The organism is Enterobacter cloacae complex sp.6700776, from assembly GCF_048284255.1.
Classification (GTDB): Bacteria; Pseudomonadota; Gammaproteobacteria; order Enterobacterales; family Enterobacteriaceae; genus Enterobacter; species Enterobacter intestinihominis.
This window is the reverse complement of record NZ_JBLVYK010000008.1, coordinates 57,487-113,232: the sequence shown is the minus strand read 5'-3', so window position 1 is coordinate 113,232 and position 55,746 is coordinate 57,487. Positions and strand designations below refer to the sequence as shown.

Here is a 55,746-nt window from a genome sequence, read left to right as displayed (position 1 = left end):
GCGATGGCAGACAGCGCCAGTACGATACTGAACAGTACACTCATTTTAGTCCTTGACATATTTTAACTCCCGGTCAGGCTTCTGTAAGAAATGCAGTTCTTATAATCGTCGATACTGTCCTGCTGATAACAGATGGCCAGGAAATAATTTTCTATCTGCGACTTTTTAAACCTGGAATAGTAAGCATCTGCAACCTGGTGTTGACAGTCGATATGTTGACTGGCAATGACCTCTTTTACGTGATTAAAGTAGTGCTGTCGCGGCTGATACATATTCTTATCGATCAGGTATACCGTACACCGGTCTACTTTACCGAGCAGATGCATATCAGAATCTTTCAGGCTCTCGGCATAGGAATCCCTTTGGTGCAACAGTAAAACAGCGGTGCCGATAACGGTAATCAGTAATAACGTGCAAAGAGAAATAAAGAGTCTGTGCAGCGATATTAATTGTTTAGGCGGATCGGCATCTTTCTTATGCGCTAGCGTATCGAATGCTTCAGAGGCAGATTGCTCACTAAGCGTTGAAACGACCGGCGGCCTGACCGTGTGATGTTCAATATGCGCGGCAAGGCTAAATCCCTTGCCACGTATCGTTTTTATCAGTAAAGGATCGCATCCTAAAGTACGAAATGCTTTTCTGATTTCACTTATGGCAACATTCAGACTTACCGAAGAACCAGAGAAACCATGATCCTCCCAGACCTTCTTTATCAGGTCGTCTCTGTCGAGAGTTTTACCATTATTGATGATAAGTTCATAAAGCAGACGACCCGCCTGGTTAGATAACTTAATGGATGACTCTTCCTCTCCATTAATCATGATCATACCGGTGTCGACTTCATAAAGCATTGTAAGATCAATGAGATACTTCATATTATTATTACGCCATTGTTAAAATTATGTGCATTTGCCAGGCAATAATAAGTCTAAAGTTTGTGTGGTCAAGTCGCGTGATATTAATTGAGAGATGAATTCATAAAGCTTCATTAATTAACAATTATTAAATCATTAATAAAAATATTCGAACTAACGCATTTAGGTTAAAACATTAAAAAAAACTAACTCGCAAGATTATAATCTTAAACTTTAGAAGTTGTTGGAATAATGTTTTGTTATGTACTTTTTTAGTGCAACATAATATCGTCAAAGCATTCTCCCGAGTCGCCATGCGTCTAGCCGGTACATCAGGGACATGTGTAGCCGATTAACATTCATTTTAAATAACACAAATCTTCATGGAGTTTATCATGTTCAAATCGATCATGACCGTATCACTGCTGGCCGCCGCTATTGCTTCTACCAGCGCAGTTGCCGCAGACAATTCAGCGGGTGGTATCATTAACTTTACCGGCGCTATTACCGATACAACCTGTACCATTAACGGCGGTAAAAGCGCGGACTTTACCGTTGCGCTTTCCCCTATTTCGGTAAAAGATGCAGGCACCACGGTTGGCCTGATCACTAAGAATAAAAAATCTATTGCGCTGACGTTCTCAGGTTGTTCACCAGCAGCCGGAACAACCGGTACCCCGCTGAAAGTGTATTTCTCCAGCGCGGATAATATTTCCACTGACGGTAAATACCTGCTGAATAACAGCGTGAACGAAAGCGATGCCAGTGTGGCACGTAATGTCGGTTTTGCGTTAGTGGAGCCAGGTTCGTCTACGCCAATTACCCTGAACCAGCCTTACACTACGGATATTATGGGTACAGCGACCGCGCCAGATTCCGAGACGCTGACGCTGGATGTTTATTACTATAAAACGAACGCCGCTGCCGCCACCGTGGGCGAGTTAAGCTCCAACGTAACGTATACCATTTCCTACCTGTAATAATGATTATTCAGGCTCTGTTTTCGCAGAGCCTGTATTTAAGGTTGCAATCATGCGCAAGGCAATTTTGCTGGCAGGCTTACTGCTAAGCACCGGTCACTCATGGGCCAATATTGTCATTAATGGCACCCGTGTCCTTTATCCTGAAAATAACAAAGAGGTGATCGTCCAGTTAATGAATACGGGCGATGCGCCCGCTCTGGTGCAATCCTGGATAGATGACGGTGATATTAATTCCACGCCGGAAACAGCCAATGTGCCGTTTCTGCTGTCGCCGCCGGTGATAAAAGTTAACGAACATAATGGCCAACAGCTTCGTATTAAAAAGCTGCCGTCCAGCTTGCCTGCGGATCGCGAATCCGTCTTTTTCCTGAATGTCCTCGACATTCCGCCCAGACCTGAAAATCTGCAAAATCAGAATACCGTTCAGCTGGCGATTAAATCCCGTATCAAACTTTTTTACCGGCCCGCTGCGCTGAAAGGCACGCTGGATGACGCGGTGGCGAAACTGACGCTCGCCGCCGAAGGCGATCGCTTTCGCATTACAAATAACAGTCCGTTCCATATTACGGTCGCCAATATTTCGCTGGGTAAAACGAAATTGCTCCAGGAGTCCCCGATGGTTTCCCCGTTTGGGCAGCTGACGGTCGCCGCAAAAAATACGGTTAATCGCGGACAGACCTTCCAGCTGATGTATGTGGACGATCTTGGCGCGTATAAAACCCGGACTTTCACCAGTCAGTGATCGGAAAGACTCACCATGAAAATGAAACAAAACAGACTCTGTCTGCTGGCAGTCTGCACGCTTCTGCTTTCGCATAAATCAGGGGCCGTCTCGTTTGATCCCTCCCTGCTTGCTGGCGCATCCGGTGAGTCCGATCTGTCTCGCTTTTCCGAAAACAACGCCATGCCTGCCGGCAATCAGGAGATGGATATCTACGTAAACGGCAGCTGGAAGGGACGTTATACCGTCATCTACGGCGAGCAGCGTGACGACATCCGCCTTGCCTGGAAAGATGCCCGGTCGCTTGGCATCAACACCACGTCCGTACCTGCGCCCGCCATTGCGCACGGGCAGGTGCAGCTGCGCGATCTGGTTCAGGGCGGTGAAGTCAAAACCGATACCAGCACCCTGAGTCTGGCGCTTACCGTTCCGCAGGCGGCTGTGCTGCGTACTGAAGAAGGTTACATTGCCCCCCAGTTTTGGGATGAGGGGATCCCGGCGCTGATGCTCTCGTGGAACACGACCTGGTATAACACCCGCGCAAAAGGCGCTGCGAAAGACACAAATGATGATTTTTATGCCGGGCTGGATTCCGGCGCCAACCTGTTCGGCTGGCAGTTTCGCGACAGCAGCGCCTGGCGGAAAACGGCCAGCGGAGAGAGTAGCTGGCAGAATAATACCCGCTACCTGCGCCGTCCCCTGGCCTCGCTGAAATCCAACCTGACGCTGGGTGACTTTTATATTCCTGGCGATCTGTTTGATTCCCTGCGCGTGCGCGGCGTGTCGCTGGCGTCGGACATGAAGATGCGCCCAAATTCACAGCAGGGTTTTTCACCGGTGGTTCACGGCGTGGCACGGACGAACGCCCTGGTGAAAGTTATCCAGAATGGCAACGTGATCTATCAGGAGAACGTACCGCCGGGCCAGTTTACCCTCGACAGCATTCAGCCTACCGGCTCTGCGGGCGATTTGCTGGTGGTGGTGCGTGAAGCGGACGGTTCACAGCAGTCCTTCACGGTGCCGTTTTCCGCCGTGCCCGGGATGCTAAAAGAAGGGGTGAGTCAGTACAGCGTGGTGGCGGGTAAAGTGCACCAGAACACGCTCGATGCCGAACCCGCATTCATGCAGGCCACGCTGCGCTACGGATTTAATAACCTCATCACCGGGTATACCGGGACGATTATTAGCGATAACTACCAGGCCGGGCTTGTCGGTACCGGGTGGAACCTTCCGTTTGGCGCGGTCTCGTTTGATGTCACCCACGCCAAAACCACCCTACAGGATCGCACCAGCAGCGGTCAGAGTTATCGCGTGTCGTACAGCAAATTTATCGATACCACCGCCACCAACTTCACCCTGGCGGCCTATCGCTATTCCACTAAAGGCTATTACAGCTTCAGCGACGCGCTCTATTCGCGCGAAGGGTATCAGCGCCTGAGAGCGCAGTACGACGACTATGAAGATCGGTTTGGCGTTGCGCCCGACATGTCGCTAAGCACCTGGGATGCCCTGCGCGCGGCGCAGCCCAAGAATACCTTTACGCTTAACCTTAATCAGCGCCTGCTCAATAACTGGGGCACGGTATTTGTCTCCGGCACACAGCGCGATTACTGGAACTCACAGCAAACCACGCGCGAATACCAGATGGGCTATTCCAACGCCATCGGCCGCGCCAGCTATACCCTGTCGGCCAGCCGGGTACGGAACAGGGACAGTGAAGAAGAGACGCGCCTTTACCTCTCCCTCAGCCTGCCGTTCTCGCTGTTTGATAATAATGCCTGGATCACCTCCAGCCTGACGGCCAGCGATTCGCATTACGAGCAGAGCAATATCAGCATGAGCGGGAACGCGCTGGCGTCGAACCGCCTGAGCTACACCCTCTCCGGCAGTAATGCGCGGGGGGGTAAAAATGCGGCAAGCGTTAACGCCGCGTACCGTTCGAACTTCGCGACACTCGGTGGCTCTTACAGCGAATCCTCCGACTACCGCCAGACCGGGCTCAGCGGACGGGGAAGCCTGGTGGCCTACCCGTGGCACGTTCTCGCCTCAAACGAAACCGGCACAACCATGACTATCGTCGATGCGCCAAAAGCGGAGGGACTGATGGTGAACGGCGATGAAAGCATTATGACGAACCGCGATGGCGTGGCGCTGGTGCCTTACGCCACCCCGTATCGCAAAAACGCCATTACGTTATCGCAAACGGAAAACAGCGCTGGCGCGGAGGTGATCGGCAACATGGCTAACGTGGCCCCTTACGACGGGGCGGTGAGCTATATCCGCTTCGAAACCGACAAACGCCAGTCATGGGTACTTCATGCGACGCGTGCCGACGGCAAACCGCTGCCCTTTGGTACCGAAGTGCTTGATGAACACGGTGAATCTGTCGGGTATGTCGGCCAGGCCAGCGTACTGTATATCCGCGCTGAACAGCCGCCACGCGCGCTCAACGTGCATCTCCGGGGCGGGAAGTGCGAAATCTCCGCCCCAGCCTGGGGGTTGAACAGCCCCTCATCGGTTTGCCATTAATTACGGATTATCAAAATGTTACGATCATTCATATTCCTGCTCCTCTCCAGCATTAGTGGGATGAGCTATGCCACCTGCTCCGGCAGCAGCATCGTTTATGGCACACCGATTACCATTGATTTATCGGATAAGCTGAGCCCGGCCACGCCCACATGGACCGGCAGCTTCAGCACCCAGTACAGCGGCTCATTCAACTGTACGACGGGTAACAGTGAATTTTCTTACACGCCGATCCTCTCGACCGACAGCAAATACGCGACCATCCTCGGATTCAGCAATAACAAGTATATGGTGCGGGCGGAGATCACCAATCCCCCGGCCAATAAAACCCTGACTGCCAGCGGTAGCCATACGGCGTCTGAGCTGAACACACCGTTTACGGTTCGCTTCACCCTCGTTAACCAGAGCGGCACCACCCTGACGGGGGATACAGCGAACATGAGCGACGTTCTGTTCGTCAGCGACATGAGTGGGCTATCCTTCTGGGAAATCATCACCTGGCCAATCAATCAGGTCATCAAGATAGCGCAGTGGTTATTCAGCGGGTTCAAGTGGCCTTACGACAACCGCGATATGTTTGGTCAGCCGATGATCATCAAATACGCGCCAAAACTGACTACCTGTTCCTTTGATAATGCGGGGCTGACCGTAGCGCTGCCGACGCTCGGCATTCCCCAGCTCAGTGCATCCTCACAGCCGGGGCTGACGCCTTTTTCACTGAACATGAGCTGTCAGAACGTCGGGATTAACGGCAATTCCGATCGGGCAATTGAGATGTTTCTGTCCAGCACGCAGCTGCTCTCAACCGACAGCTCGGTGCTGATCGACAGCAGCAGTAGCGCGGCGCAGGGCGTGGGGCTACGCCTGATAAAACGTGACGCCCCGCAAACGCCGGTGACCTTCTCTACCTCAACCACCAGCCGTGGCAACGCCACGATGATTTTCAGCGTGGCGGCTGGCGCGGCGCTGGACGAACATTTCACCCTTCCGATGGCGGCGTACTATTACGTGTGGGCGCCCGCCCAGGTGAGCCAGGGTAAGATCAATACATCGGCTACGCTGAATATTATCTATCCCTGATGTGAGCTATTTCTCCATCTTTCCAACCGCTTGCACATACTTAATCAGTTCGCTGTGGTTGGAAAGATTCAGCTTTTTCATCGCATTGTGCTTCTGCGTCGCAATGGTACTGACCGAACGGTTTCGATGACGGGCAATCTCCGTCGTTGAAAATCCTTCCACGATAAGATGGAGCACCTCCCACTCTCTGGCCGAGAGGATGGAGCGCGCCCGGGAACCGGACCGCATTACCCGCCTGAGCCACGAAGAGATCGACGGTGTTTGCCCGTCCGCCATGAGCAACGCGGGTAATTCCTTTTTCAGTTCAGTCAATTCATCCTGCTGACTGATGGTTAATTCAAATTTCATCTCCAGAACTTTTTTTAACAGCCCGTAAGGCAGCTCGGGCACCAACAGAACACGCCTGACGTGATGGGTTTTACATAAAGATGTAAAACGGCTGCTGACCTCCGCACTCCACTCTTTATGATTAAGCAGATAATTAAATTCAGTGAAGAAAACATCCACGTTATTATCCGCGACCGCCGCCAGCGCCTGTTCAGTGGAATCGACCTGAGTAATGTTCAGTACGTAATCGGGTAAAAGATCATGGAGCGCCCGGAATATTATCTCTTTAAATATATTTATTTTGTAAAACACCATTACCCTTACGATACGTTCAGTATTATTCATGTCTTTTCTAAATTCTCGTGACCGGAGGGAAATGATAATAGTTTATGTACTCACCACTCACAACCTCTTCGCGCCAGGATTTTATCCTTCTCAGACTTAAAAATCTGAACAAGGGCATTAAATTTATAGAAAAAATTCTATTTTATTCTGCACGCCGTTTCCTCTTGCAGATAAAGCTTTGTCGATAACCCTACCGCGATCTCAATTTTTCTTTCAGGAATAGCAGTAAGCCACTGAAAAAACGGTGGATAAACCCCATCAATCAACCTTCTGATGCTTATTAACCGCCCATTCACAGAATAAAAATCTGGCATGAATATTATTAGAAGATTAAAACAATTGCATATACCATTAAAACCATTTTTCAATTTTATCTTCCTCTAATAATTGGCATCAGCTTTACTCGACGGTTTGTATTGGCTTACATTGATGCCATCGCATCGCGTTATTTAAAAAGTGCTCGCCATTCTTTTAATAAGAGAGTGCGAACCGCCATTTTCTCTTATATGGACTGTTTACTCAGCGAAAGGAGAATGCCAATGCAAAATAAAAAAACAATTCACGTTGCCGTTGTTGACAGCTGCGAATTCACGATGATTGGCCTGCAATCGCTCGGAAAGCGTGAGCCTGATGAAAAACACGACGTTATTTTCCATGGGTTTACCCATATCGAAGAACTTGCTATGAGTGAACAACTCTTTGATATCATCATTTATGATCCGTTGAATACGCGTCATTTCCGGGTGACGACGAATGACGACATTCTCTGTATTAAACAGAAACAAGTGACGGCGAAGATCTATATCTATTCGTTATCCGCTGGCTATTTGAAATTCAAACATGTTGATGGGGTAATCAGCAAAAGAGTCTCCCTGGGGGATATCAAAGCGCTGTGGCAAATACTGATGAGCCAGACGCCGCAAGAGTCTGGTCGTTACAACGTAGGCATGACTACCCGCTTACGCACCCCGGCGAGGCTGTCCAGCGAGGAGGCCAGCGTATTGCGCGGCTATTCCTGTAATCTCAAAACCAAGCAAATCGCCCGTCAGCTGGGGTGTAACGTCAGGCTGGTTTACTTTTATAAAAACAACGCCATGAACAAGCTTAAGGCCGTGCGTGGCCCCTCGTTTTACCAGAGCATTCGCTGGATCCTGAATTAAGAATTTGACCGTGTGTCGTTTGCCTTTTGTTCCCGTGTCCGCGGGAACCTTTTTTTCATTTCCTGAAGGCTGTTCCATGTATACCGTTCTTCCCTCTCCCCTGTTGCAACGTATCTCAGGGCTGCGATTCCAGCCGCTTGTCGATCTTCATTCGGGCCAGATGTTCGCGCATGAAGTTCTCGTGGAGATCCATAACGTCAATCTGGAGATATTGTTTGCTTCTCTGCCTTCGCGCAGCGCGCTGCAAATCTTCTTCTGGCAGGCCAACACCCTGTTACAGATACCCGCCCGGGACGCTTACTGGCTAAACCTTCCGGCAGAGCACCTTCTCGACGAACGCGCTATCCGGTTGTTGCTGGCGTTACGCCATCAGCAGCGGTTAACGATTGAAATTCAGGATCCTCTCACCATCACACGGCTGAGTAAGGCTGAGCAACATCGTCTTCATGCCACGCTTGTTCGGTTAAAAGAGGCGGGATGGCAAATCTGGCTGGACGATTTAACCCGGGAGTTGGCTGAGGCGTTCGCGCGGCTTGCGCTGCCGCTGGATGGGGTAAAAATTGACCGTTCAGCGCTGCGCGAGCGCGCGCCGCTTGCCCCGTTTGTGCAGGAGGTCAGGGCAGGTATCGCGCAATCAATTCTTATCGAAGGCATCGAGAATTCGCGGGATCTGGCGCGCGCCCGCACGTCTGGCGCACAGTCTGGCCAGGGTTTTCTGTGGCCCGAAAGCCGCACCGATGCCCGCGTAACGCTGTGAGGGCCAGCTTACCGTGGCCTACCAGCCCGGCACCGCACCGCCGTTAAAAAGGGTCTCTGCCGCTTTCGCCACTTCCGGCGACTGATAGGACTGGATAAATTCCTTCACGTTTTCGGCGTCTTTGTTGTCTTCACGCGTGACCACTATATTCACGTAAGGCGAGTTTTTGTCCTCAATAAAGACGCTGTCATGTACCGGAGACAGCCCCGTTTGCTGAAGATAGGTGGTACTGATGATGGCCACATCCACTTTCGGATCGTCCAGCACGCGCGGCAGCTGCGCCCCTTCCAGCTCCATAATCTGTACGTTTTTGGGATTCGCGGTAATATCCAGCGCCGTCGGCAGCAGGCCCACATCTGGTTTAAGGGTAATCAGCTTCTCTTTTTGCAGCAGCAACAGCGCGCGGCCGAGGTTGGTGGGATCGTTTGGAATCGCAATGGTTGCGCCATCCTTCAGTTCAGACACCGATTTAATCTTTCGGGAGTAACCCGCCATCGGGAAGACGAAGGTATTGGCCACGGCGACCAGCGTGTAGTTGTGCGCCTTGTTATCTTGTGCAAGGAACGGGCGATGCTGGAAGACGTTGGCGTCCAGTTCGCCCTGGTTGGTGGCATCGTTGGGTAGCAGCGAGCCGCTAAAGCCCACCAGCTCAACATCCAGACCGTATTTCTCTTTTGCCACCTTTTTGGCGACTTCCGCCACGTCCTGCTCAGCGCCATTAATCACGCCGACTTTAATGTGTTTGGCATCATTGCCGCCCTGGTCACAGCCCGCGAGCAGCAGGCCAGTCAGGAGAAGCGCACCCAATCGAAGTTTCACGAGACAGTTCCTTTTGATAGACGTTTTGAAGACTATATCGACAACGAGACGGCAGGCTAAAAAACGAAAAGGAATCAGTAAGACGGATAGGTTATATGAAAAGCGCAGAACAGCCAAACAAATTGCCAGCATGAATAAACAACAAAACACACAAAAAGCCAATGAATAAAAAGCAAATATAATAATTTAGCGAAAAAATACAATGTCGCTTATGAATTCGATACACAAATAGATCAATGAACACCCTGATCAAAAATAGCAATACTAGATAGCAAATTGATATAACTCAATCTTTTTGCGCCCATTTAAATTAATCTACGCATCGAACACCTCATTTGAAAATTCATTATGAAACAGTTAAATTGGCTTAAGGAAGTTGAAATGAAAGATCAAGACATCAATGATTTTATTTCTATATGTGATGTAGTGAAAAAGCGAGGAAGAAAAGGAGGGCGGCAACCATACAGTAACAAATTAAGTATATCACAAACATGCCGTCGCATTAATGATCAACAGGTACGCTTTATGAATATAAATATCCCTGAGGATATAATGTCAAAAGCTCGACTCAAAAAAGGAGATCGTATAGATATTGCATTTACAGCAAATGGGATGAAATGGAGGTTAAAGGTAGTGCCTAATGGAGAGCAAGGTTACAGCATAACGACTCCTTCAACAAATTCAAAACGTGGACAAATCAGATTAACTTGGTGCGAAGGTATACCAATCATAGGTGGAGATGAAGCAATTCGTAAGGCGCGAGCAATTGCAGTTGAGGAAACAATGAGAGTATCTCCTGCGGAGTTAATCTTCGAGCTTGGAGAGATATCAGTCGAAGCCAAGCGCGAATCTTAATATTAAGTAAAAGTTGTTTATTTTTTTGAAGGCGACCTGTTCATGTAGAAAGGTCGCTTCTTATTGATTTATAGAGTCCAGTCTTCAACCGTAAGATCCTGTACCATCCCGAACGCATGATCGTTCGTGACAATCGTCGTGCCCCGGCTGATAGCATGTGCGGCAATCAACTGATCGAGATCCCCCATCACTTTCCCTTTCTTTTCCATTGCCGCACGCAGTTCACCGTAGGTGGCTGCGGCTTCGCTATCCCAGGCGCAGACAGTGATGGTTTTAAGAAATTCCATTATGGTTTCGTGCAGCTTGTTGTTTTGCTTTTTGGCTACGCCGTAAAGCAATTCCGCTTCCGTTACGCTTGAAATACACATCTTTTCAGGCGTAATTTGCGAATATCGGTTTACTACTTCAGGATGCTGCCTCACCAGATGGCTTACGATGTTAGTGTCCAGCATATGCAGCATCTTCTACAGCCCTTCCAGAGGGTTTCTTGTCGTATAGCTCTGATTGCGCTCCTCTTTACTTAGAAAGGTATCAGGCACATGCGTTTCTTTTAGCATGCGCAAAAAGTTATCCCTGTGCCGTTCTTTCTCGGACCTTGCCGTCAACACCACATTCCCCTCGTCATCCCGGCGGATATAAACACTCTCCGTTTCAAACGCAAATTCCGCAGGCAAGACCACGGCCTGGTTTCGTCCTTTTTTGAATAGTTTCGCTGTGCGTTCCATGGCAACCTCTGTCGGTTTATTGACCAGCCCACAGCATGCGCTAACGCCCCGGAAAGCGACAAGAGAGACATTGAAAAATCAGAAAGCGACTCGCAATAAATAGCAGAACCGCTAACCTCACGCCTGCCGACGCAGCGGCGCTTCGCGCAAAAACCACGACAGCACAAACGCCAGCACCATAATCCCCGCCGCCAGCATAAACACCGCATGGATAGCCGAGCCGAACGCATCCAGATAGTCCAGACGCAGGGCATCAGGCAGATGGTGAATGGCAACGGGATTAAGTTCGCGCGGCAGTTCCGCCCCTTCCGGCAGCCTGTCCATCAGCCCTGATTGCAGAATATGGGTGAACACCGCGCCAAACAACGCAACGCCAATCGCCCCGCCAATGGAACGGAACAGCGTCACCCCAGAGGTCGCTACGCCGTATTGATCGGCTGACACGCTGTTCTGCACCGCCAGCACCAGCACCTGCATCACCAGTCCCAGCCCCATGCCCAGCACGCCGGTAAACAGGTACAGCTGCCAGGTTGGGGAGGTGATTGAAATGCGCGTCAGTAACGCCATCCCCACCACGCCGAGCAGCGTGCCGAGGATCGGGAACAGACGGTATTTCCCGGTGCGGCTGATGATGCGCCCGCTGATGATGGAGGTGAGCAACAGCCCGCCCATCAGGGGGATCAGCTGCAAGCCGGCCTGCGTTGGCGTGGCGTCTTTCACCACCTGTAAATAGAGCGGCAGGAACGTTACCGAGCCAAACAGGGACATGCCGATGATAAAGCCAATCAGGCTACAGAGCAGGAAGCTGCGGTCGCGGAAGAGCGACAGCGGGATAATCGGCTCCCACGCCAGCCGCTCTTCGTAAATAAACCCGGCGATCCCCGTCAGGCCGAAGGCCAGAATGCACCACAGCTGCGGGTCGTTCCATTGGCGGATCGTACCGCCCTCGGTGGTAAACAGAATGATGCACAGCAGCGCCATGCTGAGGTAAATCGCCCCCAGGTAATCAATCTCATGCTTGCTGCGCCGCGCGCTGCCGTGGAATACCGCGCCAATCACCAGCAGCGCAAACAGCCCCAGCGGCAGGTTGATGTAGAAAATCCAGCGCCAGGATGCATGCTGAACGATAAACCCGCCGATCAGCGGGCCTATCACCGTCGCCAGGCCAAACACGCCGCCAAACAGCCCCTGATAGCGACCCCGATCGGCAGGCGGGATCACGTCCGCCACGGCGGCCATGCTGATCACCATCAGGCCGCCGCCCCCCAGCCCTTGCAGGGCGCGCATCAGCACCAACTGGGTCATGTTCTGCGCCAGGCCACACAGCGCAGAGCCCACCAGGAAAAGCACTATTGCGATTTGCAGGACGATTTTACGGCCAAACAGATCGCCGAATTTGCCATACAGCGGCACCACGATGGTCGAACTGAGGATATAGGCTGTCACCACCCAGGAGAGCTTATCCAGCCCGCCCAGCTCACCGACGATGGTCGGCAGCGCGGTGGAGACAATGGTCTGATCCAGCGCCGAGAGCAGCATCACCAGCAGGAGCGCGCTGAACAGCAGCTTAATCGACGGCGCCTTTTTCGCAGGTTGAGTCATTACGTCAGACTCCATAAGTGATCGCTTGAAATTAATTAATCGAATAATTAATATTCAGGTAAGTTATGGATAAGATCAAGAGACAGCGTGACCGTGCCAGCACTAAAAGACAATTCTGAACCCCGCCGTCCCGGACGTCCGCGCGGCGGCAAGCGCGTTACCGCCAACCGCGAACAGCTGCTGGACATCGCCCTGAACCTCTTCTCCCGCCAGGGGATCGCCAATACGTCGTTGAACGCTATTGCCCGCGAAGCCGGCGTGACGCCCGCCATGCTGCACTACTACTTCAACTCCAGAGAACAGTTACTGGATGCGATGATTGAGGAGCGCTTCCTGCCGTTACGCGAGCGGATCGGAGCGATTTTCGCCGACAACCGGGATTCGCCGGTGGATGCCCTGACGGAAATGGTCAGGGTGCTGGCCGAACTGGCGGAAAAGTATCGCTGGTTTGCCCCGCTGTGGATGCAGGAGGTGATCGGCGAGATGCCGGTACTGCGTACGCATTTGCAGGAGCGCTTTGGCGATGAGAAATATCACACCACGCTGGCAACCATCAAAGGCTGGCAGCAGGAAGGAAAGCTGAATCCGGCGCTAGCCCCCGAACTGCTGTTCACGACGCTGCTGAGCCTGGTGCTGGTGCCGTTCTCTCGCATGCGCAATGACGAGAGGCTTAATGCCCTCTCGCCGGAGATCGTTGTGCGCCACGTGTTAGCCGTGATCGGCAACGGGATCGGCGGTTAAAGATCCCTGGTCAGATAGTGTCTCTGCATTCCCTGATAAGGGTAATCCTGTAAGGACATCTGCACCTGATAACCCTGTTTTTCATAGAACGGACGCGCCTGGAAGCTGACCGTATCCACCAGCGCGTGACGACACCCTTTACGACGGGCCTCCTCTTCAGCCGTTTTGATCAGCTGGCTGCCGACGCCCGTTCCCCGCACCCTGTCGCTGACCCACAGAAAGTCGATATTCAGCCAGTCGCCTTTACGTACGCCGATTAACCCGCCCAGCATGACGCCGTTGTCGTCTCGCACATATACGCCAATATCGCCACTAAACGTCGCCAGATCTAAATACTGCGCGTTATAGGCTCTTAGCCCCGTTAATAATTCTTCTTTTTCTTCAGCCGTGACTTTATCTGTAATGCTCAGATGCATAAATCTCTCCTTATTTTCAGCGCAATCTGAATATCTCACAGCTTAACCTTCATAAAAACTCCTTATTTCCTCCATTGTTTAAACAAGGAAATATTCATTCAATATGTAAATAAAAAAAACCTTTCCAATAGGCTCCGAAAACGTATAATGAGAATGATCATTCTCACTTTTTACGGTAGCCGACGATGAGCACAAAGCTGGAAGAACGACAAAAACTACGGCAGGACGAAATCATCACCGCCGCGCGCCGCTGCTTTCGCGCCAGTGGATTTCACGCTGCCAGCATGTCGCAGATCGCCAGCGAAGCCAGGCTCAGCGTCGGACAAATCTATCGCTATTTCAGTAACAAAGACGCGATCATTGAAGAGATGATCCGGCGCATTATCGACTCACGTATTGAGGAGATGCAGGGCAAAACCCTGGTTGAAGGGATGCCGCAGGCGCTTGCCTGGCGCCAGACGCTTAACGAAGATGATGACGCGCTAATGCTCGAAATGTCCGCAGAGGCCACGCGCAATCCGCTGGTGGCAAACATGCTGATCGAAGCCGAAGCCCGCATGTTCGCCAACGCCTGTGAGCACCTGAAAAAGCAGTTCCCCCACCTGAGCGATGAGCATATTCGCTGCTGCGTGGAGATTACCGCCGTGATGATCGAAGGCACGATTTACCGTCGACTCACGCCTTTAAAAGTACCGTCAGAACAATTAGAGCCCATATACCAGAATATTTTAAATATGCTTTTCTCTGCGAAGTAATCGCATGTGAATAATTAGTGGAAATAAGTAATTTCCCTTTTTTCATTTCTGGCTCTGCCAGAGATGCGGGATCGCTGTGCTTTTAATTAGCCCTCCTCCCTGTTAAGCGATTAACAGGGCAGGCTTCGTTCACCCTGGAAAAAGATTATGAAAACCATAACAACCTCCATCGCAGCATTACTCCTCCTGACAGGGTGCGATAATGCGCAAACATCTGCTCCCCAGCGTCCTCTTCCGGAAGTGGGGATTGTCACACTCATGAGCCAGCCGGTGTCCGTGGTCAGCGAGCTGACCGGCCGCACCGCCGCCGCGATGAGCGCCGAAGTGCGCCCTCAGGTGGGCGGCATTATTCAGAAACGGCTCTTCACCGAAGGCGATACGGTCGAGGCCGGGCAGGCGCTGTATCAGATCGATCCTTCCAGCTACCGCGCCGCTTATGATGAAGCTGCCGCCGCACTGAAACAGGCGCAGGCGCTGGTGCAGGCCGACTGCCAGAAAGCCCGGCGCTATGCGCAGCTGGTTAAGGATGACGGCGTATCACGTCAGGATGCGGAAGACGCGAAGTCCACCTGCGCGCAGGACAAGGCCAGCGTCGAGTCAAAGAAAGCCGCGCTGGAAAGTGCCCGCATTAACCTCAACTGGACCACCGTCACCGCGCCGATTGCCGGACGTATCGGCATCTCCTCTGTGACCCCCGGCGCGCTGGTGACCGCCCAGCAGGATACCGCGCTGGCCACTATTCGCGGGCTGGACAGTATGTACGTCGATTTAACCCGTTCCAGCGCCGATCTGCTGCGATTACGCAAGCAAACCCTCGCCAGCAACAGCGATACGCTGAACGTGTCGTTGATCCTCGAAGACGGCAGCAGCTACAGCGAAAAAGGCCATCTGGCGTTAACCGAAGTGGCGGTGGATGAGTCTACCGGCTCAGTCACCCTGCGCGCCGTCTTCCCGAACCCGCAGCATCAGCTTCTGCCGGGCATGTTCGTCCGCGCCCGAGTGGATGAAGGCATCATGAATGACGCGATCCTCGCGCCGCAGCAGGGCATCACTCGCGACGCCAAAGGTACCGCCACCGCGCTGGTGGTGAACGCCAGCAACAAGGTCGAGCAGCGTCAGCTGGAAACGGGCGACACCTACGGCGATAAATGGCTGGTGCTGAATGGCCTGAAGGCGGGCGATAAGCTGATTGTGGAAGGCACCGACAAAGTCACCGCCGGGCAGGAAGTGAAAGCTGAAGAGATGAAAACCAACGGAGGAAACGCCTGATGTTTTCCCGTTTCTTCGTGCGTCGCCCGGTCTTTGCCTGGGTTATCGCCATTCTCATCATGCTCGCCGGGATACTGGCGATCCGCACGCTGCCCGTTGCGCAGTACCCGGACGTTGCCCCGCCGTCGATCAAAATCTCCGCCACCTACACCGGCGCCTCCGCACAAACGCTGGAGAACAGCGTGACGCAGGTGATCGAGCAGCAGCTCACCGGGCTGGATAACCTGCTCTACTTCACCTCCACCAGCAGCTCGGACGGTTCGGTGAGCATCAACGTCACGTTTGAACAGGGAACCGATCCGGACACCGCTCAGGTACAGGTGCAGAACAAAGTCCAGCAGGCGGAATCACGCCTGCCGACCGAGGTGCAGCAGTCCGGGATCACCGTCGAAAAATCCCAGAGCAACTTCCTGCTGATCATGGGCGTGTATGACAAAACCGATACCGCCAGCAGCTCGGATATTGCCGACTGGCTGGTGAGTAATATGCAGGATCCGCTGGCGCGCGTGGATGGCGTCGGCAGCCTGCAGGTGTTCGGTGCAGAATACGCGATGCGCATCTGGCTCGACCCGGCTAAGCTGGCGTCGTACTCGCTGATGCCCTCCGACGTGCAGAGCGCGATTGAAGCGCAGAACGTGCAGGTCTCCGCCGGTAAAATCGGCGCGCTGCCCTCGTCGAACGCCCAACAGCTGACCGCCACCGTTCGCGCTCAGTCGCGTCTGCAAACGGTCGATGAGTTCAAAAAAATCATCGTCAAGAGCGAGTCCAACGGTGCGGTGGTGCGCATCAGCGACGTCGCGCGCGTGGAGATGGGCAGCGAAGACTACACCGCCACCGCGAAGCTGAACGGCCACCCGGCGGCGGGTATGGCGGTGATGCTCTCGCCGGGCGCCAACGCGCTTAACACCGCCACGGCGGTAAAAGACAAGATCGCCGAGTTCAAAAAGTCGATGCCGGAAGGCTACGACGTGGCCTACCCGAAAGACAGCACCGAGTTCATCAAGATCTCCGTTGAGGACGTGATTCAGACCCTGTTCGAAGCCATTATCCTCGTGGTGGTGGTGATGTACCTGTTTCTGCAAAACATCCGCGCAACGCTGATCCCGGCGCTGGCGGTGCCGGTGGTGCTGCTGGGCACCTTCGGCGTACTGGCGCTGTTCGGTTACTCCATCAACACCCTGACGCTGTTTGCCATGGTGCTGGCGATAGGACTGTTGGTGGATGACGCCATCGTGGTGGTGGAAAACGTCGAGCGTATTATGCGAGACGAAGGGCTGCCCGCCCGGGAAGCGACCGAAAAATCGATGGGCGAAATTTCCGGCGCGCTGATCGCCATTGCACTGGTGCTCTCTGCGGTATTCCTGCCGATGGCCTTCTTCGGCGGCTCTACCGGGGTCATTTACCGTCAGTTCTCGGTCACCATTATTTCGGCGATGTTCCTCTCCGTAGTGGTGGCGCTGACCCTGACGCCCGCGCTGTGCGGCTCGATCCTGAATCACACCGCTCCGCACAAAAAGGGCTTCTTCGGCGCGTTTAACCGCTTCTACAGTAAGACCGAGCACGGCTATCAGAATAAGGTTCTGCGCGCCCTGCGCCGTTCCGGCGGCATGCTGGTGATCTTCGCCCTGCTCTGCGGCGCGATGGGGTTCGCCATGCTGAAACTGCCGGGCAGCTTCCTGCCAACCGAAGACCAGGGAGAAATCATGGTGCAGTACACCCTCCCTGCCGGCGCAACCGCGGTGCGTACCGCAGAGGTAAGCCGCCAGGTACGCGAGTGGTTCCTCACCAAAGAGAAAGCTAATACCGACGTGATCTTTACCGTTGAAGGCTTCAGCTTCAGCGGCAGCGGCCAGAACGCCGGGATGGCGTTCGTCTCCCTGAAAAACTGGTCAGAGCGTAAAGGCGAGGAAAACACCGCGCAGGCCATTGCCCTGCGCGCCACGCAGGAGCTGAGCGCCATCCGCGATGCCACCATCTTTGCGATGACACCGCCGGCAGTGGACGGTCTGGGCCAGAGCAACGGCTTTACCTTTGAGCTGATGGCGAGCGGTGGCACCGACCGCGACGCGCTGCTGAAACTGCGTAACCAGCTGATTGGCGAAGCGAATCAGGACAGCTCGCTGCACGCCGTGCGCGCCAACGATCTGCCGCAGATGCCGCAGCTTCAGGTGGATATCGATAACAACAAAGCCGTGTCGCTGGGGCTCTCCCTGAGCGACGTCACCGACACCCTGTCCAGCGCCTGGGGCGGCACCTACGTGAACGACTTCATTGACCGTGGCCGCGTGAAAAAGGTCTACATCCAGGGCGACAGCGACTATCGTGCGGTGCCGTCGGATCTCAACAAATGGTATGTGCGCGGCAGCGACAGCACTATGACCCCATTCTCCGCCTTCGCCACTACCCGCTGGGAGTATGGCCCGGAAAGCCTGGTGCGCTACAACGGCTCGGCGGCGTATGAAATTCAGGGCGAGAACGCCAGCGGCGCCAGCTCCGGTACGGCGATGAGCAAAATGGAGCAGTTGGCGAATAACCTGCCGTCCGGCAGCACCTGGGCGTGGAGCGGTTTGTCGTTGCAGGAAAAACTGGCGAGCGGTCAGGCGATGAGCCTTTATGCCCTCTCCATCCTCGTGGTGTTCCTGTGCCTGGCGGCACTGTATGAGAGCTGGTCGGTGCCCATTTCGGTGATCCTCGTGATCCCGCTTGGGGTGCTGGGCGCGGCCATTGCCGCCTCCCTGCGCGGCCTGAGCAACGATGTCTATTTCCAGGTGGCGCTGCTGACCACCATCGGTCTGTCGTCGAAGAACGCCATTCTGATTGTCGAGTTTGCCGAAGCCAAAGTGGCCGAAGGCTACTCACTGACGCGCGCCGCCCTGCGGGCCGCCCAGACGCGTCTGCGTCCGATCATCATGACCTCGCTGGCGTTTATCGCAGGCGTGACGCCGCTGGCGATTGCCACCGGCGCGGGGGCCAACAGCCGCGTGGCGATCGGCACCGGCATTATCGGCGGGACGCTGGCCGCGACGCTGCTGGCTATCTTCTTTGTTCCTTTATTCTTTGTACTGGTGAAACGTCTGTTCTCCGGTAAGCACGCAAACCGGAGGTCATAATGTTTCGTGTAACTGTTTTAGCGTTAGCACTGCTGAGCGCAGGCTGTGTGTCATTAGATCCCACGTATCAGCGCCCGGACGCACCCGTTCCGGCCACCCTACCCGGCGCGCACGGCGAAGCCAGCGCCGTGGTGAGCCAGTGGCAGCAGGTGATGAATGATGCGCGGCTGAAAAGCGTGGTGACGATGGCGCTCAACAGCAACCGCGACGTGCAAAAAGCGATTGCGGATATCGACGCCGCCCGTGCCCAGTATGGCGAAACGCGCTCGTCCCTGTTCCCGACGGTGGACGCGGAACTGAGTCATACCCGCAGCCGTACGCTGGCGAGCGGCGTCGCGACGAGCGACGAAGCCAACGGCACGGTCTCCAGCTTCGAACTGGATCTGTTTGGCCGCAACCAGAGCCTGTCGCGCGCCGCGCGTGAAACCTGGCTTGCCAGCGAGTTCACCGCGCAGAACACGCGCCTGACGATGGTCAGCGAGCTGACCACGGCCTGGGTGACGCTGGCGGCGGATAACAGCAATCTGGCGCTGGCGAAATCCACCCTGGAGAGCGCCGCGAACTCGCTCAAAATCGTCAAACGTCAGCAGGAAGTAGGTGTGGCAGCGGCCACGGACGTCAGTGAAGCGATGGCGGTTTACCAGCAGGCGCGCGCCAGCGTGGCGAGCTACCAGACGCTGGTGATGCAGGACAAAAACGCCCTTAACCTGCTGGCGGGCGATACGGTGCCCGAGAACCTGCTGCCCGGCACGCTGGAGAGCCTGAGCCATAACGCCATCACGCTGATCCCGGCGGGCGTCAGCTCCAGCGCGCTGCTGCGTCGCCCGGACATTCAGGAGGCGGAACATAACCTGCTGAGCGCTAACGCCAACATCGGCGCGGCACGCGCCAACTTCTTCCCGACCATTTCACTGACCGCCAGCGCGGGCGTCGGCAGCGATTCGCTGTCATCCCTGTTCAGCCACGGCATGAAGGTCTGGTCGTTCGCGCCGTCCATCACCCTGCCGCTGTTTAGCGGGGGCAACAATATGGCGCAGCTGCGCTATGCGGAAGCGGAGAAAAAAGGGTTAATTGCGACCTATGAGAAAACCATCCAGAGCGCGTTCAAGGACGTGGCCGACGCGCTGGCGCGGCGCGAAACGTTGAGCGAACAGCTTGATGCCCAGCGTGAATACGTGGCGGCGGAGCAAAAAACGCTGGATGTGGCGACGCGCAGTTACAAGGCTGGCGCGGGCGATTATCTGACGGTGCTCACCGCGCAGCGATCGCTGTGGTCAGCACAGGAATCACTGATTGCCTTGCAGCAAACCGACCTGGAAAACCGCATCACGCTGTGGCAATCGCTGGGTGGAGGGGTTCAGTAACGGCCTGAGAGGGCGATTCTCATACCAGGTGAAAAGTAAATTCATACTTTCGGCTGGAATCGCCTGCCTGAATGTAACGATACATTTCAGAGAAAGCCTGTGACTTTACCGGAGGTCTCAATGAAATCTGCACACCTGGTTTGCCTGCTCGTTTGCCTGATTTTCGCTGCGTTTGTTCACGCGCTGGAGAAGAGCGCTCCGGAGAAAGAGGCCCAGATAAAACAGCAGGTCCTGAAAGATGTGAAGAAAACCTGTACCCCGCAGAAAAAGCAGAGCGATAAGGCCTGGCAGGCGATGATTTTGTCGTCTGAGGCCAATCAGCTGCTGATCAAAAATGCCATCACCGCCGTGAAGCGTGACAACCTGGACGCCTACTGGGATGCAGTAAGTCAGGTGGATTGTATGGAAGATTACTGAGGGTTGAGCGCCGGGTGGCGGCTGCGCCTTACCCGGCCTACATCACATGTTTAACGCTTCCGCACATCCGGAATAATCAAATCCCCGCGCAGCACGTACGACCCGAGCATCTGCGTTTTCGCCGTCAGCCAGCTCACAATCCGCGCCGCCATGGCGTCCATGGAATATTCAATCGCCGGGATCACCGGAATACCCGGGAGATGCAGCGAACCGCCGAGGCTGAAGACCATGATGTCTTCCGGTACCGATTTATTAAACGCCTGTAACTGCGGGATCACCCGCTGGGCTTCCTGCTCGTCTGCCACCAGCAGCGCGTTGAAGTTCAGCGTGGACGCGTTGTTGAGTAATTCCTGAAGCGCAACGGACGATGAAGTCGCGTCCATAAACACGAGGTTGCGATTAAAGGGCAGGAAGTTTTTCTCCAGCGCATGTTTGTAACCCAGCAGCACCTGATCGGCAAAGCCGCTGCCGTGCGGGTGGATCAGTGCTATCTGGCGACGCCCCTGGCTGGTGAGATAGTTGCAGGCCGTTTCAGCCGCGAACGCGTGATCGAACTGAATGCTGTTGGCGTTATCGGCTTCCATACAGTCGACCAGAATGACGTTGTCCATGTCCACGTCTAGCGGGAAACGCGCGCCAATCACCAGAATGTCATCACATAAGCCGCAGGAGAGTTCTTCAAGGGCGTTCATCACTTCTGTTTTCGTGTGTGCGAAACGCAGCAGCAGATGTTTTTGATGCTGGCTGAGGTGTTTTTCCAGCGCGTACAGGTAACCGGTGGTCTGGTTAATGTTCTCCTGCGCGCAAATCACCCCAATGCAGCCCGTCGACTGGCTGAGCAGCGACTGGGCGATCACGTTCGGACGATAGTTCAGCTCATCCACCGCTCTCAGAACAGCCTGTCGGCTGGCTTCTTTAACGCCACGCGACCCGCTCAACACCCGTGATACCGTGGCTTTGGACACCCCGGCCAGACGCGATACATCGTTGATTGTAGACATCTCTCTCCCCTGTCAGACGCAACTGGCGTCTGTAATTTCCATCACCGCTACGGCTCACATTATAGCCAGAACGGAGTATATCCGTTTCCGTTTTCCATGGAAACCGATTTTCCGTTTCCACTCAATTTGATGTCAAAACAGCCAAATTATGTGACCCACATCCGGTTAATTAGCGTCATAAGTAGTGGATATTGATGGTTGTCACACTTCTGTCTTTTATGAATGGAAACCGGTTTCCGTATCATGTCCAATCATCATCGCAATAACTTTTTACATTTTGAGGATGGTCGTCGATGTTCAAGATTATGCTGTGCTGCTCTGCCGGGATGTCCACCAGCCTGCTGGTCAGCAAAATGATCGATGTTGCAAAAGAACGGGGCTTGCCCGTGAAGATAGATGCGTATGGCGTATCCGAATTTGATACGCAGTTTCCGCACTATCAGGTGGTGCTTCTCGGACCGCAAGTGAAATACATGTTAAAGACACTCTCAGACAAGGCAGCGACGCAAGGCATACCGGTGCAGCCCATCGACATGATGGATTACGGCATGCAGCGTGGCGATAAAGTACTGGACTATGCTCTGTCGCTCATCGAAGCGGCACACTAAAAGGTGTTCACATGAGTTCGTTATATCAATCCATGGTCGCGGTGATTGAACAGTCAATTACGCCGCTGGCTGCGAAGCTCGGTCAGCAAAAGTATGTGATTGCCATCCGCGACGGCTTTACCGCCGCGCTGCCGTTTATGATCATCGGCTCGTTTATGCTGGTGTTTATCTTCCCGCCGTTTTCGGCGGATACCACCAACAGCTTCGCCCGCGGCTGGCTGGATTTCTCCGAGACCTACCGCGAACAGCTGATGCTGCCCTTTAACCTCAGCATGGGCGTCATGACCTTCTTCATCTCGGTGGGGATTGGGGCGAGCCTGGGGCGTCAGTTTAACCTCGATCCGGTGATGTCCGGTCTGCTGGCCTTTATGGCCTTCCTGCTGGTCGCCGCGCCGTATGCCGACGGCAAAATTTCGACGCAGTATCTGTCGGGTCAGGGCATCTTCACTGCGCTTATCACCGCGATCTACTCCACCCGTGTATACGCGTGGCTAAAGCAGAACAACGTCACCATCCGCCTGCCGAAAGAGGTGCCGACCGGCGTGGCGCGTTCGTTTGAGATCCTGATCCCGGTGATGGTGGTGATTGGTACCCTACATCCGCTGAACCTGTTCATTGAAGCGCAGACCGGGATGATCATCCCGCAGGCGATTATGCACCTGCTGGAGCCGCTGGTGTCCGCGTCTGACTCGCTGCCCGCGATTCTGCTCTCCGTTCTGCTGTGCCAGATCTTCTGGTTTGCCGGTATCCACGGGTCGCTGATTGTCACCGGCATCATGAACCCGTTCTGGATGGCGAACCTCTCTGCAAACCAGGCGGCGCTGGCGGCGGGCGCGGCGCTGCCGCACGTTTATCTGCAAGGTTTCTGGGATCACTACCTGCTGATTGGCGGCGTAGGCTCGACCCTGCCGCTGGCGTTCCTGCTGCTGCGCAGCCGCGCCACTCACCTGCGCACCATCGGCAAAATGGGCGTTGTGCCAAGCTTCTTTAACATCAACGAACCGATTCTGTTCGGCGCGCCGATCATCATGAACCCGATGCTGTTTATCCCGTTCGTGTTTGTTCCGCTGGTCAATGCCTGCCTGGCGTACGGCGCAACCAAACTCGGCTGGCTGGCCCAGGTGGTTTCGTTAACCCCGTGGACCACGCCCGCGCCGATTGGCGCCTCGTGGGCGGCGAACTGGGCGCTGAGCCCGGTGGTGATGTGCCTGGTCTGCATGGTGATGTCGGCGCTGATGTACCTGCCATTCCTGCGCGCCTATGAGCGTACGCTCATCAAAAATGAAGAGCAGAAAGCCCAGGCAACCGTCGGCACCGCTGAAACAGTTAGCAATTAAGTCAAAGAGGAAGGGTCATGAAATACGCATTTCCCGATAACTTCTGGTGGGGCAGCGCAAGCTCCGCTCTCCAGACGGAAGGGACACGAGAGGGTGAAACCACGTGGGACTACTGGTTTTCCCGCGAGCCGAACCGTTTTCACAACGGCGTGGGACCGCAGCACACCTCCACGTTTTATCAGCACTGGAAAACGGACATTCAGCTGTTGAAGCAGCTGAACCACAACAGCTTTCGCACCTCGATTAGCTGGGCGCGCCTGATCCCCGACGGTATCGGTGAAGTGAACCCGGACGCGGTCGATTTTTATAATCAGGTCATTGATGAGCTGAATGAACAGGGCATCACGCCGTTTATCACCCTGTTCCATTTCGACATGCCGATGGCGATGCAGGAGATAGGCGGCTGGGAAAACCGTGACGTAGTGGACGCCTACGCCCGCTATGCGCAGATCTGCTTCGAGCTGTTTGGCGACCGCGTGCTGCACTGGTTTACCTTCAACGAGCCGATCGTGCCGGTGGAAGGCGGTTATCTGTACGATTTCCATTACCCGAACGTGGTGGATTTTCGTCGGGCGGCGACCGTGGCGTATCACACGGTGCTGGCCCATGCGAAGGCCGTTCAGGCTTACCGCGCCGGGCATTACGCGGGGGAGATCGGCATCGTGCTGAACCTGACGCCGTCATACCCGCGTTCGCAGAACCCGGCGGACGTGAAGGCGGCGCATATCGCGGATCTGATGTTTAACCGCAGCTTCCTCGACCCCGTGCTGCGCGGGGAGTATCCGGCCGACCTGGTGGCATTGCTGAAATCTTACGATCAGCTACCCGCCTGCAAGCCGGAAGACGGTTTCCTGATTGCGGAAGGGAAAATCGACCTGCTCGGCGTTAACTACTATCAGCCGCGTCGCGTGAAGTGTCGCGACAGCGCGGTGAACCCGCAGGCGCCGTTTATGCCGGAGTGGTTCTTTGATAGCTACGAGATGCCGGGCCGTAAGATGAACCCGTACCGCGGCTGGGAAATCTACGAGCCGGGTATTTACGATATTCTGGTTAACCTGCGCGACAATTACGGTAACCCCCGCTGTTTTATTTCTGAAAACGGGATGGGTGTCGAAAACGAGCAGCGCTTTATTGAAAACGGTCAGATAAACGATCGGTACCGCATCGAATTTATTTCTGAGCATTTAGCGTGGCTGCATAAAGGTATTAGCGAAGGCTGCAATTGCCTTGGCTACCATATGTGGACGTTTATTGATAACTGGTCGTGGTGCAATGCCTATAAAAACCGCTACGGTTTTATTCAGCTCGATTTGGAGACGCAGCAGCGCACCATTAAAAAAAGCGGAGAGTGGTTTGCCGCTACCGCCTTAAATAATTGCTTTGATAAAGAGTAAAAATGATGATCGCATTAGAAGAAGCCGTAATGGAAATTATCGTCAACGCCGGTCAGTCCCGCAGCCTGTGCTTCGAAGCGCTGCATGCGGCGCGCCAGGGCAACCTTGACGAAGCCAAAAGCCTGCTGCGTGAAGCCGATGGCTACGCGCGCCAGGCACACAAGATGCAGACCAAACTGATCGAGCAGGACGCGGGCGAAGCCCGCCAGCCGATGACGTTAATTATGGTGCACGCGCAGGATCATTTAATGAATTCGCTATTAGCGCGTGAATTATCTGAAGAGATTATTCATTTATATCAGAGATAGTCTATGGCGAAATAATTTAATGTAATACCTCTGTACCTAAAACTAGAAATCCACTTGTTCTGATGATAGCGACATATTCTGTCAGATCGGAGCGGGATGGTTATTGTCTGAATAAAATTAAACTATATTGAGATAACCATGAATACGATTAAAAAACTTCCATTAACCATGGCGGTTATCGCCGCGCTTTGTCCAATTTCCGTGCTCGCGCAAGAATTTACGCAGGAGCAAATTGACGCCATTGTGGCGAAAGCGGTGGATAAAGCCCTGGCCGAGCGTCAGGCGAAAATGGATGCGGCGGTCGCGAAAAAAGCGGACGTCATCACCGAGCCGCAGAGCGCAGCGCAATCCCCGGACATGGCGATTCCGTTTGGCATCAAATTTACCGGCTACGCCCGCTACGGCGCGCACTTCCAGGCCGCTGACCAGAAGTATGTGGCGGTGGACGGCTCCTACAACGGCGCGTCCGCGATTGGTCGTCTGGGTAACGAAGGCAACGGCGGGGAATTCCAGCTCTCCAAGGCCTTCAAGGGTGATAACGGCGCCATCTGGGACATCAACGTGATGATCGACCACTGGGGCGACGAAGTTAACCTCAAAAAAGCTTACGCCGGGGTGACCAACATTATGGCCTCCAACCCGAACGCCTACTTTTGGGCCGGTCGTGACTTCCACCAGCGTCCGCAGCAGGGCATCAACGATTACTTCTGGATGAACCACGATGGCCAGGGCGCCGGGGTGAAGAACTTCGACATCGGCGGTGTGCAGTTCGACGTGGCTGCCGTGGCGGCGGTGGAATCCTGTAGCCCGGAAGTGATGGAAGATGAAGCCAACCCGTCGCGCATCACCTGTACCGGCGGTTCCGGCACGGGTGACAAGGGCAACTACGCTGCCACCTCAAAAATCCACGGCATGAAGCTCGGCCCGCTCGACCTGGAGCTGTACGCCAACTACGGTTTTGACTCCAAAGCCGTTGAGAGCGACGAGCGTCTGAACGCCTGGCAGGGCGGCGTGGTGCTGAGCCACACCAACGATAGCGGCGTGAACAAGGTGATCGCCCGCTACTCCGATAATTCGGACAACAGCGTGTTCAACAAAACCGAAGATCTGACCACGGTCTACGCCAGCTTCGAAGGGCTGTATAAATTCACCCAGGCCACGCAGGTGGAGTACATCCTCGCCTTCCACGACTATGACAACAGCCGTGATGACACCGATAACCGTAAGAACTACAACGCCATCGTGCGCCCGATGCACTGGTGGAACGACGTTCACTCCACCTGGCTGGAAGCGGGCTGGCAGCACGTAGATTACGACAACGGCGGCGACAACAAGGGCTGGAAGCTGACCCTGTCGCAGAACATGTCTATCGCCATGGGGCCGGAGTTCCGTCCGATGCTGCGCTTCTACGTGACCGGCGGCAAAGTGGACAACGAACGCACCGCGCGCGTGAACAACACCAAAGATGAGACGCTGGACGACTTCAACGTCGGCGCGATGTGGGAGGCGTGGTTCTAAGGTCAACAACATGCCGGGTGGCGCTACGCTTACCCGGCCTACGGTTTTCCCCCTCTCCCCATGGGAGAGGGCCGGGGTGAGGGCATCAGGCCGCACACAACCATGCTATGCTGTTGGCCAATTAACGACAACATAACAGGGGAGAACATGGGTTCCACACGCAAAGGGATGCTCAACGTCCTGATCGCCGCCGTTTTATGGGGCAGTTCCGGGGTTTGCGCGCAGTACATCATGGAGAAAAGCCACATTTCTTCACCTTACCTGACCATGGTTCGCCTGCTGTTTACCGGCGTGATCCTGCTGACGCTCTCCTTCGTTCACGGCGACAAGATTTTCTCGGTCATCAAAAACCGCAAGGACGCCCTCAGCCTGCTGTTTTTCTCGCTGGTTGGCGCGCTCACCGTGCAGCTCACCTTCCTGCTGACGATTGAAAAATCCAACGCCGCTACGGCCACCGTGCTTCAGTTCCTGTCGCCAACCATCATCGTGGCGTGGTTCGCCCTGGCGCGGAAGAAGCGTCCCGGCATGTTTGTCCTGTCGGCGATTTTGACATCGCTTGTGGGTACCTTCCTGCTGGTGACCCACGGCGACCCGACGTCGCTCTCCATCTCGCCTGCCGCACTGTTCTTCGGTATCGCCTCGGCGTTTGCCGCGGCGTTTTACACCACCTATCCATCAACGCTTATCGCCCGCTACGGCACGCTGCCGATTGTCGGCTGGAGTATGTTGATTGCGGGACTAATGCTGACGCCGTTCTACGCCGGACGCGGCACCACCTTCGCCATTGACGGCGGCCTGCTGCTGGCGTTTTTCTACCTGGTGGTGATTGGCACCGCGCTGACGTTCAGCCTGTATCTGAAGGGCGCGCAGATGATCGGCGGGCCGAAGGCAAGCATTTTGAGCTGCGCCGAACCCCTGAGCAGCGCGCTGCTGTCGGTGGTTTTGCTGGGGGTGGCATTCACCCTGCCGGACTGGCTGGGAACGCTGCTGATTGTGTCGTCGGTGGTGTTGATTTCGATGGATTCACGCAGAAGGGTTAAGGCATCGGCTTAAGCGAACGTCCCCTCACCCCGGCCCTCTCCCCAAAGGGGCGAGGGTGAAAAGACAGCACCGAGCAGTCCCCTCTCCCCTATGGGGAGAGGGTTAGGGTGAGGAGGAAAATTGACTTACTTCGCCTTCACCTTCCCCGCCACCAGCAGCGCGGTCAGCAGCATCAGCGTACCGGAGATCACCAGCGGTGACGTCAGCCCAAGATGGTCGAGCGCTACGCCGCCCACCGCCGCGCCGCAGGTGTTCGCCAGCTGGATCACCGCCACCTGAATCGACCCGGCTTTTTCCGCCTGATCGGCAAGCGAGCGGGTGATCCACGTCGACCAGCCCACCGGCACCAGCGCAAAGGCAAAGCCCCAGACAATCGCAATCGCCGATGCGACCCACTTGTCGCTGCCCCACAGCACCAGCACCGCGGCACTGATCGCCAGCACCAGCGGCGCACCCGCCAGCGCCACCTTCAGGGAGCGCTTCAGGAACTGAGACGACAGTGAGGTGCCGACGAAGCTGGCGATACCGAAGCTCAGCAGCACCAGCGTCAGGCCATCCACGTCAAAGCCCGCCATGGTCATATACACCGGGCGAATATAGGTAAAGAAGGCAAACTGCCCGGCAAAGGCCATGAAGATGGCGGTCATCCCCGCCAGCACGCCCGGACGCTTGAGCAGCGCGAACATGTTCTGTTTGTGGTGCGCCGCTTCACCCGGCAGAGACGGTAGCGCTTTCCACACCCAGATAATGCACAGCACGCCCATCACTGCCGCCGCGTTAAAGACGTTACGCCAGCCGATAATCCCACCAAGGAAGCTGCCCAGCGGCGCGGCAATCACCAGCGCAATAGAGACCGCGCCGAAGATAACGGACAGCGCTTTTGGCACGGTGCGCGCGGGCACCAGGCGCATGGTCAGCGAGGCCGACATCGCCCAGAAGCCGCCTAACCCCAGCCCCAGGCAGGCGCGACCCAGCAGCAGCAGGGTGAAGCTTTCAGCGAAAGAGACCAGCAGGCAGGAGAGCGTCAGCAGCACGCTGAACAGAATGACCACTTTACGACGGTCAATGGTGCCAATCGCCTGGGTGATAAACAGGCTGGCGAACATCGCCACAAAGGCGGTGACGGTAACGGACTGCCCCGCCACGCCTTCGGAAATGCCCAGATCCTGCGCCATCGGCGTCAGCAGGCTGACCGGCAGAAACTCAACGGTGATCAGGCAGGCGACGCAGAACGCCACGGAGAAAACCGCCGACCAGTTGGGGCGAGACACCTCTTTGGCCTGCGGCGGAGTCGTGGGCTGGATATGTTCTGTCATGGCATCACCTGAGATAAAAACGTGCGGAAAAGTCGCGCAGTTTATCATCAAAAGTGTGACGGATTTAACGATTTGACAACTTTTGTGGTTTTAGAGGGGATCAGTGCAGATAAAACACACCTTCTTCCGGCAGAAATAGCTGGTTATAGCGCAGCTGGAAGGCGTTCAGCTCCTGCGGATCGGGCTCCATTTCGCGCATAAAGCCAAGTGCCAGTCGAATTTGCGCATCGGTAATGGGTGCGGCAAGGCGGGCTTTACGCAGCATACGGTGCCAGGTATGCAGATTCTCTTCACTGCCGTCGACAATGCAGACCTGCCAGATGAGCAGCACCTGCGCCGCATTTTGCAGATGTGCCTCGTCGGGGCGCTCAAGGTAGCGGATAAACTCATTGCCCGGCGTTTTACCGAACTGATCGATCATCGACTCGACTGGCATCGGGGTGATGCCCAGCCGCTCGCTTAAACGTTTGATGGCGCGGCGGGAGTCTGAGGTCAGGACACGAAATCCAACCACAAATACCACGGCAAGCGTTGCCAGCATTATCCAGACCATGCGTTCTCCTTAGACTAGCCGCCCATCATAGCGGGAAACGCAGCGCGTCAACAGCGGGAACGGCCAGAATAGTGAACCGAAAAAAGCTGGATAATTGCGATGAAAGCAATCCCGCGCAGGCGTGGCTGCGCGGGCTGTTGCTGGAGACCCGTCAGCGCGCCTGAAGCCCTTTCAGCAGCGCGTCGTGGAAACGTTCAGGATCCTGCATCTGCGGCGCGTGGCCCATGTCGTTAAACTCGACCAGCGTCGCGTGCGGAATGCGCTTCGCCGTCTCTTTGCCCAGCACCGCGTAATTGCCGAGCGTCTTGCGGATCTCCGGCGGGGCGAGATCTTTGCCGATGGCAGTGTTGTCCTTCGTGCCGATCATCAATAATACCGGCATCTTCAGCTCGCTAAATTCATAGACAACCGGCTGGGTATAAATCATGTCGTAGAGCAGCGCCGAGTTCCACGCCACGCGCGCTTTACCCGGCCCGTTGTTCAGCCCGGCGAGCATGGTGACCCAGCGCTCGTACTCCGGTTTCCACTCCCCGGCGTAGTAGGTGTTTTTCTCGTACTGACGAATACCGTCGGCGCTAACTTTCAGCTCGCGCTGGTACCACTGGTCGACCGTAATATGCGGCACGCCGCGCGCTTTCCAGTCTTCCAGACCAATCGGGTTCACCATCACCAGCTGCTCCACCTGCTGCGGCCACATCAACGCATAGCGGGTTGCCAGCATGCCGCCGGTCGAATGTCCTATAACCGTCACGCGCTCGACGCCCAGCGTTTTCAGCAGCGCGTGGGTGTTATCCGCCAGCTGCTGGAAGGTGTACTGGTAATGCTCCGGCTTGGTGGATTTACAAAAACCAATCTGGTCAGGGGCGAGCACGCGATAGCCACCGGCCGACAGCGCGCGGATAGTGCCGTCCCAGGTGCCAGCACAGAAGTTTTTGCCGTGCATCAGCACCACGGTGCGGCCGTTGGGTTTTTCCGGTTTCACGTCCAGGTAAGCCATATCCAGAGGCTGGTTCTGCGAGGTAAAGGTAAAGTGTTTTACCGGCCAGCCGTAGTCAAAACCTTCCAGCTTCTCGCCGTAGGTGGGGGCATCCGCGGCCATTGCGGGGGACGCCAGCGCCATCAGCAGCGCCAGGCAGGACAATCGTCGGGTTAACATGCAAGCTCTCCGTTAGCAAAAGGGCTAAGGCTGCACGAAAGGCGGCAGCAAAAACACTGTAGAGCATAGAGAGGAGCGAGTGTGTAAAGCGGAGTAAAGGTAGGCCGTGCAAAATAAAAAAGCCCGGCATCACACACCGGGCAAAGAAGTTACCTGCACACTCAGGCTACTTTTAATTTCTGCGCACGATTCTCACGGCGGATCTTACGCTCTTCCAGCACCGCAACCATCGCCATCAGGACGATACAGCCAATCGCGGCGGCATCCAGCGCGGCGAAGGTGCCCGCCCAGCCGGTAAGGCCGAAAATCGGCGTGCCGTCGGCGATCATCCCCAGACCCAGCTTGGCGAAGCTGTCGCCGATCAGGTAGGCGAAGGTGCCCTTAATCCCATCGGCGGCGCCGATCGCTTTTTTCGGGACGAAGCCCACTGCCGCCACACCGATCAGTAATTGCGGACCAAACACCAGGAAGCCGAGCGCGAACAGGGACGCCAGGTAAATGTACTGGTTGCTGGCGTGCTGGTAGACGCCAAGGGTGGCGATAATCAGCGCCAGCGCGACGCAGGCCACCAGCGCGCGGCGGCCATTGGCGAGGTCGGAGAGCCATCCCCACAGCAGCGTGCCGACCAGCGCGCCCACTTCAAACAGGGTGAAGCCCTGAATCGCCACTTCTTTAGAAAGCTTCAGCTCCTGGAAGGCATACACTGTGGACCACTGGTCGATACCAATGCGCACCACGTACAGGAAGATGTTCGAGAAACAGAGCAGCCAAATCACTTTGTTTTTCAGCACGTACTCAACAAAGATCTGCCATTTGGACATCTCGTTTTCTTCGGTCTCTTTGTCCTCTTCGCTGATCTCTTCCCCGAACAGCTCTTCGGCTTTGCCGAGGCCGTACGACTCCGGGGAATCGCTGCCGTAGCGCAGGCCGATAAAGCCAACAATCAGGGCAATAATCGACGGGAAGATAAACATGCCGATGACGTGACCGTCGAACAGGTAGTTCGCGCCGAACAGCGCCACGCCTGCCGCACCCGCTCCGCCGAGGTTGTGGGAGATGTTCCACATGCCGAGGTACGACCCCCGCTTGCGGCGCGGCGTCCATTTGGTGATGGTGGAGTAGCTGCACGACCCGCCGGTGCTCTGGAAGAAACCGCTCAGGGCGTAAAAGGCGATCATCAGGAACAGGCTGACGGAGCCCGCGCCCATGCTGGCGCTGAAGCCGAGCATACAGATGGCAGAGAGGATCAGCATAAACGGCAGGAACTGCTTGGTGTTTTTGCCGTCCGCATAGTAGGAAACGACAGTTTTCCCCACGCCATAGGTGATGGAGAAGCCCAGGCCAATCATCCCCAACTGCGTCATGCTCAGCCCGTAGGTGGAGATCATGTCGTTCTGCGCGATGTTAAAGTTTTTGCGGATCAGGTACATAGTCAGGTAGCCGATGAAGACCACCAGATAGGACTGCATGAACGGTTTGAACCACATTTTGCGCCGCACATCGAGCGGCAGATCCAGGGTCGGCTTGCGCACCTGATTTAAGAAGGCCAGCATGACTGAGTTACTCCTGAGCTGATTTTTGCAGCATTGTAAAAACCAGCCAGGAGAGATGCCTGAGACAGCGTCCAGGTGAAACCGGGAAAATTTCTTAGTTTTGCGCGACTCGACAGCAAAAGGTGAGGCGCGTCACGCTTCGCGCGGTGCCTGCGCGTGCAAAAACGGCAGCAACAGCAGGGCGGAGATGCCCGCCGCGATGGCGATCACCGCGAAGAACCCGCTCCAGTGCCAGATGTCGATCACCCGCGCCAGCGGCCAGCCGGAGAGCGATGCGCCGAGGTAGGCAAACAGCCCGACAAAGCCCGTCGCCGCGCCTGCCGCCTCTTTGTGGGAGCACTCTGCCGCCGCCATGCCGATCAGCATCTGCGGGCCAAAGACGAAAAAACCGATGGTGAAGAAGCACGCCGCCTGCATCACGTAGCTGGCGAACGGCATCAGCCACAGCGAGCCGACGGAGAGCAAAATTCCGGCGGCGAAAATCAGGTTCATCGGCCCGCGGTTGCCGTTGAAGAGCTTGTCCGAGCCCCAGCCCGCCACCAGCGCGCCGATAAACCCGCCCAGTTCAAACATGGTCACCGCCGAGTTGGCGGTCACCAGATCCACACCGAGCGTCTCGGACATGTACAGGTTGCCCCAGTCGTTGATGGCCGCGCGCACCACGTAGACCAGCACGTAGCAGAGCGACAGCAGCCAGATGTAGGGGTTTTTCAGCACGTATTTGGTGAGGATCTGCTGGCGGGACAGCCCGGCCCCCTCCTGCTGCTGGGCGATCTCCATCTCGTCGTGCCGCCAGTCGCCCACTGGTGGAAGGCCGACGGTTTGCGGCCTGTCGCGCAGGCGCCAGCAGAGGAACAGCCCGGCGATAATTGCCAGGCCACCGGCAATCATCATCCCCGCACGCCAGCCGTAGTGCAGCGCGGCAGCCCCCACCACCATCGGGATCAGCGCCCCGCCGACGTTATGCGCGGTATTCCATATCGCCCACCAGCCGCCGCGCTCGTTGCGTGAGTACCAGGCGGTGAGCAGGCGGGCGCAGACCGGCGCGCCCCAGCCCTGGAAGAAGGCGTTCAGCGCCCACAGCAGGGCGAAGGCCCAGAGCGAGGTGGAGAAGCCAAACAGGATGTTCACCACGCCGGTGGCGATCAGCCCAACGCCCATGAAATAGCGCGCATTGGAGCGGTCGCTGACGATGCCGGAGAAGAACTTCGACAGACCGTAGGTGATGTAAAACAGCGTCGCCAGCAGGCCGATGTCGGTGCGCGCCATCACGCCGCTGGCGAGGATCTCCGGCGCGGCGGCGTTGAAGCTTTTGCGGGTGAAGTAGAACAGCGCGTAGCCGAGCCAGATAGTGACCAGGATATGACGTCGCCAGTAGCGGTAGCGGGCGTCGATTTCCGCTTTGTTGCCTAGCGGGGCGGCGCTGGCGGGGGTTTTAAACATGGTACGTCCTTAACGGCAAACTGACGCTGACGCGCGTCCCGTGGGTGCAGGAGATTGTCAGCGTGCCGCCGAGCGCCTTCACGCGCTCGCGCATGCCCGCCAGGCCAAAGCCCTGCTGGCCGGAGCCCGGCGGCAGGCCGCAGCCGTCGTCTTCAATCACCAGCATCAGGCGCTCGTCCTGCTGCCAGCCCTGGATCGTGACCGCGCTGGCACTGGCGTGTTTGACGATGTTGTTCAGCCCCTCCTGACAGACGCGGAACAGCGTCACGCGCTGACCTTCGCTCAGGGTAGCTTCATTGATGCGCCAGTCGAGATGGCTGACTATCCCGCGGCTTTCCAGCTCCATCTCGCGCATCAGGGAACGCACCGCCTGCTCCAGGGACAGATCGTCAAGCTGGCGCGGGCGCAGCCGCCCTAACAGGCGGCGAACGGAGTCATAGACACCCAGCGAAAGCTGTTCGATATGCGCCCCGCCCTGCTTCACACCCGTGTTTTCTGCCGCCAGGCGCTGGACAATGCCCGCCTGGGTGCGGATGGCAGTGATGGTCTGGCCGATGTCATCGTGCAGCTCGCGGGCAACCTCCTGGCGCACGCTCTCTTCCGTCTCCAGCAGACGCTCCGCCAGACGGCGATTGCGCGCCAGCTCGGCTTGCAGAGACTGGTTCAGCTCGCGCAGGCGCTGGATGCCCGCCCCCAGCAGCAGCCCGGTCAGGCTCTGGGCCAGCAGCGAGAGCAGCAGATCTACCGGATGATCGTGCCAGGTCTGGCTGGCGATCAGCGCGATGGCGTTCATCAGGGTCGCGATCAGTGCCCCCTGCCAGCCGTAGTGCCAGGCAAGGGCGATGATCGGCAGCGCCAGACAAAACGGCGTGAAGCGTGATAATTCAGCGGGCAGACCAAGCTGCAACCACAGGCTCACCACAAACAGCAGCAGATACCAGATCAGGTGCCGGGCGCGCCAGTTCACCGGCTGGGAGACCAGCGCCGGGCCGAGCGGCTGCCAGACGGTGCTGGTAAGGTAATGCCAGAAAACCAGGCAGGTCGGGGCCAGCGTCAGGCCGCCGGTGAGGGTCAGCAGCAGGGCGTTGAGCACCTCCTTTTCGCCCACCCACGGCAGGGACTGCAACAGCGCGGCGGCAATCAGCGCCGCCCCCTGACGCAGCAGCGTGCGCCAGTCGCGCTGGTGACGGTAGCGGGAAATCAGGGCGACCGGGATAAGCGTGAGCAGGCTTCCGGTCATCAATAAAGGCAGATGCGCCAGCGCCACTTCCTGCGCCAGCCAGATCAGCATCAGCCACTCTGCACCGAGCAAAACGGGCCAGTATCCGCGCGGGCACTGAAGCATCAGTCCCAGACGCAGGCCAAAGGGGAAAAGCAGCACCGCCAGCTCCGGGCGTTCCACCAGATGCAGGCTGATGCTCCACAGGCAGAACCATGCGGCGGAGAAGATAAAAAAGCTGGCGACGACGGCGATCAGCCGTGAAAAAACGGGACTCATTGCCAGCTGTCAAACATACGGCGCGCCAGCTCGACATCGTTACTGACGTTGAGTTTTTCCATCAGGTTGGCGCGATGAACATGCACGGTTTTCGGGGACAGATCCAGCTCCGCGGCAATCTCTTTCACCGACATGCCCTGGGCAAGTTTCTCTGCCACCTGACGCTCGCGTCTGGTGAGCGGATCCTGCCGTCCCGCCGCCAGCTTGATGGCGATATCCGGCGTCAGGTAGCAGCCGCCGGTGGATACGGTGCGCACGGCGGCAATCAGCTCGTCGGGGCTACAGCGTTTAGAGAGGAAGCCGCGCGCGCCCGCGTTGAGCGCCTGCTCGACCAGCGCCGGGCTGTCGTGGACGGAGAGCATAATGGTCGCCATCCCTTTCGGCAGCTGGCTTAACAGCTCCAGCCCGGAGAGATCCGGCATTGAGATGTCGCAGATACAGACCTGCACCCCGCGTCCCGGCAGGCCCGCCAGCGCCTCGCGACCGGAGCCAAACTCGGCCACGACCTGAAAATCCGGTTCGAGGTTTAAAAGCTGGGCAAAGCCGGAGCGGACGATAAGGTGGTCGTCGATAAGGGCGATGGTGGTCATGGTTTGATCCTGATGCGTGAACACGCCGGATGTCGGCGTAAACGCCTTATCCGGCCTACGTGTAACGTCCTTGCAGGCTGGATAAGCGCAGCGCCATCCGGCAAAAGCCTTTTACCTTAAGTGATTTACTCGAAAAACACCGCAATTTTGTTAAACATGGTGGGATCGGACTGGTTGCGCGCCACGTTGGTGACGTCCTCCAGCTTGTCGATCTGCGCCATCATCTGCTCCAGACGCTGGTCGTCGTTCACCAGTAGCCAGATGCGGCTGTGCTCGCTGCCCTGAATCGGCAGGCACAGAATGCCTTCCACGTTAAACGCCCGTCGGGCAAACAGCCCGCAGACGTGGGTCATGACGCCAGGGTGGTTGCGGACGGTGAGTTCCAGAATGACGTTATCATATTGTTTCTGCATGATTTATTCTCCCACCATCTCAGTATTTGCCGCACCCGGCGGCACCATCGGATACACTTTTTGTTGCGCGTCGATACGCACGTGGATCAGCGCCGGGCCAGGGCGAGAAATCGCATCCTGCAACGCCGCGTGGGCATCTTCTTCGGCGTTCAGATCGCAGGTGTGCAGGCCAAAACCAGCGGCAATCTGCATGAAGTTGATCATCCCCGGATAGGTCGCCGCAAACACGCCCTGCTTATAGAACAGGCTCTGCTGCTGGTGTACCAGGCCCAGCGCCTCGTTGTTCATCAGAATGATTTTGACGTCTAACTGGTTTTCGGCTGCCGTCGCCATCTCCTGAATGTTCATCATCAGGCTGCCGTCACCGGAGAAGCAGATCACCTTACGGTCCGGGTTGGCGAGCGCCGCGCCAACCGCTGCTGGCAGGCCGAAGCCCATGGTGCCAAGGCCGCCGGAGGTCAGCCACTGGCGCGGGCGGTTAAGCGGATACGCCTGGGCGGTCCACATCTGATGCTGGCCGACGTCGGTGGTGATAATCGCGCTGTCATCCACGCAGGCGGCAACGGCGTTGATAAGACCATAGTGGCTCAGCGGGTCACCCTCGGTTGGGATAGCGCCCGGGAACTCGCGTTGCAGATCGGCCACCAGCTGGCGCCAGTCGGCGCGGTCGGTTGCCTCCGTCTGTGGGATCAGCTGTGCCAGCACCTCGGCCACGTCGCCCTGAATCGCCACGTGCGGCTGCTTGATTTTACCCAGCTCGGCGCGGTCGATATCCACATGAATGATTTTGGCGTTCGGGCAGAACTCCTCGGTTTTGCCGATCGCCCGGTCATCAAAACGCGCCCCCATAACAATCAGCAAATCCGCCTCTTGCAGGATGTAGTTGGTGCTGCGCGCGCCGTGCATGCCCAGCATCCCTAAAGACAATGGGTGCGCTTTTGGCAGCATGCCGAGCGCCATCAGGGTCATGGTGGTAGGCAGGCTGGCTTTTTCAGCGAACTGACGGATTTCATCCGCGGCGTTGATCGCCCCGCCGCCCAGATAGAGCACCGGGCGTTTCGCCGCGTTAATCATGGCGGCGGCATCGCGCACGCTCTCAGCGCTGAATTCCGGCGCCGGGGCACGCTCGCCCGGCTCCGGCAGCACGTCGATCTCAATTTCTGCGGTCTGGACATCCTTAGGAATGTCTATCCACACCGGACCCGGGCGGCCAGACTGGGCAATGCGAAACGCATCGCTGATCACCTGAGGCAGCTCGCTGATATCGCGAACTAAATAGTTATGTTTGGTGATGGGGATAGAGATACCGTAGGTATCCACTTCCTGGAACGCATCGGTACCGATCATCGAGGACGGCACCTGGCCGGTAATGCAGATCAGCGGAATGGAGTCGAGGCGCGCATCGGCGATGGCGGTCACCAGGTTAGTGGCGCCCGGCCCGCTGCAGGCCATACAGACCGCCGGTTTACCCTGGGTACGCGCCATGCCCTGAGCGATAAAGCCTGCGCCCTGCTCGTGGCGCGCCAGCACGTGGCGGATCTGTGTGCTTTGGCTTAACGCATCATACAGCGGCAGCACGGTCCCACCCGGGATGCCCGCAACGGTGGTGATGCCCTGTCGTTCCAGTAAATGAACAATCAGCTGCGCGCCGGTGAAACGCGTTTTTGTGTATGTTGTGCCCGAACTTGCCATGCTCCAGTCCTTTTCTTCTGGGCCGACTTTCCGGGGAGGCTCTTAAACGAAAAACCCCGCCCGGTTTGCGCCGGCGGGGTTTTGGATTCGTGTGTTGATCCAGTCCCTACGGCGCATTGCCGACGACCACCACCACACGCACGACGACCACTGCGGCAGGTTGCGCAGTTTTTAGTAGGGTCGAAGTGAAGATGGATGAAGTCATTGGGGACCTGTGTTTGGAATCATTGATAGAATTTATACAAACACAGGTTTTCGGATGTGACAATGGAAATATTTTCAACTGCGCAAAAATGCGTCAGGGATCACGTTTCGTTTGTTGGGTGATGACACTCAATAAAGGGTTTTTACTCACTCAATAAATAGCGCAGGTGATACCCCAAATCTGACCGCCAGCTTTTTAATATGGTTCAGAGTAAGCTGTCTCTGACCATTCAGAACCCGTGAAACCATCGATTTACTACCAATTTCATCCTTAAAATCCGATATCGTCAGATTGTATTGATCCATCAAGGTTCTCAAAACTGCAATTCCGACGGGAACGGACTCCATCTCCTTGCGTAATGCGACTATCTCTGGCCGATTAGCTTCGTAATGGCTAATTCTGGCGCAAACAATATCCAGCAAGGGGCTATTGGGCTCGTTCATAAGGAGATACTCAACCAGCTCAAGCGCATCCTTATAATCTTTCTCGCTCGGCTGTTCACCCAGTAAAGGAACGGCCGCAACAAGGGCGTGCGTAGCTTTCATTGCATCAGCGACGATCATCATTTCTTCCCCTTAGTGCGATGTTTCTCCGTAAAACGGTCATATTCCTTATGAGTAAAAACATGGCGCACATAAAACTTTTGGCTTTCAAAGAATATGAGAGCCACTACTCTGAGATTGTTATTTGCAATATCAATAACATAATGCTTTTCAAGATACTTGAAGTTATCCAGCGTTGGGAAAAGTTTTCTCAGTGCAGCGGGCGTCGGGCAGTGGCTCTTTTCAATAACTCGTCCTAAAAAGAGAAGCTCTTCTCTGTGTTGCGGGAACTGGCTTACCGCATCCAAAATTGCCTTCATTGAGATTAAATGCATCCTGCTTGCCTGCCGCGTCCGTTGCCATTATGGCAACGATAACACCTATTGCCAATAAGTCAACGGAGGATACTATTTTCACTTCGTCAGAAAACAAAAAACCCCGCCTAAGCGAGGTTTTTATCAGGGTTTTGCGGTTGGTTGCCGCAGAACACACTGTGTTACGTCAACGCAAAAAGTATACGCGATCGAAGACGAACGCGCAATTCCGGCACGGATTTTGACGTTTTGAGTATGGATCGCCTTCCAAAATTTGTCCATAAAATACTGTTCATGCATACAGTATTTATCTATACTGAGGGTGTTCGCAGTGAGCGAGGGGGCCGCAGTTTACCGGCGCAACGAAGTCCTGGCTGAAACGGGTGGTGCCGTCAGTGCCTTAACCCCTGAAGTGAGCACACTGTGTTACGTCAATCCAGGTGCTGGCCACAGGCGGCGGAAAGGTACGCCAGCATCGTGCTCCTTTTAACCAAAAGGAGACGCGTATGAGCGTCGTGGATATGGTCATACTTGTCCTCAAACTCATTGTTGCTGTATTGCAACTGCTTGATGCTGTCCTGAAATACGTTAAGTGATTCAGGTTCAAGTCGCACCTGAGAGGGGCGGGCAACCGCCCCTCTTTAATAACGAGGGAATGCTATGTCGCGTCTGTTAATTGAGCCTGTTACCCCTGATGAACCGGGCTATATCGCCCTGAAGGCCGAGAGTATCGCGTTAAATTTCAATATGCTGCGCAGGCTGGAAGAGAACTGGCAGCGCGGTGAGAACCGCTTTAACGCGCCGGGTGAAAAGCTGCTGGGGGCGTTTCTTAACGGCAGGCTGGTGGGCGTGTGCGGTCTAAATCGCGATCCATTCAGCCAGCAGCCGCGCGCCGGACGTATTCGTCATCTCTACGTCAGCGAAAAGTGCCGTGGGCTGGGGATTGGAAAACAACTTTTGACCGTGGTGATGGCGGATGCCAGCATCTGGTTTGATTTTCTTAATACCCATGCGCCGGAAACCGCGTACGGATTTTATCATCGGGCGGGCTTCAGGCTGGTGTCAGACGAGCCCCGGGTGACGCACCGCCTTTTTTGCGCAGTGTAAGCGGCTGGCAGCCTCGACGGGGGAATGTTACAGTTGGATGACATTTCACCAACCGATCCGCCATGTCCATCACCGTTTTCTGCATTTTACTGTTCGCCGCACTGCTGCATGCCAGCTGGAACGCCATCATTAAAGCCGGAACGGACAAGCTCTACTCGGCGATCAGGGTCAGCGGTTCAGCCGCGCTTATTGCGCTGATTTTACTCCCCTTCTCGCCCCAGCCGACTGCCGCAAGCTGGCCATATTTGTTCGTCTCCTGTGCGTTACACTGCTCGGCGGCGTCGGGACGATGGGATCTTACGGTCTGGCACTCTGGGCGATGACTCAGGCGCCGCTGGCGGTGGTCGCCGCACTACGTGAAACCTCTATTCTCTTCGGCGCATTCATCGCATTTGTGCTTTTAAAAGAGAAGGTTGTGGGCCTGCGCATCGCGGCGGCGCTGGGTATTGCAGCCGGTGCGGTCCTGCTGCGCCTGGCGTAATTCGCTGGCAACATTAGTTGCCGATCTTGTTTACAAATCCTGCCTTCACGCCTTCTGTCATTCATCACAGTAATGCTTAAATTGTCATCTCTCTGTGGTAGATTCCTCGCGCATTTATGGGAATGCGTAGTCACTTATTCTTTATTTATCTCTTTTGGCAAAAGTATTCAGCGACATGAAAAAGCAACGGAACGTGAACTTATTGTTGATGCTGGTGTTACTGGTGGCCGTCGGGCAGATGGCGCAAACCATCTACATTCCGGCGATTGCCGATATGGCAAAAGATCTGAGCGTCCGCGAAGGTGCGGTACAGAGCGTGATGGCAGCCTACCTGCTGACCTATGGCGTTTCACAGCTGGTTTATGGTCCCCTGTCCGATCGCGTCGGGCGTCGTCCGGTCATTCTGGTGGGCATGAGCATTTTCATGGTGGCGACGGTGATTGCCATTACTACGCACAGCCTGACCATCCTGATTGCCGCCAGCGCCCTCCAGGGCGTGGGCACCGGCGTCGGCGGGGTCATGGCGCGTACCCTGCCGCGTGATATGTACCAGGGCACCCAGCTTCGCCACGCCAACAGTCTGTTAAATATGGGCATTCTGGTCAGCCCGCTGCTCGCCCCGCTGATTGGGGGTCTGCTGGACACCGTCTGGTCCTGGCGCGCCTGTTACGCCTTCCTGCTGGTGCTGTGCATTATTGTCACCTTCAGCATGGCGCGCTGGATGCCGGAAACACGTCCGCAGGACGCGCCGCGCACGAAGCTCATCGCCAGCTACAAAACGCTGTTCGGTAATGGGTCGTTTACCTGTTATCTGTTGATGCTAATCGGCGGTCTGGCGGGCATTGCGGTGTTTGAAGCCTGTTCCGGCGTGCTGCTGGGCGCAAGCCTTGGCCTGAGCAGCATGGTGGTGAGCATTTTGTTTATTCTGCCGATCCCGGCGGCGTTCTTCGGCGCATGGTTCGCCGGACGTCCGAACAAACGCTTCTCTACGCTGATGTGGCAGTCGGTGATCAGCTGTCTGCTGGCCGGGCTGATGATGTGGATCCCGGGGCTGTTTGACGTGATGTCGGTCTGGACGTTGCTTATCCCGGCAGCGCTGTTCTTCTTTGGCGCGGGCATGCTGTTCCCGCTCGCCACCAGCGGCGCAATGGAGCCGTTCCCGTTCCTCGCGGGCACCGCTGGTGCCCTGGTCGGCGGTTTACAGAATATCGGTTCCGGCGCGCTGGCCTGGCTTTCGGCTATGATGCCGCAGACCGGGCAGGCGAGTTTGGGCCTGCTGATGACCCTGATGGGGCTGCTGATTTTGCTGTGCTGGCTGCCGCTGGCGTCGCGCGTCCCGCATCACGAACAGCCGGTTTAACCGCATGATGGCCCGGCTTCTCGCCGGGCTTTTCACACACGGGCGCAATCATCGCCTGTAATAACGGCTCTGGCGCAGGCCGCCAGGCGCCCTCTTCCCCGTCGTAAAACTGGAAGTCCGCGTTAAGCGCATACGGGATTTTCGCCTTTTGCAGCTCGCAGGCCATAAAGTTGGCGAAGGCCATTTGCGAAGCGGTTGGCGTGAGGTGGTTTGACTCCCCCACGCCCCAGCCCCCGACCCAGCTAACGTGCCCGGTTTTTTGCTGCCAGTGCAGCGCGGCATTGATTCGGTTACGGATAGCCGCTTTCTCAGCCGCGGTTCCGGACGTCCACGGGTATCTGCCGTTCGTTTTCAGCGGACCCCAGGGGAAAATATGCCATTCCGCCAGCAGGTAATTCTGGCTGTGTGCGGGCAGCTTCAGGCTGGATAAATCCTCCGGCGCGGCGCGCAGACGAGGGGCGATAAAAATCATGCGGCTGGCATCAATGACGTGGATGTCTTTGATCGCTTTCTCATACACCCGGTTGAGCGAAGCAACGTTGTGGTTGAGCTTGTCCGCCGGTTCGTAGATCAGGTCAAAACCCAGCAATGGCGAGCGCTGACCAAAATAGTGCGCCACGGCAATCCACCAGTTGATCACCGCTTTTTCGGTATCCGCTTTCGGATCGTTTTTATATTCATCGGCCTGATAGGCGATGATGGGGATGACGCCGTATTGCTCGCAGGCCTCCACCAGCTTACGCAGGTGAATCAGCCGCGCTTCCGTCGGTTCGCCCGCCACCCGAATACGGACATGATGTATGCCTTTCGCCTGGAAATCACGGACCACCAACGGGTCGAATTCGCGTATACCGCGCTCGGTGCGGGCCCAGTCGACATCCATTCCGACGCCCAACATCTGCGCGTAACGGGCAGCCGTCAGGGGTGGCTCAGCGGCACAGGCCCAGCCGGAAGCGAGCGCTAACACGGTGACAATTAACGGCTTTAACACGACGCCCCTTGCAAATAATCAAATGCTTTACTCTGTATTTAGCATGCTTTTTCACAATTGGTGTAGAGTCAAAACGAACTAAATTCTGAGACAGATTATGAAAACGACTGACCTGACCGGCCTCATTGACCGGTTTCCGCTGCTGGCGGATTTGATTGCCCTGAAAGAGATCACCTGGCTTAATCCGAACACCACGACGCTAGCGGAAGGGTTGCCATATGTCGGGCTGACCAAAGCCGACGTGGACGACGCGCATGCGCGCCTGAAACGCTTCGAGCCGTATCTGGCGAAAGCCTTCCCGGAAACGGCGGCAACGGGCGGGATTATTGAATCCGAACTGGTCGCGATCCCGGCGATGAAAACGCGTCTGGAACAGGAGTTTGGCACAACGATCCCCGGCACGCTGCTGCTGAAAAAAGACAGCCATCTGCCGATTTCCGGCTCCATTAAAGCGCGCGGCGGTATCTATGAGGTGCTGGCCCATGCGGAAAAACTGGCGCTGGCCTCTGGTTTACTCAAGCTGGATGACGATTACAGCATCCTGCTGGAGCCACGCTTTAAAGCCTTCTTCAGCCAGTACAGCATCGCGGTGGGTTCAACCGGCAACCTGGGGATGTCCATCGGCATTATGAGCGCGCGCATCGGCTTTAAGGTCACGGTGCATATGTCCGCCGACGCCCGCGAGTGGAAGAAAGCCAAACTGCGCAGCCACGGCGCGATCGTCGTGGAATATGAGCAGGATTATGGCGTGGCCGTGGAGCAAGGGCGCAAAGCGGCGGAAAGCGATCCAAACTGTTTCTTTATTGACGATGAGAACTCACGCACGCTGTTCCTGGGCTACGCGGTTGCAGGTGAGCGCCTGAAAGCGCAGTTTGCCGCGCAGGGGCGCGCGGTGGATGCTGAACATCCGTTGAATGTCTATCTGCCGTGCGGCGTCGGCGGCGGCCCCGGCGGCGTGGCGTTTGGCCTGAAGCTGGCCTTTGGCGATAACGTCCACTGTTTCTTCGCCGAGCCCACGCACTCCCCGTGCATGCTGCTGGGCGTTTACACCGGGCTGCACGATGAAATCGCGGTGCAGGATCTGGGTATTGATAACGTGACGGCGGCGGACGGTCTGGCGGTAGGTCGCGCGTCTGGCTTCGTGGGCCGCGCGATGGAGCGTCTGCTTGACGGGTTCTATACCCTCGCCGATCAAAGCATGTACGACCTGCTCGGCTGGCTGGCGCAGGAAGAAGGCATTTGTCTGGAGCCGTCGGCGCTGGCGGGGATGGCCGGGCCGGTACGCATAACGGCGAATGCTAACACTACACACCTGGTCTGGGCGACCGGCGGCGGCATGGTGCCGGAAGACGAGATGGCGAAATATTTAGCGAAAGGGAAGTAAATATGCCGGGTGGCGGCTGCGCCTTACCCGGCCTACAGGTGCAAAATTTGTTGAATGTGGGTGACCGCAAACAGCAGTGACAGCGACAGCACGGCCAGGGCGATAAGGAACTTATCCCGCACCGCCTTCGGCTGTACAAAGTCGCTCTGCGCCACGTCCATCAGGTTACGGCTGCGGGTGTAGCGCCATAAAATGATGGCTACCAGCGCCAGCACAACAATGGAGATCCAGAATGGCGCCCCCGTGCGGTGCCAGTTGTGCTTAATGGCAAGCGCGATCAACGCACCATACCCAAGCAGCGTGCGCAGCCAGGCCAGCGAGGTTCGCTCCGGCTGAAGCCCGGGGTCCGCTTCCCGCCGCGCTTTGCGGCTATCCGGCATACAGCACCAGTAACATCACTACGCCCGCAACCATCAGCAAAATCGTACTGATGATGAGCAAACCGCGCGTGTAGGGGAGATCCTGCTTCAGACGCATCGCTTTTTCATTTCTCAGCCAGCGCAGATAGCCATAAATCGCCAGCACGCCGGCAATCAGGCACAGCAGCAGGGCCAGCACTTCGCGAATCAACGGAGTGGCAAAATCGGGGGCGAGCTGATCAAGGCCGACGCCTGCGGCCAGAAAGCCCAGGGCGGTGCGGATCCACGCTAAGAACGTGCGTTCGTTAGCCAGTGAGAAGCGGTAGTCCGGCGCTTCACCGAGGCGGGAAATGTTCATGAAGGTTCCTTGTCGTGCATCATGCAGGCTTCAGCATAGCGTAATTCAGCCAGGACAAGGAGACCGGCATCTGGCGATGCCGGTCAGAAAGATTAGTGCAGCTCTGGCCAGTAATCCTTATTAGCTTCAATCAGATCGTCCAGAATCGCCTTCGCCACCGATGCGCTCGGTACGGTTTTCGACAGGGTAATCGCCTGCCAGAGTTTCTGATACGAGCGCTGCTCCCAGGCGTCCACCACCAGTTTTTCCACCGCCACCTGCTGGCTCATGAGCCCTTTCTGGAAGTGCGGAATATCACCCACGGTCAGCGGCTCCGGTCCGTTGTGGCCGACCAGACACGGAATTTCTACCATCGCGTCGGCGTCAAAATTATGGATAGCCCCATTGTTAGGCACAATCAGCAACATGCGTTCCTGGGTGTTAAAGGCAATCGCGGTCGCCAGATCGACGATGTACGACGCATGTTCGTCGATTTCCAGTTCACCGGCAGAAGAATGACCGGCTTCGATAATCGCCCGGCATGAACTGAATACATGCTTCTCACGGTGATCCATCACTTCATTGGCGCGGGTACGCTCCGGGTTGGAATGGGCGACCACATAGTCCGGGAACAGGTAATACTTCAGGTAGGTGTTCGGCATGGTGTCCGGATCCAGCGCCTGTACGTCTTTGGCCTTGGCGAAGGTATCGTTCCAGCTCGCTTCAGTATGCGCATCTTCCGAAGGTGGAACATAACCGTTTTTCGCCACGTATTCGCGCAATTTCGGCATCAGATCGTATCCGTTCAGATCTTCAATCGACGTCCACCAGCCGAAGTGGTTCAGACCGTAGTAGCGCACGCGCATCTCTTTGCGGTCTTTCAGGCCGACGATTTGCGCCATACGGCCTTCAATGCCGATCGGCATGTCGCAGATGTTGAGGATTTTCGCGTTCGGACGCAGGCGGCGCGTGGCTTCCGCGACAATCGCCGCCGGGTTGGAGTAGTTCAGCATCCACGCTTTCGGGGAGTACTGCTCCATATAATCTACCAGCTCAAGCACGCCGCCGATGGAGCGCATGCCGTAGGAGATGCCGCCCGGCCCGCACGTTTCCTGGCCCAGCACGCCGTGGCGCAGCGGGATTTTTTCATCCTTTTCACGCATGGGATATTTGCCAACGCGAATATGCGCCATCACGAAATCCACATCGGTAAAGGCCGCTTCAGGATCGGTGGTGTAACTAAATTCAATCTCCGGCGCCTGCTCCTTAAGGATGATTTTACACGCCTCGGCGATGATCTCCTGACGTGCTCCGTCATTGTCATAGAACTTCAGCGCACGCAGCGGGAAACGGTCACGGTTGGCTAACAGCATCAGGACGATACCAGGCGTGAATGTACTGCCGCCGCCTGCAATAACAACTGAGAATTTTTTCATGATATAGCCTCTGTCAGAGTGGTTTGTTCGTTTGTTAAAGGGGTTTTCATCAGCGATTCCAGCTGGTCGCGCACCTGAGGAACGTGCAGACCGACAATCACCTGTATGCCGTTGCCGCGCCGCACCACACCGTGTGCGCCCAGGGCTTTGAATACGTCATCGCTTTGGGTTTTCGTCATATCCACCAGGGCGATACGAAGGCGGGTGGCGCAGTTATTGATACTTTCGATATTTGCTGCGCCGCCGAGCGCCTGTAAGAACCCAGCGGCCTGTCCGACCTGCTGGCTGGCTGCTGCCGGGGCGGTGGTTTGCCCACGCGCCGCCTTATAGTCGGCCTTGCTGTAGAGCTTGATTTCGCTCTCTTCCCGGCCCGGCGTTTTCAGATTCAGACGTTCGATAAGCGTCCTGAAGACCACGAAATAGAGAGCGGTGAAGCAGAGGCCGATGCCAATCTGGGTGAATACCGTCGAGGCGTGGTTATGGAACATCGGGATCCAGTTTTGCGGCAGGAACTGGTCCAGCAGACCGCCCCCCATGTTCCCCACCACCCCGAAGGTATACATCACCGTCGCCATCGTTGCGGCCAGCACGGCGTGGATAGCAAACAGCAACGGCGAGATAAACAGGAAGGTGAACTCCAGCGGTTCGGTAATACCCACCAGCACGGCGGTAAGCGTGGCCGGAACCAGCAGCCCCGCAACCTTGACGCGGTTTTCCGGCGACGCGGTGTACCAGATCGCCAGCGCAATCCCGACCGAGCCAAACACTTTCGAATTGCCGTGCAGGGCGAAGCCGCCTTCAGGGAACAGTGTTTTTAGCGGCACAGTGCTCTGGCTGAATTCCTGCAGGTGCTGCGCCCAGTAAACCTGAATGCCGCCCTCTACCGCCGCCGGGCCGAAGATAAACGGACCGTAGACAAAGTGGTGCAATCCGGTTGGGATCAGAATGCGTTCCAGGAAGGTATAGACCCATACGCCGAGCGCACCGGCAGAGCGCAGGAACGCCTGCAGGGACTCAATGCCCATCTGCACTTTCGGCCAGCCCAGCAGCGTCAGCCAGGCGCAGGGGATCATGACGAAGAACGCGAGGATAACGACAAACGAGGTGCCCTGGAAAATCCCCAGGAAGACTGGCAACGGCTTGTCGAAAAATCGGTTGTGGATGGCGGTGACGAGCCCGGAAATGATAATCGCCCCGATGATGCTGGTATCAAGCGTTTTGATTCCGGCAATCATCGCCAGCCCGCTGCCAGCAGTGGGTTCAGCAGAGAAGTCGACGCCAAAGAAGTGACCCCAGGTCATCCCCATCGCGTTGATAAAGTAGTTCCAGGTCAGAAAGCTAATCAGCACCGCCAGACAGGCGCGGCCCTGCGCCTGCTTTGCCAGGCCAATCGGTAAGCCGACAGCAAAAATCAGCGGCATATTGCGGAACACCGCCCAGCCGCCCTCTTCGATGATGTGAACAATCTGCGCGAACAGATGATCGGGGGCCGTTAAAGCTTCGCCGACAAACAGCGGGTTGCGAAGCATGATGGCGATCCCGACCACGATCCCGGCAAAGGGAAACAGTAAAACCGGGGTGAACATGGCGCCGCCAAAACGTTGTATTTGACTGAGCATTTTTAAATCCTCATGAAACAACCTGTAGGGGTAGAGGCCTTTATGATTTTTTACTGGCCTGAGGTGAGCATAAGAAGTTACTGATGCGGGAACATGGCGTGCCGCTGCGATTCGTGATCGCATTCATGGTTTTAATTTGACCAATCAGGTCTACTTTTGATAGAAAATATGGACAAGTTAAGACGTAATCCACGCCATAACGGGCGAGCAGAGGTCTACAGGTGATCTACAAATCTATTGCCGACAGATTGCGGCTACGGCTCAATTCGTCGGACTACAACATTGGCAGCCCGTTACCCGGCGAAAAAGCGCTGGCAAAGGAGTTTGGCGTAGCCCGGATGACCATCCGCAAGGCATTGGATCTGCTGGTAAGCTGGGGGCTGGTTGAACGTCGACACGGCAGCGGGACGTTCGTGGCGCGCAAAGACGTTCATCATGAAACGACTAACCTGACCGGGCTGGTAGAGGTACTGCGCCAGCAGGGGAAAGAAGTGCAGAGCAAGGTGTTGCAGTTTGAAGTGATGCCCGCGCCGCCCGCCATCGCCAGCCAGCTGCGGATTCAGGTTGATGAGCGGATCTATTTTTCAAGGCGGGTGCGTTACGTGGACGGAAAACCGCTGATGCTGGAGGACAGCTTTATGCCGGTGAAGCTGTTCCGCAATCTTTCCCTGGCGCATCTCGAAGGGTCTAAGTTTGATTACATCGAGAAGGAGTGCGGGATCACCATTAGCGGCAACTACGAGAGCCTGACGCCAGTGCTGGCAGATAAACAGCTGGCCGGTTATATGAATCTGCCGGAACAGACGCCGCTGCTGCGCATCACCTCTCTTTCCTACAGCGACAGCGGCGAGTTCCTCAACTATTCCGTGATGTTCCGGAACACCAGCGATTACCAGGTGGACTACCATCTGCGGCGTATCCACCCGGAAGACTTATTAGCCCATCCCCCAGAACAGCACCGCCAGTAGTTGCGGGGTGATAATGCGCAAAAACATCACCAGCGGATAGACCGTGGCGTAGGACAACGCCGCCGCGCCGCTGGTGGCGTGCAGGTTATTGGCGAACGCCAGCGCGGGCGGATCGGTCATGGAACCGGCCAGCATGCCGCACAGCGTGAGATAGTTCATTTTAGCGAACATACGCGCCAGTAATCCGACCGTTATCAGCGGGATGGCGGTAATGAATATGCCATAGCCTACCCAACTCATCCCTTCGCCGTTAACCAGGGTATCGACAAAATCGCCGCCGGATTTCAGTCCCACCACCGCCAGAAACAGCACGATGCCCAACTCCCGCAGCGCCAGGTTAGCGCTCGGCGGCATAAACCAGTAGAGCTTACCGATGGAGCCGATACGCCCGAGGATCAGCGCCATAATGAGCGGCCCGCCTGCCAGCCCCAGCTTCAGTGCTACCGGGAAGCCGGGCACGTACAGGGGGATGGAGCCAAGCATGACGCCAAGCCCGACGCCGATAAAGACCGGCAGCATCTGCACCTGCTGGAGTTTTTGCTGGGCGTTGCCCACCATGTTCGCTACGGCATCAATAGATGAAGGACGCCCGACGAGGTTGAGAATATCACCGAATTGCAGGCTGGCATCCTGGCTGGCCACCAGCTCGACACCGGCGCGGTTAAGCCGGGAGATCACCACGTCATAACGCTCTTTTACCTGCAAATCGCGTATTTTCTTGCCCAGAACCTTCTCATTGGTCACTACCACGCGCTCCACGCGCATGTCCGTTCCACGGGTTGAGAGCGAGGTATCCACCTCCTGACCAATCACCAGCCGGGCATTGTTTAAATCCGCCGGTTGCCCTACCAGATGCAGGAGATCGCCGTGCTGAATGAGGGTGTCAGGTGAAGGCACCATCAGCGTGTCGTCACGTTTCAGGCGTGAACAGATAATGGTCGCGCTGTTCAGAATGGGAACATCCTGTATCGCCATATTATTCAGGTTAGGGTTTTCGACGCGAATGTTGATGGTTTTAATGAGCGCATGGCCGTTGGTCAGCGTGCTTTCATGCTCTTTCGCCTCCTGCTCGACGTTAATGCGGAACAGCACGCGCACCAGCCACATGGAGAGCAAAATACCGCAAATGCCAAACGGATAGGCCATGGCGTAGCTCATCCCCATCTGATCGACGACATCAGCAGGGATACCCAGATCGCGCAGAATTTGCTGGCCCGCCCCGAGCGCGGGCGTATTGGTTACGGCGCCGGAGAAGATGCCCAGCACGACGGGCAGCGGAATAGCGAAGAGTTTGTGCAGAATGGCGGTGACCAGCCCACCCATCACGACGATGCCGAAGGCAAAGAGATTAAGGCGTAAACCGGAGACGCGCAGGGAAGCGAAGAAGCCCGGCCCCACCTGAATACCGATGGTATACACAAAGAGGATCAGGCCGAACTCCTGGATGAAATGCAGCATATCGGCGCTGAGCACCCACCCAAGCTGGTCGGCAAAATGGCCGACAAAAATCCCGCCGAAAAGCACTCCGCCAATCCCAAACCCGACGCCGCGGATTTTGATATTCCCCAGCCATAGCCCCACTACCGCGACAAGGGCCAACACGCTGACGGTTAACGCGATATCACTCATGTTCCACATCCTGTGTATAACCTTAGTTATAACAGGGATTCTCTCAGAGCTGGCGGCGGTTGTATGGGCGATGGCGCACAAAAAAGCCCTGCCGGGGCAGGGCCTTGTGCGGTCTGTGAGCGTTGTCGGGTGGCGGCTGCGCCTAACCCGACCTACAGTTTCGGCGGGTTTGTTAACTGTTTAACGCCGGCCTGTCGCTAATGGCGATGCGCTGCGGCGCGATAGCTTCCGGCACGTTACGGGTGAGGTCAATATTCAGCAGCCCGTTAGTGAACGTCGCGCCAGAAACTTCCATATGGTCTGCCAGGGTAAAGCTCAGGCTAAACGGCTGAGTGACAAGCCCCTGATGCAACCATTTGGTCTCGGTGTCAGGTTTTTCCGGTGACCCTTTAACGGTCAGGCGCGTACCCTCAAGCTGGATGTCGAGATCTTCCTGACGAAACCCGGCCAGCGCAAGCGTGATGCGGTAGTGGTTATCATCGCTTTTTTCGATGTTGTACGGCGGAAACGTCTGCTGTTCGGTTGCGCTTTGCAGCGCGTTAGCCAGTTTGTCAAAACCGATCCACTGACGCAGCAGGGGGGAAAAATCATAGTTACGCATACTAAATCTCCTTCTGAGAAGCGAGTTCGGCACAGTTTATTTTTGTGCGCAGTTGTACCTGCAAACCCTTGCGGATTCGCATATGCTCCCTTTACGGCAAGCAATTTCAGGTGGGCCGCAGCCGCGACCCGCTTAATTAATTGATTTCGATACGACGCGGTTTTTTCTCTTCCGGAATCACACGTTCCAGCTCGATAAACAGCAGGCCGTTCACCAGGTTCGCGCCCTTGACGTGGATGTTCTCAGCCAGCTGGAACTTGCGTTCAAAGTTGCGCTCTGCGATGCCCTGGTAGAGGTAGGTTCGTTCTTTCTGCTCGCCCGCATGGGAGCCTTTCACCACCAGCAGATTGTCCTGCGCGGTGATCTCCAGTTCACTCTCTGCGAAACCGGCGACAGCAATCGCAATGCGATAGTGGTTTTCGTCAACCAATTCAACGTTGTAAGGAGGATAGCCGTTGCTCTGGCTCTGGTTGTTTTCTAAGTGGTTGAACAGACGATCAAAACCAATGGCAGAACGGTATAGCGGAGAGAGATCGAAATTACGCATAGATAAAAACTCCTGGAATCAGCGAGAAAATGTAGCCTTCCACCATGGACAGGCTTCTGCTTCCCCGAACACCCATCAGGCGTGTCCGTTATCGGGTTACATTCTTAAAATGGGTCTGGATACGGCCTTTTCAAGCCTGTTGATGTGAGATTTTTTTGCACTTTGCTGGTTGTCGCATAGACTCAGGGGCACAGCACAAAGGGTTAAATTGCGATGGCGACCACAGTGCGGGAGTTTTGAGCTATCCATTTTGGACGCGCCTCGCTATAACCCTGAGTTGCAGGTCAATGCCGTGCTACTAATGATGACTGAGTGATGATGAGAAATGTTCTGATTAAGCTGGCGACGTTCAGCGGGGTTGTTTTACTTTGCGGGTGTTCGAGCGTGATGTCGCACACCGGCGGTAAAGAAGGAACATATCCGGGGACGCGCGCCAGTGCCGCCATGATCTCTGATGATGAGACAAACTGGGGTACCAAATCTCTGGCGATTCTTGATATGCCGTTTACGGCGGTTGCCGATACGCTTCTGCTGCCGTGGGATATGTTCCGCACCGACAGCTCAGTGCGTTCGCGCGTTGAGAAAAGCGAGCAGGAGACGCTGGCGACTAACTCCGTCATCCCACCCGCAGAGATGACCCCGCGCTAATTCTGTGCGGTTTCCGTTAGCCACAGCTGGCGGAAACCGTCCTTCTCTTCCATCCACGCAACAAAACGTCCGTCCGGGGAAAACACCACAGCGTCAGCAGACGGCGGGTTGCCATGATCGGACGTCAAAAACGTCACCTCTCCGGTCTGCGCATCGCAGCAGGCAATGCGGCCTGCAAGCACAAATCCCAGCCCGTTGCCGGAAGGATGCCAGTTAAAGGCCGACTGAATATCGCTCTCAGCGTGGGTCAACTGACGCGGCTCACCGCCTTCAGGGGAGATAAGCCACAGCTGCACAATGCCGTTATCGTCCCGCATTAAAAACGCAATCTGCGTCCCCTGTGGATTGCTGCGCACCCAGTGGCGCGGCACGTTCACCAGCCCCGGATACGCCTTCTGATGGGTGAAGGTAAGGCGGCGTTGCATGACGCCCGCAGGCGGCGCGGGCATTGTATCCGGCGTCCCCTGCAACGGCGCATCGCCCGCCCGTTTCCAGCCCTGCTCGTCCTTGGGAAGGTCCACAATAAACAGTTCGGGCACTTTCTCGCCTTTCGCAGACACCGTATCGCCGATAAACGCCAGCCTGTCGTTGTCCACCCAGCCCTCTTCATAGGCGCGGTTGATCTCATCGCTGCCCGGTTGCGGGTTCGGCGTTGTCCGGCTTACCAGCACGCTCCAGAAGGTGCCAGCATATTCCCGCGGATGGTTCCCCTGTGGATTTACCGGACCAAAAGGCGCCGCCACCCCGACGTTACGCAAATCCAGCTGCGGATCGCGCGCGTGCAGTACATGGTCGTTGTAGGTAAAGCTGACGAACTGCCCGTTCGGGCTAAAAACGTGAACGTGGCTGCCGCCACGCAGCGCCCCCGCCGTGTAAGGCGCGGTGATATCCATCGCATCAAGATTGCTCACCTGGCCGTTGTGCGCAATCACTCCCTGACGATGGTGAAAATCATACAGCCAGTCTGCATCCGGGTTTTTCGGGCCGTGGATAAAAACATATTTCTCCCCGGCAGGATGAACGGTCACCACGCCGACATGCGCGCCGTCAGTCGCACGGTAGATCACCTCAACCTCGCCCGTAATGACATTGACCCGCTCAATGGTATTACCGGTAAACGACGCGCCGGACGGGCGGACATCATAGACAAGCCACTGGCTGTCTGGCGTCCAGATGTTGATGTTGGTGAGCTGGTGGTTGCGGGAAGCGAAGGTGATTTGTTTCATGAAAATACCCTGATGCGCGGTTATCGCATCAGGGTAAAACATCCGAAGGGATTAGCCTACTCGTTTCACGTCACCTACCAGCAGGATGTAGGAGAGCGCGCCGATCAGCGCCACGGCAGAGATATACACCAGAGCCGGACCAAAGCCGTAGTCCTGCGCCAGGTAACCGATGACCAGCGGCACGGTGATCCCGCCCAGGCCGCCAACGAAGTTAAACACGCCACCGGTCAGGCCAATCAGCCGCATCGGTGCCAGGGACGACACCAGCGACCAGGTGATGGAGGCAAAACCGTTCCCGAAGAACGCTACCGCCATCAGGGTCATGATCCACACTGGATCGTTGGTGTAGTTCGCTCCCATGATGCAGGTAGAGATCAGCAGTCCGCAGATAATCGGCGTTTTACGCGCAACCCCCAGTGAGAAGCCTTTTTTCACCAGTTTGTCCGCCAGCCAGCCCGAGAGCAGCACGCCGAAAAACGCCGCAAGGAAGGGAACGGTGGTCATAAAGCCCGCCTTCAGCGCGGTTATCCCTTTTTCCTGGGTCAGATAGTTCGGGAACCAGGTGAGGAAGAACCACAGCGTGGAGGTCACCGCGAACTGGCCCAGATATACGCCCACCAGCTTACGGTGGAAGACCAGCTTCCAGTCCGCTCTGGTCAGCGGCTGGCGCGCCTCTTTTTTCACTGGCGCATCGCCATCCACCAGACCGCCGCCGTCGCGGATGTAGTCCAGTTCGGCTTTGGTGATACTTTTGGTCAGACGCGGCGGCTGATAGACCTTAAACCAGATTAACGACCAGATAATGCCGATCCCGCCGGTGACGATGAACACCCAGTGCCAGCTCAGCAGCTCCTGGATCCAGATTAACAGCGGCGTCAGAAACGCCAGACCAACAAACTGCCCGGAGGTGTAAAAACCAACAGCGGAAGCGCGTTCGTGTTCAGGGAACCAGCTGGTCACCATGCGGTTGTTGGTCGGGAACGCGGGCGCTTCAAACACCCCGGTGATGGCGCGTAGGCCTATCAGCGACATCAGCCCGGTGGCGAAGCCCTGGAACAGGGTCGCCACGGACCAGCCCAAAATAGCGATAAAGTAGGTCAGACGTGACCCCACGCGGTCAAGGAACCAGCCGCCGGGGATCTGGCAGAGCGTATACAGCCAGGCAAACGCCGAGAAGACGTAGCCCATTTCCGCTTTGGTGATGCCAAACTCTTCCTGAATATGGGCCGAGGCCACAGCAAGGTTGGCGCGGTCGACATAGCAAATGACCACGGTAATAAAAATCATAATTAGCGTCAGGTAGCGGCGACGCCCGGTTTTTGTAGCAGTAACTGGAATATCCATCGCAATCTGTCTCCAGATTTTGGGCATAGCGAAGCCGCTCACCATGCCCTGTAATTTACAGAGGGTTATATTTTTTCTATGTACGTTTTTTTTGCCCGGTGGCGCTTCGCTTACCGGGCCTACGAGAGAGTAGGCCGGATAAGCGTAGCGCCATCCGGCGATTTACCACTCGGCTACGGAACCGTCTTCAAGACGCCACAGTGGGTTACGCCAGTCCGGCGCACTTTTACTCAGCTCAATGACTTTGGCTTCGTCGATCTCCACGCCAAGGCCCGGCTTCGTTAACGGTTTAAAGAAACCACCTTCCATGCTGAAGTCTTCTTTGTTTTTCACAAAGTCGAGCAGCTCCGCGCCCTTGTTATAGTGAATGCCCATGCTTTGTTCCTGGAACACTGCAT

The 55,746-nt window shown here is 56.2% G+C and carries 56 protein-coding genes, 2 pseudogenes and 1 other annotated feature (2 of these 59 cut by a window edge); of the genes and pseudogenes, 26 read left to right on the top strand and 32 right to left on the bottom strand.

What is annotated here, in order from left to right:
* Both ACNQ0T_RS14205 and ACNQ0T_RS14200 read right to left on the bottom strand, forming a co-directional pair.
* Positions 1-44, bottom strand: the 5' end (the start) of a protein-coding gene (locus ACNQ0T_RS14205) for a hypothetical protein (RefSeq protein WP_022646581.1). It extends 427 nt beyond the left edge of the window; the window shows 44 of its 471 coding nt (coding positions 1-44); the start codon lies at positions 42-44; the stop codon falls past the left edge of the window.
* 18 nt (positions 45-62) lie between these two features.
* On the bottom strand, positions 63-875 hold the full coding sequence (locus ACNQ0T_RS14200; protein ID WP_022646580.1) for a winged helix-turn-helix domain-containing protein: 813 nt from the start codon (positions 873-875) through the stop codon (positions 63-65).
* Between the two features lie 374 nt (positions 876-1,249).
* Between ACNQ0T_RS14200 and ACNQ0T_RS14195 the strand changes: the two genes are divergently transcribed.
* From ACNQ0T_RS14195 to ACNQ0T_RS14180, 4 genes are read left to right on the top strand one after another with little or no spacing between them, the layout of a single operon-like run.
* Positions 1,250-1,834, top strand: coding sequence for a fimbrial protein (locus ACNQ0T_RS14195; RefSeq protein ID WP_022646579.1), 585 nt, complete (start codon positions 1,250-1,252; stop codon positions 1,832-1,834).
* A gap of 52 nt (positions 1,835-1,886) precedes the next feature.
* On the top strand, positions 1,887-2,579 hold the full coding sequence (locus tag ACNQ0T_RS14190; RefSeq protein ID WP_063147050.1) for a molecular chaperone: 693 nt from the start codon (positions 1,887-1,889) through the stop codon (positions 2,577-2,579).
* 15 nt (positions 2,580-2,594) lie between these two features.
* A complete protein-coding gene (locus ACNQ0T_RS14185; protein ID WP_032626649.1) occupies positions 2,595-5,087 on the top strand; it encodes a fimbria/pilus outer membrane usher protein in 2,493 nt (830 codons plus the stop codon).
* A gap of 15 nt (positions 5,088-5,102) precedes the next feature.
* Entirely contained in the window at positions 5,103-6,167 is a 1,065-nt protein-coding gene (locus ACNQ0T_RS14180; protein ID WP_417930168.1) for a fimbrial protein, read from the top strand.
* A gap of 6 nt (positions 6,168-6,173) precedes the next feature.
* Here ACNQ0T_RS14180 and ACNQ0T_RS14175 read toward each other — a convergent pair whose 3' ends face one another.
* Positions 6,174-6,809 (bottom strand): LuxR C-terminal-related transcriptional regulator, encoded by a 636-nt coding sequence (locus ACNQ0T_RS14175; RefSeq protein ID WP_032622107.1) that lies wholly within the window; start codon positions 6,807-6,809, stop codon positions 6,174-6,176.
* Between the two features lie 569 nt (positions 6,810-7,378).
* Here ACNQ0T_RS14175 and ACNQ0T_RS14170 point away from each other — a divergent pair.
* Positions 7,379-7,999: a LuxR C-terminal-related transcriptional regulator gene (locus tag ACNQ0T_RS14170; protein WP_015570093.1), complete on the top strand. Its 621-nt coding sequence runs from the start codon at positions 7,379-7,381 to the stop codon at positions 7,997-7,999.
* Positions 8,000-8,075: 76 nt separating this feature from the next.
* Positions 8,076-8,756 (top strand): EAL domain-containing protein, encoded by a 681-nt coding sequence (locus ACNQ0T_RS14165; RefSeq protein WP_022646575.1) that lies wholly within the window; start codon positions 8,076-8,078, stop codon positions 8,754-8,756.
* 18 nt (positions 8,757-8,774) lie between these two features.
* Here ACNQ0T_RS14165 and nlpA read toward each other — a convergent pair whose 3' ends face one another.
* Positions 8,775-9,575 (bottom strand): lipoprotein NlpA, encoded by an 801-nt coding sequence (gene nlpA, locus ACNQ0T_RS14160; RefSeq protein ID WP_063147048.1) that lies wholly within the window; start codon positions 9,573-9,575, stop codon positions 8,775-8,777.
* Between the two features lie 381 nt (positions 9,576-9,956).
* On the opposite strand from nlpA, the gene ACNQ0T_RS14155 reads away from it, so the two are divergent.
* A complete protein-coding gene (locus ACNQ0T_RS14155) occupies positions 9,957-10,430 on the top strand; it encodes a hypothetical protein (protein ID WP_275061914.1) in 474 nt (157 codons plus the stop codon).
* Positions 10,431-10,498: 68 nt separating this feature from the next.
* Here ACNQ0T_RS14155 and ACNQ0T_RS14150 read toward each other — a convergent pair whose 3' ends face one another.
* The 3 genes from ACNQ0T_RS14150 to ACNQ0T_RS14140 form a co-directional block, all read right to left on the bottom strand.
* A complete protein-coding gene (locus tag ACNQ0T_RS14150) occupies positions 10,499-10,891 on the bottom strand; it encodes a type II toxin-antitoxin system VapC family toxin (RefSeq protein ID WP_275061913.1) in 393 nt (130 codons plus the stop codon).
* Positions 10,892-10,894: 3 nt separating this feature from the next.
* Complete coding sequence (locus ACNQ0T_RS14145) at positions 10,895-11,155, bottom strand: antitoxin (protein ID WP_058677107.1); 261 nt, start codon at positions 11,153-11,155, stop codon at positions 10,895-10,897.
* Positions 11,156-11,272: 117 nt separating this feature from the next.
* Positions 11,273-12,772, bottom strand: a complete 1,500-nt coding sequence (locus tag ACNQ0T_RS14140) for an MDR family MFS transporter (RefSeq protein ID WP_417930166.1) — start codon at positions 12,770-12,772, stop codon at positions 11,273-11,275.
* Between the two features lie 78 nt (positions 12,773-12,850).
* Here ACNQ0T_RS14140 and ACNQ0T_RS14135 point away from each other — a divergent pair, with 78 nt between their 5' ends.
* Positions 12,851-13,498 carry a TetR/AcrR family transcriptional regulator gene (locus ACNQ0T_RS14135; RefSeq protein WP_417930181.1) on the top strand — a complete coding sequence of 216 codons (648 nt, stop codon included), beginning with the start codon at positions 12,851-12,853 and terminating at the stop codon, positions 13,496-13,498.
* Here ACNQ0T_RS14135 and ACNQ0T_RS14130 read toward each other — a convergent pair.
* Positions 13,495-13,914, bottom strand: coding sequence for a GNAT family N-acetyltransferase (locus ACNQ0T_RS14130; protein ID WP_022646571.1), 420 nt, complete (start codon positions 13,912-13,914; stop codon positions 13,495-13,497). The two genes, ACNQ0T_RS14135 and ACNQ0T_RS14130, sit on opposite strands and share 4 nt — an antisense overlap.
* A 185-nt stretch (positions 13,915-14,099) precedes the next feature.
* Here ACNQ0T_RS14130 and ACNQ0T_RS14125 point away from each other — a divergent pair, with 185 nt between their 5' ends.
* From ACNQ0T_RS14125 to ACNQ0T_RS14105, 5 genes are all read left to right on the top strand, one after another.
* Positions 14,100-14,669, top strand: a complete 570-nt coding sequence (locus ACNQ0T_RS14125; RefSeq protein ID WP_022646570.1) for a TetR/AcrR family transcriptional regulator — start codon at positions 14,100-14,102, stop codon at positions 14,667-14,669.
* 147 nt (positions 14,670-14,816) lie between these two features.
* On the top strand, positions 14,817-15,938 hold the full coding sequence (locus ACNQ0T_RS14120) for an efflux RND transporter periplasmic adaptor subunit (RefSeq protein ID WP_417930165.1): 1,122 nt from the start codon (positions 14,817-14,819) through the stop codon (positions 15,936-15,938).
* On the top strand, positions 15,938-19,048 hold the full coding sequence (locus tag ACNQ0T_RS14115; protein ID WP_038414996.1) for an efflux RND transporter permease subunit: 3,111 nt from the start codon (positions 15,938-15,940) through the stop codon (positions 19,046-19,048). The genes ACNQ0T_RS14120 and ACNQ0T_RS14115 overlap by 1 nt, the downstream gene beginning before the upstream one ends.
* Complete coding sequence (locus tag ACNQ0T_RS14110) at positions 19,048-20,412, top strand: efflux transporter outer membrane subunit (RefSeq protein ID WP_417930163.1); 1,365 nt, start codon at positions 19,048-19,050, stop codon at positions 20,410-20,412. Before ACNQ0T_RS14115 ends, ACNQ0T_RS14110 begins: the two co-directional genes overlap by 1 nt.
* 120 nt (positions 20,413-20,532) lie before the next feature.
* Positions 20,533-20,829 carry a YicS family protein gene (locus ACNQ0T_RS14105; protein WP_022646567.1) on the top strand — a complete coding sequence of 99 codons (297 nt, stop codon included), beginning with the start codon at positions 20,533-20,535 and terminating at the stop codon, positions 20,827-20,829.
* A gap of 50 nt (positions 20,830-20,879) precedes the next feature.
* Here the strand turns inward: ACNQ0T_RS14105 and ACNQ0T_RS14100 are convergent, their stop codons facing one another.
* On the bottom strand, positions 20,880-21,830 hold the full coding sequence (locus ACNQ0T_RS14100; protein WP_022646566.1) for a LacI family DNA-binding transcriptional regulator: 951 nt from the start codon (positions 21,828-21,830) through the stop codon (positions 20,880-20,882).
* A gap of 293 nt (positions 21,831-22,123) precedes the next feature.
* On the opposite strand from ACNQ0T_RS14100, the gene ACNQ0T_RS14095 reads away from it, so the two are divergent.
* The 6 genes from ACNQ0T_RS14095 (at position 22,124) to ACNQ0T_RS14070 (ending at position 28,048) form a co-directional block, all read left to right on the top strand.
* Complete coding sequence (locus ACNQ0T_RS14095) at positions 22,124-22,438, top strand: PTS sugar transporter subunit IIB (protein WP_003861034.1); 315 nt, start codon at positions 22,124-22,126, stop codon at positions 22,436-22,438.
* A gap of 11 nt (positions 22,439-22,449) precedes the next feature.
* Entirely contained in the window at positions 22,450-23,775 is a 1,326-nt protein-coding gene (locus ACNQ0T_RS14090; RefSeq protein WP_022646565.1) for a PTS sugar transporter subunit IIC, read from the top strand.
* A 17-nt stretch (positions 23,776-23,792) separates the two neighbouring features.
* Entirely contained in the window at positions 23,793-25,169 is a 1,377-nt protein-coding gene (locus tag ACNQ0T_RS14085) for a glycoside hydrolase family 1 protein (protein ID WP_022646564.1), read from the top strand.
* Between the two features lie 5 nt (positions 25,170-25,174).
* On the top strand, positions 25,175-25,477 hold the full coding sequence (locus tag ACNQ0T_RS14080; protein WP_014168006.1) for a PTS lactose/cellobiose transporter subunit IIA: 303 nt from the start codon (positions 25,175-25,177) through the stop codon (positions 25,475-25,477).
* A 138-nt stretch (positions 25,478-25,615) separates the two neighbouring features.
* Positions 25,616-26,995 carry a carbohydrate porin gene (locus ACNQ0T_RS14075; RefSeq protein ID WP_417930161.1) on the top strand — a complete coding sequence of 460 codons (1,380 nt, stop codon included), beginning with the start codon at positions 25,616-25,618 and terminating at the stop codon, positions 26,993-26,995.
* Between the two features lie 147 nt (positions 26,996-27,142).
* Complete coding sequence (locus ACNQ0T_RS14070; RefSeq protein WP_023298973.1) at positions 27,143-28,048, top strand: EamA family transporter; 906 nt, start codon at positions 27,143-27,145, stop codon at positions 28,046-28,048.
* A gap of 113 nt (positions 28,049-28,161) precedes the next feature.
* Here the strand turns inward: ACNQ0T_RS14070 and nepI are convergent, their stop codons facing one another.
* The 12 genes from nepI to ACNQ0T_RS14010 all read right to left on the bottom strand — a co-directional run bounded on the left by nepI (position 28,162) and on the right by ACNQ0T_RS14010 (position 39,332).
* A complete protein-coding gene (gene nepI / locus ACNQ0T_RS14065; protein ID WP_023298972.1) occupies positions 28,162-29,352 on the bottom strand; it encodes a purine ribonucleoside efflux pump NepI in 1,191 nt (396 codons plus the stop codon).
* 100 nt (positions 29,353-29,452) lie between these two features.
* The gene (locus ACNQ0T_RS14060; RefSeq protein ID WP_014830062.1) at positions 29,453-29,905 is read right to left on the bottom strand and encodes a DUF1198 domain-containing protein; all 453 of its coding nucleotides are present in this window, start codon (positions 29,903-29,905) and stop codon (positions 29,453-29,455) included.
* 151 nt (positions 29,906-30,056) lie between these two features.
* The gene (locus tag ACNQ0T_RS14055; protein WP_417930160.1) at positions 30,057-31,061 is read right to left on the bottom strand and encodes an alpha/beta fold hydrolase; all 1,005 of its coding nucleotides are present in this window, start codon (positions 31,059-31,061) and stop codon (positions 30,057-30,059) included.
* 161 nt (positions 31,062-31,222) lie between these two features.
* A complete protein-coding gene (gene uhpT / locus ACNQ0T_RS14050; RefSeq protein WP_023298970.1) occupies positions 31,223-32,614 on the bottom strand; it encodes a hexose-6-phosphate:phosphate antiporter in 1,392 nt (463 codons plus the stop codon).
* Positions 32,615-32,746: 132 nt separating this feature from the next.
* The gene (locus ACNQ0T_RS14045) at positions 32,747-34,057 is read right to left on the bottom strand and encodes an MFS transporter (RefSeq protein WP_038414992.1); all 1,311 of its coding nucleotides are present in this window, start codon (positions 34,055-34,057) and stop codon (positions 32,747-32,749) included.
* Entirely contained in the window at positions 34,050-35,555 is a 1,506-nt protein-coding gene (uhpB, locus tag ACNQ0T_RS14040; protein WP_417930159.1) for a signal transduction histidine-protein kinase/phosphatase UhpB, read from the bottom strand. The genes ACNQ0T_RS14045 and uhpB overlap by 8 nt, the downstream gene beginning before the upstream one ends.
* Positions 35,552-36,145: a transcriptional regulator UhpA gene (gene uhpA / locus ACNQ0T_RS14035; protein WP_022646555.1), complete on the bottom strand. Its 594-nt coding sequence runs from the start codon at positions 36,143-36,145 to the stop codon at positions 35,552-35,554. The genes uhpB and uhpA overlap by 4 nt, the downstream gene beginning before the upstream one ends.
* A 125-nt stretch (positions 36,146-36,270) precedes the next feature.
* The gene (ilvN, locus tag ACNQ0T_RS14030; RefSeq protein WP_045336030.1) at positions 36,271-36,558 is read right to left on the bottom strand and encodes an acetolactate synthase small subunit; all 288 of its coding nucleotides are present in this window, start codon (positions 36,556-36,558) and stop codon (positions 36,271-36,273) included.
* Positions 36,559-36,561: 3 nt separating this feature from the next.
* On the bottom strand, positions 36,562-38,250 hold the full coding sequence (ilvB, locus tag ACNQ0T_RS14025) for an acetolactate synthase large subunit (RefSeq protein ID WP_023298966.1): 1,689 nt from the start codon (positions 38,248-38,250) through the stop codon (positions 36,562-36,564).
* A gap of 106 nt (positions 38,251-38,356) precedes the next feature.
* Positions 38,357-38,455: an ilvB operon leader peptide IvbL gene (ivbL, locus tag ACNQ0T_RS14020; RefSeq protein WP_057979964.1), complete on the bottom strand. Its 99-nt coding sequence runs from the start codon at positions 38,453-38,455 to the stop codon at positions 38,357-38,359.
* Positions 38,456-38,601: 146 nt separating this feature from the next.
* Positions 38,602-39,021, bottom strand: a complete 420-nt coding sequence (locus tag ACNQ0T_RS14015; protein WP_023305145.1) for a helix-turn-helix domain-containing protein — start codon at positions 39,019-39,021, stop codon at positions 38,602-38,604.
* Positions 39,018-39,332, bottom strand: coding sequence for a type II toxin-antitoxin system HigB family toxin (locus ACNQ0T_RS14010; protein WP_180243317.1), 315 nt, complete (start codon positions 39,330-39,332; stop codon positions 39,018-39,020). Before ACNQ0T_RS14010 ends, ACNQ0T_RS14015 begins: the two co-directional genes overlap by 4 nt.
* A gap of 485 nt (positions 39,333-39,817) precedes the next feature.
* On the opposite strand from ACNQ0T_RS14010, the gene tisB reads away from it, so the two are divergent.
* The 4 genes and pseudogenes from tisB (at position 39,818) to emrD (ending at position 42,259) form a co-directional block, all read left to right on the top strand.
* A complete protein-coding gene (tisB, locus tag ACNQ0T_RS14005; RefSeq protein WP_022646551.1) occupies positions 39,818-39,907 on the top strand; it encodes a type I toxin-antitoxin system toxin TisB in 90 nt (29 codons plus the stop codon).
* Between the two features lie 64 nt (positions 39,908-39,971).
* On the top strand, positions 39,972-40,418 hold the full coding sequence (locus ACNQ0T_RS14000; protein WP_023298965.1) for a GNAT family N-acetyltransferase: 447 nt from the start codon (positions 39,972-39,974) through the stop codon (positions 40,416-40,418).
* Between the two features lie 62 nt (positions 40,419-40,480).
* Positions 40,481-40,899: pseudogene (locus ACNQ0T_RS13995) on the top strand (EamA family transporter).
* Between the two features lie 175 nt (positions 40,900-41,074).
* On the top strand, positions 41,075-42,259 hold the full coding sequence (gene emrD / locus ACNQ0T_RS13990; protein WP_417930156.1) for a multidrug efflux MFS transporter EmrD: 1,185 nt from the start codon (positions 41,075-41,077) through the stop codon (positions 42,257-42,259).
* Here the strand turns inward: emrD and ACNQ0T_RS13985 are convergent.
* Positions 42,165-43,250, bottom strand: a pseudogene (locus tag ACNQ0T_RS13985) (cellulase family glycosylhydrolase); the annotation flags it as partial. The gene emrD and the pseudogene ACNQ0T_RS13985 sit on opposite strands and share 95 nt — an antisense overlap.
* 97 nt (positions 43,251-43,347) lie before the next feature.
* Between ACNQ0T_RS13985 and dsdA the strand changes: the two are divergent.
* A complete protein-coding gene (dsdA, locus tag ACNQ0T_RS13980) occupies positions 43,348-44,634 on the top strand; it encodes a D-serine ammonia-lyase (RefSeq protein ID WP_417930155.1) in 1,287 nt (428 codons plus the stop codon).
* A gap of 32 nt (positions 44,635-44,666) precedes the next feature.
* Here dsdA and ACNQ0T_RS13975 read toward each other — a convergent pair whose 3' ends face one another.
* From ACNQ0T_RS13975 to ACNQ0T_RS13960, 4 genes are all read right to left on the bottom strand, one after another.
* A complete protein-coding gene (locus ACNQ0T_RS13975; RefSeq protein WP_022646545.1) occupies positions 44,667-45,014 on the bottom strand; it encodes a DUF202 domain-containing protein in 348 nt (115 codons plus the stop codon).
* Positions 45,004-45,351 carry a YidH family protein gene (locus tag ACNQ0T_RS13970; RefSeq protein WP_003861080.1) on the bottom strand — a complete coding sequence of 116 codons (348 nt, stop codon included), beginning with the start codon at positions 45,349-45,351 and terminating at the stop codon, positions 45,004-45,006. The genes ACNQ0T_RS13975 and ACNQ0T_RS13970 overlap by 11 nt, the downstream gene beginning before the upstream one ends.
* 92 nt (positions 45,352-45,443) lie before the next feature.
* Positions 45,444-46,766, bottom strand: a complete 1,323-nt coding sequence (locus tag ACNQ0T_RS13965) for a 6-phospho-alpha-glucosidase (protein WP_417930154.1) — start codon at positions 46,764-46,766, stop codon at positions 45,444-45,446.
* Positions 46,763-48,385, bottom strand: a complete 1,623-nt coding sequence (locus tag ACNQ0T_RS13960) for an alpha-glucoside-specific PTS transporter subunit IIBC (protein WP_022646542.1) — start codon at positions 48,383-48,385, stop codon at positions 46,763-46,765. The genes ACNQ0T_RS13965 and ACNQ0T_RS13960 overlap by 4 nt, the downstream gene beginning before the upstream one ends.
* A gap of 221 nt (positions 48,386-48,606) precedes the next feature.
* Between ACNQ0T_RS13960 and ACNQ0T_RS13955 the strand changes: the two genes are divergently transcribed.
* The gene (locus tag ACNQ0T_RS13955) at positions 48,607-49,353 is read left to right on the top strand and encodes a GntR family transcriptional regulator (protein ID WP_022646541.1); all 747 of its coding nucleotides are present in this window, start codon (positions 48,607-48,609) and stop codon (positions 49,351-49,353) included.
* Here the strand turns inward: ACNQ0T_RS13955 and ACNQ0T_RS13950 are convergent.
* From ACNQ0T_RS13950 to ibpA, 3 genes are all read right to left on the bottom strand, one after another.
* Complete coding sequence (locus ACNQ0T_RS13950) at positions 49,321-50,982, bottom strand: putative transporter (protein ID WP_022646540.1); 1,662 nt, start codon at positions 50,980-50,982, stop codon at positions 49,321-49,323. The genes ACNQ0T_RS13955 and ACNQ0T_RS13950 overlap by 33 nt on opposite strands.
* A gap of 172 nt (positions 50,983-51,154) precedes the next feature.
* Positions 51,155-51,583: a small heat shock chaperone IbpB gene (gene ibpB / locus ACNQ0T_RS13945; RefSeq protein WP_022646539.1), complete on the bottom strand. Its 429-nt coding sequence runs from the start codon at positions 51,581-51,583 to the stop codon at positions 51,155-51,157.
* Between the two features lie 136 nt (positions 51,584-51,719).
* Complete coding sequence (gene ibpA, locus ACNQ0T_RS13940) at positions 51,720-52,130, bottom strand: small heat shock chaperone IbpA (protein ID WP_003861094.1); 411 nt, start codon at positions 52,128-52,130, stop codon at positions 51,720-51,722.
* Positions 52,124-52,198 (bottom strand) — a sequence feature (ROSE (Repression Of Heat Shock gene Expression) occurs in the 5'-region of heat shock genes and acts as an RNA thermometer to modulate expression.). Its footprint overlaps the gene before it by 7 nt.
* A gap of 247 nt (positions 52,199-52,445) precedes the next feature.
* Here ibpA and ACNQ0T_RS13935 point away from each other — a divergent pair.
* Entirely contained in the window at positions 52,446-52,778 is a 333-nt protein-coding gene (locus ACNQ0T_RS13935; RefSeq protein WP_032622035.1) for a YceK/YidQ family lipoprotein, read from the top strand.
* Here the strand turns inward: ACNQ0T_RS13935 and ACNQ0T_RS13930 are convergent.
* The 3 genes from ACNQ0T_RS13930 to dgoD all read right to left on the bottom strand — a co-directional run.
* Positions 52,775-54,004 carry a DUF3748 domain-containing protein gene (locus ACNQ0T_RS13930; protein WP_417930152.1) on the bottom strand — a complete coding sequence of 410 codons (1,230 nt, stop codon included), beginning with the start codon at positions 54,002-54,004 and terminating at the stop codon, positions 52,775-52,777. The genes ACNQ0T_RS13935 and ACNQ0T_RS13930 overlap by 4 nt on opposite strands.
* Positions 54,005-54,055: 51 nt before the next feature.
* Positions 54,056-55,393, bottom strand: coding sequence for an MFS transporter (locus ACNQ0T_RS13925; protein ID WP_161177384.1), 1,338 nt, complete (start codon positions 55,391-55,393; stop codon positions 54,056-54,058).
* A gap of 117 nt (positions 55,394-55,510) precedes the next feature.
* Positions 55,511-55,746, bottom strand: partial view of a galactonate dehydratase gene (gene dgoD / locus ACNQ0T_RS13920; protein ID WP_017694024.1) — the end only. It continues 913 nt past the right edge of the window; only the last 236 of its 1,149 coding nucleotides appear in the window; the start codon falls outside the window, past its right edge — the gene reads right to left on this strand; its stop codon occupies positions 55,511-55,513.

Coding starts and splice junctions, on each gene's coding strand:
- ACNQ0T_RS14200 (WP_022646580.1), bottom strand. CDS start 875: ATGAAGTATCTCATTGATCTTACAATGCTTTATGAAGTCGACACCGGT.
- ACNQ0T_RS14195 (WP_022646579.1), top strand. CDS start 1,250: ATGTTCAAATCGATCATGACCGTATCACTGCTGGCCGCCGCTATTGCT.
- ACNQ0T_RS14190 (WP_063147050.1), top strand. CDS start 1,887: ATGCGCAAGGCAATTTTGCTGGCAGGCTTACTGCTAAGCACCGGTCAC.
- ACNQ0T_RS14185 (WP_032626649.1), top strand. CDS start 2,595: ATGAAAATGAAACAAAACAGACTCTGTCTGCTGGCAGTCTGCACGCTT.
- ACNQ0T_RS14180 (WP_417930168.1), top strand. CDS start 5,103: ATGTTACGATCATTCATATTCCTGCTCCTCTCCAGCATTAGTGGGATG.
- ACNQ0T_RS14175 (WP_032622107.1), bottom strand. CDS start 6,809: ATGGTGTTTTACAAAATAAATATATTTAAAGAGATAATATTCCGGGCG.
- ACNQ0T_RS14170 (WP_015570093.1), top strand. CDS start 7,379: ATGCAAAATAAAAAAACAATTCACGTTGCCGTTGTTGACAGCTGCGAA.
- ACNQ0T_RS14165 (WP_022646575.1), top strand. CDS start 8,076: ATGTATACCGTTCTTCCCTCTCCCCTGTTGCAACGTATCTCAGGGCTG.
- ACNQ0T_RS14155 (WP_275061914.1), top strand. CDS start 9,957: ATGAAAGATCAAGACATCAATGATTTTATTTCTATATGTGATGTAGTG.
- ACNQ0T_RS14150 (WP_275061913.1), bottom strand. CDS start 10,891: ATGCTGCATATGCTGGACACTAACATCGTAAGCCATCTGGTGAGGCAG.
- ACNQ0T_RS14145 (WP_058677107.1), bottom strand. CDS start 11,155: ATGGAACGCACAGCGAAACTATTCAAAAAAGGACGAAACCAGGCCGTG.
- ACNQ0T_RS14140 (WP_417930166.1), bottom strand. CDS start 12,772: ATGGAGTCTGACGTAATGACTCAACCTGCGAAAAAGGCGCCGTCGATT.
- ACNQ0T_RS14130 (WP_022646571.1), bottom strand. CDS start 13,914: ATGCATCTGAGCATTACAGATAAAGTCACGGCTGAAGAAAAAGAAGAA.
- ACNQ0T_RS14125 (WP_022646570.1), top strand. CDS start 14,100: ATGAGCACAAAGCTGGAAGAACGACAAAAACTACGGCAGGACGAAATC.
- ACNQ0T_RS14120 (WP_417930165.1), top strand. CDS start 14,817: ATGAAAACCATAACAACCTCCATCGCAGCATTACTCCTCCTGACAGGG.
- ACNQ0T_RS14115 (WP_038414996.1), top strand. CDS start 15,938: ATGTTTTCCCGTTTCTTCGTGCGTCGCCCGGTCTTTGCCTGGGTTATC.
- ACNQ0T_RS14110 (WP_417930163.1), top strand. CDS start 19,048: ATGTTTCGTGTAACTGTTTTAGCGTTAGCACTGCTGAGCGCAGGCTGT.
- ACNQ0T_RS14105 (WP_022646567.1), top strand. CDS start 20,533: ATGAAATCTGCACACCTGGTTTGCCTGCTCGTTTGCCTGATTTTCGCT.
- ACNQ0T_RS14100 (WP_022646566.1), bottom strand. CDS start 21,830: ATGTCTACAATCAACGATGTATCGCGTCTGGCCGGGGTGTCCAAAGCC.
- ACNQ0T_RS14095 (WP_003861034.1), top strand. CDS start 22,124: ATGTTCAAGATTATGCTGTGCTGCTCTGCCGGGATGTCCACCAGCCTG.
- ACNQ0T_RS14090 (WP_022646565.1), top strand. CDS start 22,450: ATGAGTTCGTTATATCAATCCATGGTCGCGGTGATTGAACAGTCAATT.
- ACNQ0T_RS14085 (WP_022646564.1), top strand. CDS start 23,793: ATGAAATACGCATTTCCCGATAACTTCTGGTGGGGCAGCGCAAGCTCC.
- ACNQ0T_RS14080 (WP_014168006.1), top strand. CDS start 25,175: ATGATCGCATTAGAAGAAGCCGTAATGGAAATTATCGTCAACGCCGGT.
- ACNQ0T_RS14075 (WP_417930161.1), top strand. CDS start 25,616: ATGAATACGATTAAAAAACTTCCATTAACCATGGCGGTTATCGCCGCG.
- ACNQ0T_RS14070 (WP_023298973.1), top strand. CDS start 27,143: ATGGGTTCCACACGCAAAGGGATGCTCAACGTCCTGATCGCCGCCGTT.
- nepI (WP_023298972.1), bottom strand. CDS start 29,352: ATGACAGAACATATCCAGCCCACGACTCCGCCGCAGGCCAAAGAGGTG.
- ACNQ0T_RS14060 (WP_014830062.1), bottom strand. CDS start 29,905: ATGGTCTGGATAATGCTGGCAACGCTTGCCGTGGTATTTGTGGTTGGA.
- ACNQ0T_RS14055 (WP_417930160.1), bottom strand. CDS start 31,061: ATGTTAACCCGACGATTGTCCTGCCTGGCGCTGCTGATGGCGCTGGCG.
- uhpT (WP_023298970.1), bottom strand. CDS start 32,614: ATGCTGGCCTTCTTAAATCAGGTGCGCAAGCCGACCCTGGATCTGCCG.
- ACNQ0T_RS14045 (WP_038414992.1), bottom strand. CDS start 34,057: ATGTTTAAAACCCCCGCCAGCGCCGCCCCGCTAGGCAACAAAGCGGAA.
- uhpB (WP_417930159.1), bottom strand. CDS start 35,555: ATGAGTCCCGTTTTTTCACGGCTGATCGCCGTCGTCGCCAGCTTTTTT.
- uhpA (WP_022646555.1), bottom strand. CDS start 36,145: ATGACCACCATCGCCCTTATCGACGACCACCTTATCGTCCGCTCCGGC.
- ilvN (WP_045336030.1), bottom strand. CDS start 36,558: ATGCAGAAACAATATGATAACGTCATTCTGGAACTCACCGTCCGCAAC.
- ilvB (WP_023298966.1), bottom strand. CDS start 38,250: ATGGCAAGTTCGGGCACAACATACACAAAAACGCGTTTCACCGGCGCG.
- ivbL (WP_057979964.1), bottom strand. CDS start 38,455: ATGACTTCATCCATCTTCACTTCGACCCTACTAAAAACTGCGCAACCT.
- ACNQ0T_RS14015 (WP_023305145.1), bottom strand. CDS start 39,021: ATGATGATCGTCGCTGATGCAATGAAAGCTACGCACGCCCTTGTTGCG.
- ACNQ0T_RS14010 (WP_180243317.1), bottom strand. CDS start 39,332: ATGCATTTAATCTCAATGAAGGCAATTTTGGATGCGGTAAGCCAGTTC.
- tisB (WP_022646551.1), top strand. CDS start 39,818: ATGAGCGTCGTGGATATGGTCATACTTGTCCTCAAACTCATTGTTGCT.
- ACNQ0T_RS14000 (WP_023298965.1), top strand. CDS start 39,972: ATGTCGCGTCTGTTAATTGAGCCTGTTACCCCTGATGAACCGGGCTAT.
- emrD (WP_417930156.1), top strand. CDS start 41,075: ATGAAAAAGCAACGGAACGTGAACTTATTGTTGATGCTGGTGTTACTG.
- dsdA (WP_417930155.1), top strand. CDS start 43,348: ATGAAAACGACTGACCTGACCGGCCTCATTGACCGGTTTCCGCTGCTG.
- ACNQ0T_RS13975 (WP_022646545.1), bottom strand. CDS start 45,014: ATGCCGGATAGCCGCAAAGCGCGGCGGGAAGCGGACCCCGGGCTTCAG.
- ACNQ0T_RS13970 (WP_003861080.1), bottom strand. CDS start 45,351: ATGAACATTTCCCGCCTCGGTGAAGCGCCGGACTACCGCTTCTCACTG.
- ACNQ0T_RS13965 (WP_417930154.1), bottom strand. CDS start 46,766: ATGAAAAAATTCTCAGTTGTTATTGCAGGCGGCGGCAGTACATTCACG.
- ACNQ0T_RS13960 (WP_022646542.1), bottom strand. CDS start 48,385: ATGCTCAGTCAAATACAACGTTTTGGCGGCGCCATGTTCACCCCGGTT.
- ACNQ0T_RS13950 (WP_022646540.1), bottom strand. CDS start 50,982: ATGAGTGATATCGCGTTAACCGTCAGCGTGTTGGCCCTTGTCGCGGTA.
- ibpB (WP_022646539.1), bottom strand. CDS start 51,583: ATGCGTAACTATGATTTTTCCCCCCTGCTGCGTCAGTGGATCGGTTTT.
- ibpA (WP_003861094.1), bottom strand. CDS start 52,130: ATGCGTAATTTCGATCTCTCTCCGCTATACCGTTCTGCCATTGGTTTT.
- ACNQ0T_RS13935 (WP_032622035.1), top strand. CDS start 52,446: ATGATGAGAAATGTTCTGATTAAGCTGGCGACGTTCAGCGGGGTTGTT.
- ACNQ0T_RS13930 (WP_417930152.1), bottom strand. CDS start 54,004: ATGAAACAAATCACCTTCGCTTCCCGCAACCACCAGCTCACCAACATC.
- ACNQ0T_RS13925 (WP_161177384.1), bottom strand. CDS start 55,393: ATGGTGAGCGGCTTCGCTATGCCCAAAATCTGGAGACAGATTGCGATG.